This window comes from Streptomyces bullii (genome assembly GCF_042657145.1).
Classification (GTDB): domain Bacteria; phylum Actinomycetota; class Actinomycetes; order Streptomycetales; family Streptomycetaceae; genus Streptomyces; species Streptomyces bullii.
This window is the reverse complement of record NZ_JBHSNY010000016.1, coordinates 57672-113776: the sequence shown is the minus strand read 5'-3', so window position 1 is coordinate 113776 and position 56105 is coordinate 57672. Positions and strand designations below refer to the sequence as shown.

53 protein-coding genes and 7 pseudogenes (2 of these 60 cut by a window edge) are annotated in these 56105 nt (G+C 69.1%); 25 read left to right on the top strand and 35 right to left on the bottom strand.

Translation table 11 applies throughout. The features are described 5' to 3' along the window. The 4 genes and pseudogenes from ACFPZJ_RS36365 to ACFPZJ_RS36350 all read right to left on the bottom strand — a co-directional run. Positions 1-848: the 5' portion of a Pls/PosA family non-ribosomal peptide synthetase gene (locus ACFPZJ_RS36365; RefSeq protein ID WP_381030825.1), read on the bottom strand. It extends 1681 nt beyond the left edge of the window; 848 of the gene's 2529 nt are visible here — the first part of the coding sequence; its start codon is at positions 846-848; the stop codon falls past the left edge of the window. 911 nt (positions 849-1759) lie between these two features. Next, positions 1760-2596, bottom strand: a complete 837-nt coding sequence (locus ACFPZJ_RS36360; protein WP_381030823.1) for an IS5 family transposase — start codon at positions 2594-2596, stop codon at positions 1760-1762. A gap of 299 nt (positions 2597-2895) precedes the next feature. Further along, positions 2896-3192, bottom strand: coding sequence for a hypothetical protein (locus ACFPZJ_RS36355; protein WP_381030821.1), 297 nt, complete (start codon positions 3190-3192; stop codon positions 2896-2898). 105 nt (positions 3193-3297) lie between these two features. Further along, a pseudogene (locus ACFPZJ_RS36350) lies at positions 3298-3885 on the bottom strand (IS5 family transposase); the annotation flags it as partial. A 190-nt stretch (positions 3886-4075) separates the two neighbouring features. Between ACFPZJ_RS36350 and ACFPZJ_RS39935 the strand changes: the two are divergent. Continuing rightward, positions 4076-5139 (top strand): IS630 family transposase gene (locus tag ACFPZJ_RS39935; RefSeq protein ID WP_461097638.1). Its coding sequence is split into 2 segments (ribosomal slippage): positions 4076-4523 and positions 4523-5139, totalling 1065 coding nucleotides; the frame shifts between segments, so codons are not numbered across the junction. Between the two features lie 6 nt (positions 5140-5145). Here the strand turns inward: ACFPZJ_RS39935 and ACFPZJ_RS36335 are convergent. After that, a complete protein-coding gene (locus tag ACFPZJ_RS36335; protein ID WP_381030817.1) occupies positions 5146-5745 on the bottom strand; it encodes an SUKH-4 family immunity protein in 600 nt (199 codons plus the stop codon). Then, positions 5738-5881, bottom strand: a complete 144-nt coding sequence (locus ACFPZJ_RS36330; protein ID WP_381030815.1) for an IS3 family transposase — start codon at positions 5879-5881, stop codon at positions 5738-5740. The genes ACFPZJ_RS36335 and ACFPZJ_RS36330 overlap by 8 nt, the downstream gene beginning before the upstream one ends. Positions 5882-6037: 156 nt before the next feature. Between ACFPZJ_RS36330 and ACFPZJ_RS36325 the strand changes: the two are divergent. The 3 genes and pseudogenes from ACFPZJ_RS36325 to ACFPZJ_RS36315 all read left to right on the top strand — a co-directional run bounded on the left by ACFPZJ_RS36325 (position 6038) and on the right by ACFPZJ_RS36315 (position 8042). Next, positions 6038-7413: pseudogene (locus tag ACFPZJ_RS36325) on the top strand (IS30 family transposase). Next, positions 7394-7750 carry a transposase gene (locus ACFPZJ_RS36320; RefSeq protein WP_381030814.1) on the top strand — a complete coding sequence of 119 codons (357 nt, stop codon included), beginning with the start codon at positions 7394-7396 and terminating at the stop codon, positions 7748-7750. The pseudogene ACFPZJ_RS36325 and the gene ACFPZJ_RS36320 overlap by 20 nt, the downstream one beginning before the upstream one ends. A gap of 46 nt (positions 7751-7796) precedes the next feature. Then, positions 7797-8042, top strand: coding sequence for a hypothetical protein (locus ACFPZJ_RS36315; protein ID WP_381030812.1), 246 nt, complete (start codon positions 7797-7799; stop codon positions 8040-8042). Positions 8043-8257: 215 nt separating this feature from the next. Here the strand turns inward: ACFPZJ_RS36315 and ACFPZJ_RS36310 are convergent, their stop codons facing one another. Continuing rightward, entirely contained in the window at positions 8258-9118 is an 861-nt protein-coding gene (locus ACFPZJ_RS36310; RefSeq protein ID WP_381030810.1) for a hypothetical protein, read from the bottom strand. A gap of 544 nt (positions 9119-9662) precedes the next feature. Between ACFPZJ_RS36310 and ACFPZJ_RS36305 the strand changes: the two genes are divergently transcribed. The 4 genes and pseudogenes from ACFPZJ_RS36305 to ACFPZJ_RS36290 all read left to right on the top strand — a co-directional run bounded on the left by ACFPZJ_RS36305 (position 9663) and on the right by ACFPZJ_RS36290 (position 11951). Further along, entirely contained in the window at positions 9663-9938 is a 276-nt protein-coding gene (locus ACFPZJ_RS36305; RefSeq protein WP_381030808.1) for a hypothetical protein, read from the top strand. After that, on the top strand, positions 9938-10336 hold the full coding sequence (locus tag ACFPZJ_RS36300) for a PIN domain-containing protein (RefSeq protein WP_381030806.1): 399 nt from the start codon (positions 9938-9940) through the stop codon (positions 10334-10336). Before ACFPZJ_RS36305 ends, ACFPZJ_RS36300 begins: the two co-directional genes overlap by 1 nt. Before the next feature lie 300 nt (positions 10337-10636). Beyond that, complete coding sequence (locus ACFPZJ_RS36295; protein WP_381030804.1) at positions 10637-10822, top strand: hypothetical protein; 186 nt, start codon at positions 10637-10639, stop codon at positions 10820-10822. 229 nt (positions 10823-11051) lie between these two features. After that, a pseudogene (locus tag ACFPZJ_RS36290) lies at positions 11052-11951 on the top strand (APC family permease). Positions 11952-12052: 101 nt separating this feature from the next. Here the strand turns inward: ACFPZJ_RS36290 and ACFPZJ_RS36285 are convergent. From ACFPZJ_RS36285 to ACFPZJ_RS36265, 5 genes and pseudogenes are all read right to left on the bottom strand, one after another. Then, positions 12053-14626, bottom strand: coding sequence for a pectate lyase family protein (locus tag ACFPZJ_RS36285; protein ID WP_381030802.1), 2574 nt, complete (start codon positions 14624-14626; stop codon positions 12053-12055). 228 nt (positions 14627-14854) lie between these two features. After that, positions 14855-15061, bottom strand: a pseudogene (locus ACFPZJ_RS36280) (PP2C family protein-serine/threonine phosphatase); the annotation flags it as partial. Between the two features lie 106 nt (positions 15062-15167). Continuing rightward, positions 15168-15425 carry an SDR family NAD(P)-dependent oxidoreductase gene (locus ACFPZJ_RS36275; protein WP_381030800.1) on the bottom strand — a complete coding sequence of 86 codons (258 nt, stop codon included), beginning with the start codon at positions 15423-15425 and terminating at the stop codon, positions 15168-15170. A gap of 131 nt (positions 15426-15556) precedes the next feature. Next, positions 15557-16507, bottom strand: coding sequence for an NmrA/HSCARG family protein (locus ACFPZJ_RS36270; RefSeq protein WP_381030799.1), 951 nt, complete (start codon positions 16505-16507; stop codon positions 15557-15559). A 61-nt stretch (positions 16508-16568) separates the two neighbouring features. Further along, positions 16569-17039, bottom strand: coding sequence for a MarR family winged helix-turn-helix transcriptional regulator (locus tag ACFPZJ_RS36265; protein WP_381030798.1), 471 nt, complete (start codon positions 17037-17039; stop codon positions 16569-16571). A 110-nt stretch (positions 17040-17149) separates the two neighbouring features. Between ACFPZJ_RS36265 and ACFPZJ_RS36260 the strand changes: the two genes are divergently transcribed. From ACFPZJ_RS36260 to ACFPZJ_RS36250, 3 genes are read left to right on the top strand one after another with little or no spacing between them, the layout of a single operon-like run. Then, positions 17150-18199 (top strand): LLM class flavin-dependent oxidoreductase, encoded by a 1050-nt coding sequence (locus ACFPZJ_RS36260; RefSeq protein WP_381030797.1) that lies wholly within the window; start codon positions 17150-17152, stop codon positions 18197-18199. Continuing rightward, a complete protein-coding gene (locus ACFPZJ_RS36255) occupies positions 18192-19223 on the top strand; it encodes an LLM class flavin-dependent oxidoreductase (protein ID WP_381030795.1) in 1032 nt (343 codons plus the stop codon). The genes ACFPZJ_RS36260 and ACFPZJ_RS36255 overlap by 8 nt, the downstream gene beginning before the upstream one ends. A 27-nt stretch (positions 19224-19250) precedes the next feature. Next, positions 19251-19919 carry an NADPH-dependent F420 reductase gene (locus ACFPZJ_RS36250; protein ID WP_381030794.1) on the top strand — a complete coding sequence of 223 codons (669 nt, stop codon included), beginning with the start codon at positions 19251-19253 and terminating at the stop codon, positions 19917-19919. Positions 19920-20382: 463 nt separating this feature from the next. Here ACFPZJ_RS36250 and ACFPZJ_RS36245 read toward each other — a convergent pair whose 3' ends face one another. The 3 genes and pseudogenes from ACFPZJ_RS36245 to ACFPZJ_RS36235 all read right to left on the bottom strand — a co-directional run bounded on the left by ACFPZJ_RS36245 (position 20383) and on the right by ACFPZJ_RS36235 (position 22918). After that, positions 20383-21363: an L-threonylcarbamoyladenylate synthase gene (locus ACFPZJ_RS36245; RefSeq protein ID WP_381030792.1), complete on the bottom strand. Its 981-nt coding sequence runs from the start codon at positions 21361-21363 to the stop codon at positions 20383-20385. A gap of 244 nt (positions 21364-21607) precedes the next feature. Then, positions 21608-21865 (bottom strand): annotated as a pseudogene (locus ACFPZJ_RS36240) (MFS transporter); the annotation flags it as partial. A gap of 84 nt (positions 21866-21949) precedes the next feature. After that, positions 21950-22918, bottom strand: a complete 969-nt coding sequence (locus ACFPZJ_RS36235) for an SDR family NAD(P)-dependent oxidoreductase (RefSeq protein ID WP_381030870.1) — start codon at positions 22916-22918, stop codon at positions 21950-21952. Between the two features lie 261 nt (positions 22919-23179). Here ACFPZJ_RS36235 and ACFPZJ_RS36230 point away from each other — a divergent pair, with 261 nt between their 5' ends. Further along, positions 23180-23806 (top strand): TetR family transcriptional regulator, encoded by a 627-nt coding sequence (locus tag ACFPZJ_RS36230; protein ID WP_381030790.1) that lies wholly within the window; start codon positions 23180-23182, stop codon positions 23804-23806. A 441-nt stretch (positions 23807-24247) separates the two neighbouring features. On the opposite strand, the gene ACFPZJ_RS36225 is transcribed toward ACFPZJ_RS36230, so the two are convergent. After that, a complete protein-coding gene (locus ACFPZJ_RS36225; protein ID WP_381030788.1) occupies positions 24248-24901 on the bottom strand; it encodes an isochorismatase family protein in 654 nt (217 codons plus the stop codon). 537 nt (positions 24902-25438) lie between these two features. Between ACFPZJ_RS36225 and ACFPZJ_RS36220 the strand changes: the two genes are divergently transcribed. The 6 genes and pseudogenes from ACFPZJ_RS36220 (at position 25439) to ACFPZJ_RS36195 (ending at position 31372) form a co-directional block, all read left to right on the top strand. Continuing rightward, a complete protein-coding gene (locus ACFPZJ_RS36220; protein WP_381030786.1) occupies positions 25439-26638 on the top strand; it encodes an oxygenase MpaB family protein in 1200 nt (399 codons plus the stop codon). A gap of 36 nt (positions 26639-26674) precedes the next feature. Continuing rightward, positions 26675-28123 (top strand): aldehyde dehydrogenase, encoded by a 1449-nt coding sequence (locus tag ACFPZJ_RS36215; RefSeq protein WP_381030784.1) that lies wholly within the window; start codon positions 26675-26677, stop codon positions 28121-28123. Between the two features lie 104 nt (positions 28124-28227). Then, entirely contained in the window at positions 28228-28794 is a 567-nt protein-coding gene (locus tag ACFPZJ_RS36210; protein WP_381030782.1) for a TetR/AcrR family transcriptional regulator, read from the top strand. A gap of 272 nt (positions 28795-29066) precedes the next feature. Next, positions 29067-30470: pseudogene (locus ACFPZJ_RS36205) on the top strand (MFS transporter); the annotation flags it as partial. A 236-nt stretch (positions 30471-30706) separates the two neighbouring features. Continuing rightward, positions 30707-30955: a hypothetical protein gene (locus tag ACFPZJ_RS36200; RefSeq protein ID WP_381030780.1), complete on the top strand. Its 249-nt coding sequence runs from the start codon at positions 30707-30709 to the stop codon at positions 30953-30955. Between the two features lie 291 nt (positions 30956-31246). Beyond that, positions 31247-31372 (top strand): hypothetical protein, encoded by a 126-nt coding sequence (locus ACFPZJ_RS36195; RefSeq protein WP_381030778.1) that lies wholly within the window; start codon positions 31247-31249, stop codon positions 31370-31372. A gap of 258 nt (positions 31373-31630) precedes the next feature. On the opposite strand, the gene ACFPZJ_RS36190 is transcribed toward ACFPZJ_RS36195, so the two are convergent. Beyond that, complete coding sequence (locus ACFPZJ_RS36190) at positions 31631-31945, bottom strand: hypothetical protein (RefSeq protein ID WP_381030776.1); 315 nt, start codon at positions 31943-31945, stop codon at positions 31631-31633. Between ACFPZJ_RS36190 and ACFPZJ_RS36185 the strand changes: the two genes are divergently transcribed. Both ACFPZJ_RS36185 and ACFPZJ_RS36180 read left to right on the top strand, forming a co-directional pair. After that, complete coding sequence (locus ACFPZJ_RS36185; RefSeq protein WP_381030774.1) at positions 31944-33038, top strand: amidohydrolase family protein; 1095 nt, start codon at positions 31944-31946, stop codon at positions 33036-33038. The genes ACFPZJ_RS36190 and ACFPZJ_RS36185 overlap by 2 nt on opposite strands. Continuing rightward, on the top strand, positions 32936-33280 hold the full coding sequence (locus ACFPZJ_RS36180) for an amidohydrolase family protein (RefSeq protein WP_381030868.1): 345 nt from the start codon (positions 32936-32938) through the stop codon (positions 33278-33280). The genes ACFPZJ_RS36185 and ACFPZJ_RS36180 overlap by 103 nt, the downstream gene beginning before the upstream one ends. A 293-nt stretch (positions 33281-33573) precedes the next feature. On the opposite strand, the gene ACFPZJ_RS36175 is transcribed toward ACFPZJ_RS36180, so the two are convergent. The 3 genes from ACFPZJ_RS36175 to ACFPZJ_RS36165 all read right to left on the bottom strand — a co-directional run bounded on the left by ACFPZJ_RS36175 (position 33574) and on the right by ACFPZJ_RS36165 (position 36724). Beyond that, the gene (locus tag ACFPZJ_RS36175) at positions 33574-34242 is read right to left on the bottom strand and encodes a response regulator (RefSeq protein WP_381030772.1); all 669 of its coding nucleotides are present in this window, start codon (positions 34240-34242) and stop codon (positions 33574-33576) included. After that, positions 34239-35432 carry a sensor histidine kinase gene (locus tag ACFPZJ_RS36170; RefSeq protein WP_381030770.1) on the bottom strand — a complete coding sequence of 398 codons (1194 nt, stop codon included), beginning with the start codon at positions 35430-35432 and terminating at the stop codon, positions 34239-34241. The genes ACFPZJ_RS36175 and ACFPZJ_RS36170 overlap by 4 nt, the downstream gene beginning before the upstream one ends. Positions 35433-35569: 137 nt before the next feature. Then, complete coding sequence (locus tag ACFPZJ_RS36165; protein WP_381030866.1) at positions 35570-36724, bottom strand: ABC transporter substrate-binding protein; 1155 nt, start codon at positions 36722-36724, stop codon at positions 35570-35572. 698 nt (positions 36725-37422) lie between these two features. On the opposite strand from ACFPZJ_RS36165, the gene ACFPZJ_RS36160 reads away from it, so the two are divergent. From ACFPZJ_RS36160 to ACFPZJ_RS36145, 4 genes are all read left to right on the top strand, one after another. Further along, positions 37423-37896, top strand: a complete 474-nt coding sequence (locus ACFPZJ_RS36160) for a MarR family winged helix-turn-helix transcriptional regulator (RefSeq protein ID WP_381030864.1) — start codon at positions 37423-37425, stop codon at positions 37894-37896. A 140-nt stretch (positions 37897-38036) separates the two neighbouring features. Next, positions 38037-38663 (top strand): DsbA family protein, encoded by a 627-nt coding sequence (locus ACFPZJ_RS36155; RefSeq protein ID WP_381030768.1) that lies wholly within the window; start codon positions 38037-38039, stop codon positions 38661-38663. Positions 38664-38697: 34 nt separating this feature from the next. Continuing rightward, on the top strand, positions 38698-39504 hold the full coding sequence (locus tag ACFPZJ_RS36150) for an MBL fold metallo-hydrolase (protein WP_381030766.1): 807 nt from the start codon (positions 38698-38700) through the stop codon (positions 39502-39504). A 55-nt stretch (positions 39505-39559) separates the two neighbouring features. Continuing rightward, the gene (locus ACFPZJ_RS36145) at positions 39560-39922 is read left to right on the top strand and encodes a nuclear transport factor 2 family protein (RefSeq protein ID WP_381030862.1); all 363 of its coding nucleotides are present in this window, start codon (positions 39560-39562) and stop codon (positions 39920-39922) included. A 41-nt stretch (positions 39923-39963) separates the two neighbouring features. Here ACFPZJ_RS36145 and ACFPZJ_RS36140 read toward each other — a convergent pair whose 3' ends face one another. From ACFPZJ_RS36140 to ACFPZJ_RS36070, 15 genes and pseudogenes are all read right to left on the bottom strand, one after another. After that, on the bottom strand, positions 39964-40920 hold the full coding sequence (locus ACFPZJ_RS36140) for a helix-turn-helix domain-containing protein (protein WP_381030765.1): 957 nt from the start codon (positions 40918-40920) through the stop codon (positions 39964-39966). 58 nt (positions 40921-40978) lie between these two features. Beyond that, positions 40979-41512: a 2,4'-dihydroxyacetophenone dioxygenase family protein gene (locus ACFPZJ_RS36135; protein WP_381030763.1), complete on the bottom strand. Its 534-nt coding sequence runs from the start codon at positions 41510-41512 to the stop codon at positions 40979-40981. Between the two features lie 295 nt (positions 41513-41807). Beyond that, on the bottom strand, positions 41808-42953 hold the full coding sequence (locus tag ACFPZJ_RS36130) for a M24 family metallopeptidase (RefSeq protein WP_381030861.1): 1146 nt from the start codon (positions 42951-42953) through the stop codon (positions 41808-41810). A 46-nt stretch (positions 42954-42999) separates the two neighbouring features. After that, the gene (locus ACFPZJ_RS36125; RefSeq protein ID WP_381030761.1) at positions 43000-44268 is read right to left on the bottom strand and encodes an aromatic ring-hydroxylating oxygenase subunit alpha; all 1269 of its coding nucleotides are present in this window, start codon (positions 44266-44268) and stop codon (positions 43000-43002) included. Between the two features lie 265 nt (positions 44269-44533). Then, the gene (locus ACFPZJ_RS36120; protein ID WP_381030759.1) at positions 44534-45316 is read right to left on the bottom strand and encodes an IclR family transcriptional regulator; all 783 of its coding nucleotides are present in this window, start codon (positions 45314-45316) and stop codon (positions 44534-44536) included. A gap of 41 nt (positions 45317-45357) precedes the next feature. After that, positions 45358-46869, bottom strand: coding sequence for an aminobutyraldehyde dehydrogenase (locus tag ACFPZJ_RS36115; RefSeq protein ID WP_381030757.1), 1512 nt, complete (start codon positions 46867-46869; stop codon positions 45358-45360). 46 nt (positions 46870-46915) lie between these two features. Then, positions 46916-47482: a hypothetical protein gene (locus tag ACFPZJ_RS36110; protein ID WP_381030755.1), complete on the bottom strand. Its 567-nt coding sequence runs from the start codon at positions 47480-47482 to the stop codon at positions 46916-46918. 38 nt (positions 47483-47520) lie between these two features. Continuing rightward, a pseudogene (locus tag ACFPZJ_RS36105) lies at positions 47521-47958 on the bottom strand (ornithine cyclodeaminase family protein); the annotation flags it as partial. Positions 47959-47978: 20 nt separating this feature from the next. Further along, the gene (gene dapA, locus ACFPZJ_RS36100) at positions 47979-48878 is read right to left on the bottom strand and encodes a 4-hydroxy-tetrahydrodipicolinate synthase (RefSeq protein ID WP_381030753.1); all 900 of its coding nucleotides are present in this window, start codon (positions 48876-48878) and stop codon (positions 47979-47981) included. A 42-nt stretch (positions 48879-48920) separates the two neighbouring features. Continuing rightward, a complete protein-coding gene (locus tag ACFPZJ_RS36095) occupies positions 48921-50309 on the bottom strand; it encodes an NAD(P)/FAD-dependent oxidoreductase (RefSeq protein ID WP_381030751.1) in 1389 nt (462 codons plus the stop codon). 76 nt (positions 50310-50385) lie between these two features. Beyond that, complete coding sequence (locus tag ACFPZJ_RS36090) at positions 50386-51018, bottom strand: MBL fold metallo-hydrolase (RefSeq protein ID WP_381030750.1); 633 nt, start codon at positions 51016-51018, stop codon at positions 50386-50388. Further along, entirely contained in the window at positions 51018-52103 is a 1086-nt protein-coding gene (locus tag ACFPZJ_RS36085; RefSeq protein ID WP_381030859.1) for an S-(hydroxymethyl)mycothiol dehydrogenase, read from the bottom strand. The genes ACFPZJ_RS36090 and ACFPZJ_RS36085 overlap by 1 nt, the downstream gene beginning before the upstream one ends. Before the next feature lie 479 nt (positions 52104-52582). Continuing rightward, positions 52583-53506 (bottom strand): glycine betaine ABC transporter substrate-binding protein, encoded by a 924-nt coding sequence (locus ACFPZJ_RS36080; RefSeq protein WP_381030748.1) that lies wholly within the window; start codon positions 53504-53506, stop codon positions 52583-52585. Between the two features lie 28 nt (positions 53507-53534). Next, positions 53535-54464 (bottom strand): ABC transporter permease, encoded by a 930-nt coding sequence (locus ACFPZJ_RS36075; RefSeq protein WP_381030746.1) that lies wholly within the window; start codon positions 54462-54464, stop codon positions 53535-53537. Then, on the bottom strand, positions 54457-55614 hold the full coding sequence (locus tag ACFPZJ_RS36070) for a quaternary amine ABC transporter ATP-binding protein (RefSeq protein WP_381030744.1): 1158 nt from the start codon (positions 55612-55614) through the stop codon (positions 54457-54459). The genes ACFPZJ_RS36075 and ACFPZJ_RS36070 overlap by 8 nt, the downstream gene beginning before the upstream one ends. A gap of 253 nt (positions 55615-55867) precedes the next feature. On the opposite strand from ACFPZJ_RS36070, the gene ACFPZJ_RS36065 reads away from it, so the two are divergent. Then, positions 55868-56105 carry the 5' portion of an IclR family transcriptional regulator gene (locus tag ACFPZJ_RS36065; RefSeq protein ID WP_381030742.1) on the top strand. The gene runs 545 nt beyond the window's last position, so only the first 238 of its 783 coding nucleotides appear in the window; the start codon lies at positions 55868-55870; its stop codon lies beyond the right edge, outside the window.

Genomic DNA, 56105 nt, shown 5'->3' with positions numbered 1-56105 from the left:
CCGCTCTGGATGCGTCCGGCGTGAGCCCGGTAGCAGAGGATGGCGCAGTCCTTGCGGATCACGGTGCCAGCGCCGACGGTGAGCAGGTCGGTGCAGACCGGCACGGAGTGGGTGAGGATCGTGACCCCCCTGCCGATGCGGGCACCGAGGGCCCGCAGGTACAGCACGTGCAACGGGTTGCCGACAAGAAGGAGCATGGGGCTGGTCCGGAGCAGCACCCTGACGGTCCACAGGCGGAGGTAGGCCGGCCCCCACACCGGGAAGTCGCCGGGTTTCCAGCGCCCGACGAGCAGCCACTTGGCCGCGACCGGCAGGGCGCAGGCGCCGGCGAAGACGGCACTGCCGAAGACGACCGAGCGCAGGTAGACGCCGACCATTCCCCTGCCGCCGGAGACCCAGGTGTAGCCGCGCGCGAGGACGATCCCGATGAACAGGCAGTAGCCGGCGAAGAAGAGCGACTGTGCCGTCCCGCACAGCACATACCATCGTGTGCCGTGCGCGGACGACGTCTGCTCCGGGGTGTGGACCGGTGCCGGGACCGGTGGGGGCGGGGTGTCCGCGAGGGCTTGTGCGAGCGAGCGGATCGTCGGGTGCCGGTAGACGTCCCTCATCGACACCGACGGCAGATCCCCCCGTTTCCTGACCCGGGCGCAGAAGTGCGCCATCCGGAGTGAGTTGGCACCCAGGTCGTCGAAGAAGTGGCTGTCGACCGGGACCCGGTCGACGCGCATCACGTCGGCCAGCTGCTCGGCGAGGGCCGCCTCGATGCCCGCGTCGGCGCGTCCGTTAGCGGTGGCCGCGGGCCCGGGCGGAACGGCTGTGGAGACCTCGCTGGATTTTCCCGCCACGTGAACTCCTCGGGGGTGATGGTCACAGCCTGTGATGCGGTGCGGTTCATTGCGTGCGCCGGCTGCCGGGACGGGGATCCCCTCAGGGGCTCCGTGCTCGTCGGTCACATGCCGCGCCCCGTGCGGCGGCCTCCGAGCACGACAGGGTCGGCGGCCGCGGCCTACGACGCCCCGCTACTGCGTCTGCTGCCGAGAGGGCCGCAGGCAGCGGGGCGGCCCACAACCGGCGGGGTTGCGGCGATGTCGAAAAGGCAGGGTGACAGGGGACAGGATCTGCGATGCGTTGCACCTAGGGTCACGCAGGTACCGGTGTGCCGTGATGATGTCGGGTGACGTATCGTTACCGTCGGTCCGGACGGTTCATGGACGACGTGTTACGCGGCAGCCTCAAGCCGTGGAGGGAAGACCCGCATCGTGGTAGACCGCTTTCTGCTCCGCGTTCTGCTGCGCCTGGTTATCGCTGAGGTATGTCTCACTCGGCGTCTTCATGGGATTCAGCCTCCGTGGTGAGAGCTACAAGGCGGAGGCACATCGCGGCGGAAGCAGCGTTCCGGCAGGGGTGTCGACCGTTGCACTGTGCGTTCCGCAGCGCGCCTTGCGCCGTGCGACACGTGTCCCACACACCATGCTGCTCGCGGCGCAGACAGCCCGCAAACGCAGTGATCATTGCGTTTCCGCCTGGACCCTACAGTGCTCGGCGTCCCGCGATTCCGACCGCACCGATCAAGCCGTGGTGGTCCAAGCAGGCCTGATCCGTCCAGCGGCTTTCCCGTCTGACTGGGCTCTCCGATGCGTCTCAGGGCATCCGTCAGCTCGGCCAACTCGGCGAGGCGCCGATCACGGGCGGCGACCTGCAGGTCGGCACTCTCTCAGAGGGCGTTTGATCTAGGCGTATTGCCCTGTATGCCCTATTAGGTTCCTCGCCAGGTTGGCGTGGTCTCGTCCGTTATGCGCTTGGCGAGGTTGTCGATCGAGGCGATGTGGATCATGGCTTCGGAGCTGGTGGCGAGGGTCTCGTAGTCGCGGGTGAGACGACGGTGCATCATGATCCAACCGATACTCCGCTCCACCACCCACCGCCTTTTCAGGACGTGAAAGCCGCGAGTTCCTGGGTTTTTGTCGACGACTTCGACGTCGACCCCGAGTTTCGCGCCGTGTTCGACGACGGCCTTCTTGAAGCCGGTGTCGACCCAGCTCTTGGTGATGGTTGGGTACGTGTTTTTCGCCTGGTCGAGGAGGCGTATCCCCAGGGCGTTTTCAGAGAGGCTGGCGGCGGTGACAGTCACGGTGAGGATCAGGCCGATCGTGTCGGTGAGGATGCCTCGCTTCCGGCCCACGATCTTCTTCGCGGCATCCGTTCCCTGGCTGGTCACGGGCACATTGGTGGAGGTCTTGACGCTCTGGGTGTCAATGACGGAGGCCGTCGGCTCGGGCTTCCGCCCTTCCTTCACGCGGGCCAGGGCGGTGAGGTCGTAATTGAGCTGGGCGAAGATTCCCTCGTCGCGCCAGGCGGCGTAGTAGAAGTAGACGGTGCCGTGGCCGGGGAAGTCATGTGGGAGGTATTTCCAGGGAATTCCGGTGCGGTTGAGGTAGAGGATCGCGTTGAACACGTCACGCAGGTCGACTTTCGCCGGCTGACCGGTGGGGCGACGTTCGAGGCGGGCATTCCGCCAGGCCGTCAACGTCGGTTCGATCAGAGCCCATCGGGCGTCCGACAGGTCGCTGGGGTACGGCTTTCGATCACTCACAGCACAGCCTGAGCATGGGCATTCCGGAACCACTCGTTCCGCTGGCGGCTGGGAGGTTCTGCTGTATCTCTACGTCAGACGGGTTTCCGAACCCAGAAGCGGATGAGACGGGCGGCGAGGCTATCGCCCCGCCGGGCGATGCTCTTCGCCCATCGGGCTATCCGCGACGAAATAGGACACTCACATAAGGCGCGTACGGGCCTTGACCTGCATAAACGCCCTCTCAGTGGGCGGTTCGTAAGGTGATGTCCGTTTCCAGCTGAGGTTGGGGCAAGGTCGCTGGTGGAGCTTTCCGTCGGCTATTGCTTCCGGGTGAAGTTGCCGGTGTCGGCCTCGGTGAGGATCCCGAGTTCGACCAGGCGTTTCAGCTTGGCGCGGGTGCCTTCGACGTTCTTCGGCAGCAGTTCGTGGCCGAGGGCTTCGCAGACGTCCTTGGCCCGTAGCGGCCCGGTCGCGTGGTTGAAGGCGGCGAGGATGCGGGGATAGTCCGGGTGCTCGGGCAGGTCCGGCGTGTCGGCCGGGAGCCGGTCGGCGAGGCCGGTGACGGTCGTGCGGGTGATCGCGAGGTGCTCCAGGTGCGTCTCGGCCTCCCGCAACCGGGTCTGCAGGTCGTCGATCTGTGCGCGCAGGTCGTCGGCCAGGGCCCGGGCGGCGTCTTCCTGGAGGTCCAGGGCCCTCGAGCAGGGGCTGGATGTTCACGCGTCAACCCCCAGGCGGGCCCCGTGCATGACGACCTGGTTTTTGAAGCCCTGGTCGACCAGGGCTTTGCGGACGGTTCCGCCGGCTTGCCCGGCGACCTGGTCCAGCAGGACGATGCCCGCGGCGTTGTCGTGGGTGTTCGCGGAGAGGACCACGACTGCGATGACCAGGCCGAGGACGTCCACGGCCAGTCCGCGCTTGCGGCCCGGCACCCGTTTGGCCGGATCATGACCACTCGTGGCGGAGGGGACCCCGGCGGCCACGTGGACACTCTGGGTGTCCAGCACCACCAGGGTCGGGTCCTCTAATCGGCGGGCCCTCTCCCCGACCTGGCAGCGCAGAAGCTCATGGATGACCTGGTCGGTCCCGTCGTCCCGCCAGGCGGCGAAGTAGTAGTAGGTCGCGCTCTTCTGCGGCAGGTCGTGCGGGAGATAGGCCCACTGGCAACCGGTCCGCCCCTGGTAGAGGATCGCGTTCACGATCTCCCGCATGTCATAGGCGCCCTGGTGGCCGCTGACCGAGCGGTGCCGGTCCTTCCACGCGGTGATCACCGGCTCGATCAACGCCCACTGCTCGTCCGATAAGTCGCTTGGTTGCGTTCACTCACCCGGTCACATCACCAGATCAACAAGCGCGGACCGGCAGATTCTGCCCCGCAGCCACACCATCAGGCGACAGCAGATCCACTCAAAGAGTCATGAACCCCGCTACTGAACTTGATTGGGTGATGTCGGTGCCGTTCGCCTGACAGCCTGGTGTCGACACCGGTAGCCCTGGGGCGTGAGGTATGCGCAGGGCGGCGGGCTGACCGACGCCGAGAGGACCACGCGGGAGCGGTTACGGCTCCAGGCCGTGGAGCGTTTCGAGGCTGGGCAGAAGAACGCGGAGATCGCCGCTGCCCTGCGGATCAGCGTGCGGTCGGTCGAGCGGTGGCGCCGGGCCTGGCGCGAGGGCGGCGAGGCGGGCGTCCTGTCGAAGGGGTCGCCGGGGAGGCCTCGGCTCAGCGAAGCCCAGATCACCAGGCTGGAACGGGAGTTGGAGCGCGGTCCGCTGGTCCACGGCTGGTCGGACCAGAGATGGACGCTGGCACGGATCAAGACGCTAATCGGCCGGCTGTTCCATGTCTCCTACACGGTCGAGGGCACCTGGCGGCTGCTGAAGCGGCACGGCTGGAGCTGGCAGCAGCCCACCAGGCGCGCGATCGAGCGCGACGACGCGGCGGTCGAAGTGTGGAAGGAGGAGACCTGGCCGCGGGTAAGAGCACCGCGGCGGAGCGCGGGGCCTGGATCGTCTTCGAGGACGAGGCCGGGCAGTCGATGACTCCGCCGCGCGCCAGGACCTGGGGCCGGATCGGCCAGACCCCGGTCGTGAGAGTCAGAGGCCGTGGCTCGGGGCGGGTGTCGATGGCGGGCATGGCCTGCTACAAGCCCGGCGAGCGGTCCCGGCTGATCTACGCGATCCGCGAGTACCGCGGCCGCAAGGACGAGCCGAAGGGTTTCGGCTGGCGGGATTTCCGCGACCTGGTCATCCGCGCCCGCATCCAGCTCGGCGGCCCGATCGTGCTGGTCTGGGACAACCTCCGGCTGCACCTGACGGCTGGCATGCGGGAGTTCATCGACGCGAATGCTGAGTGGCTCACCGTGTTCCAGCTGCCCACGTACGCACCTGACCTCAACCCGCAGGAGGGAGTCTGGTCGCTGGTGAAACGCGATATCGGCAACCTCGCCGCCGCGGACCTCACTCAGATCACCCGAGCCGTGAAGCGGCGGCTCAAGAGGATCCAGTACCGTCCGGAACTCGTCGACAGCTGCCTCGCGACCACCGGCCTGACGCTGGAGGACTGAGGCAACTCAGGCCTCCTCCCAGTTCGCGTAGTCGCCCATCGCCACGTCGTCGCACATGGTCTCCCACAACCCGTTGTCTGCGAGTGCGGTGTCATCGAGGGTGGTGAGGAGATGGCGAAGCTCGTCCGCCACCTCCTGGAATCTTTCCTCCTCGTCTTCCTCGTAGAACGGGAAGCGGGCGATGATGGCCGCGACGCACCGGTGGAAGGCTCCGAGATCCCTGTTCACATGCCTGGCGGTCGGGGACTCGGTCTTGGGGATCTGCACGACGCGACGCGAAGCCACATCGATGCCGAGCCGCCCGAACAGGCCGCTGGTCCCAAAGACGACCAACCCGCTCTCACCGATCCCGCTCAGCAGCGTCGCCTCGGTCAGGGGTTGGTACTCATAGCCGATCAGCCCAGCTGGGATGCCGATCTGCCGCAGGTCGCTGGCGATCTCGGCGGGCACCTCTGATGAACAGCCGATCCCGACCACGGCGTACTTGGGCAGCGGCAACGGCGGGAAGTCTCGGATCACGCGAACATCATCCTCGTGCTCCGGCCATGCCGGGAAGACGCCACCCGGGCCTCCGGCCACCCCGCTGCTGGCCGCGACATCACTCATTCAAGTTCAGTAGCCGCCTGGTGTTGTAGAAGTCGGTGATCCAGGTGGCGATCTTGATGCGGGCCTCGGTACGGGTGCGGAAGATGTGCCGGTGGACGTACTCGACCTTGAGCACGCTGTTGAACGCCTCGCTCACGGCGTTATCGAAGCAAGATCCGACCCTGCCCATCGACTGCACGATGCCCAGCTTGCGGCAGGCCCGCTTGAACTTCCGGAGCAGTATTCGGCGGATTCAACTGGTCGTCGCAACACCTCGATCTGGGAGGTGTTGATGGGCAGGCCAGCAGGGTGGATGAAGGCGCTGACGGGCAGGGCGCCGATGAAATCGCCTGGGAAACCGTCGCTTCGCCGTGATGTGGAACGGTTGTTCTGGCGAGAGATCGCCAAAGGGCTGACCAGCGAGGAAGCCGCGATCGCAGTCGGCGCGTCGCAGGCGGCCGGCAGTCGATGGTTCCGCGAGCGTGGCGGCATGCCGACCTTCATGCTTGCCCCGCTCACGGGCCGCTATCTGTCGTTTGAGGAACGCGAAGAGATCGCCTTGATGACAGCTCAGGGCGCTGGGGTTCGGGAGATCGCCCGCCGGCTCGGTCGCGACCCGGCGACCATCTCGCGGGAGTTGCGACGCAACGCGGCCACTCGGGGCGGGAAGCTCGAGTATCGGGCTTCGGTAGCGCAGTGGAAGGCAGAGCTTATGACGCGACGCCCCAAGACCGCGAAGCTTGCCGTCAACGAACGGCTCCGCAAGTACGTCCAAGAGCGGCTCTCCGGCCAGGTCCGCCGACCTGACGGAACGCCGGTGCCGGGACCTGAGGCCGCACCTTGGAAGGGCCGTAACAAGCCGCGACGCGAAGACCGCAGGTGGGCCACAGCATGGAGCCCGGAGCAGATCTCGAACCGGCTGAAGTTCGACTTCCCCGATGATGAGGCCATTCGTATCTCGCACGAGGCGATCTACCAGGCCCTCTACATCCAAGGGCGCGGAGCACTCAAGCGCGAGCTGGTCGCCTGCCTGCGTACCGGGCGTGCGCTACGGGTTCCGCGAGCACGCTCCCGACAGCGCGCGAACGGTCACGTGACGCCCGAGGTGATGATCAGCGAGCGGCCTGCCGAGGCCGAGGACCGCGCGGTGCCGGGCCACTGGGAGGGCGACCTCATCATCGGCACCGCCGGTCCGCGATCGGCACCCTCGTGGAGCGCACGACCCGGTTCACCATGCTGCTGCACCTGCCGCGGATGGACGGCTACGGTGTCGAGCCACGGGTCAAGAACGGCCCGGCACTGGCCGGCCGCGGCGCCGAGGCCGTGAAAGACGCGATCATCAGCACGATCACCACGCTGCCCGAGCAGCTGCGCCGCTCGCTGACCTGGGACCGTGGCAAGGAGCTGGCCCAGCACGCCCAACTGAGCGTCGACACCGGGCTGCAGGTCTACTTCGCCGACCCGCACAGCCCCTGGCAACGGGGCACCAACGAGAACACGAACGGACTCCTGCGCCAGTACTTTCCAAAGGGCACAGACCTGTCGCGATGGGAAGCCGACGAGCTCGCGGCTGTTGCTCTCGCACTCAACACCAGACCCCGCAAAACACTCGGCTGGAACACGCCAGCTGAAGCCCTCAACGAGCATCTACTATCGGCCCAGGAAGCCGGTGTTGCGACGACCGGTTGAGTCCAGGCAATACACGTCCATCAAGCTCACAACTCGCCTGGTGCGGGCTGGAATTGAGGCATCCATGGGGTCCGTCGGGGACAGTTACGATAACGCCCTCGCGGAGAATCTGTGGATGCTGATCAAGACCGAATGCGTCCGCGGCAGCGTCTTCGCCACACGTGCCGAGGCGAACCTCGCGCTCTTCGAGTACATCGACGGCTTCTACAACAGTCGGCGCATCCAGAAACGGCTCGGCTACCTCAGCCCGATCGAGTTCGAGGAGAAGCACTACGCCGAGCAGGCAGCGGCCGAACGAGCGAACCTGAAACCCCGTCAACCCTCTCTGACCTGCTGATCAGCACCTCTCGCACAGCGGGGGAACCTCAGAACGGTTCAGCGACGTGTGGATCTGCAAAGACCTCGGCCGAGCGACCACCAGTGCGGACCCCGCCGAGCTGGGCCGGACCGTCCTGACCGCCTACCTCGCCGGCCGGGACAGCCGGGGCGAAACGATCCGCGTCGACGTCCGCACCGACCACGAAGGCCACGTCGTCATCACCGCCGACCAACTCACCGACCCCGGCTGGGAAGCCGATCCGGCCGTCCGCCAGGCACTGCCTGCCTACCTCCGCAACGCCCTCGCCTGACGTCGGGCCCACGACGACCACATCGCCCGTCCTGCCCCGGCCGCTCACCCGGCTCGAACCATCCCTGCCCGCCCTCAGGGGCTGGCCGCCGAAGGCCACGGCTCCGGGCGCCGGAAGGCATCACTCGTCGTCCATGATCGACCGGAGTTGTTCGGTGTGAATGCCTCGTCCTCTGCGCGTCCCCGTCGCCGTACTCGCCCGTTACCTGGCCGCCGTCACCGACGGGCGGCGCCCGGGGTGCGCGTGTAGGTGCACACCAGGCACTGTCCGTACCCGACCCGGCCGAAGACAGGGTCAAGGCCCTCCACGCAGAACGTCCCGTGCCCGCAGACGGGGCAGGTGTCGAGGTCCTGTCCGTCCGGGTTGTGCTCCGGGTGAAAGGCGTTGGGGTTGGATACGTTCTCGGCGCGCCGGATGGCTTCTTCCTCACCGATCCGCTCGAGGTACTCGGCAGCTCGTTTCTGGGAGGCCGCGTCTTCTCTTTGCGCGGTCTGCTGGATCCGGTCCTGCTGTTCCTCTCCCATCGCTCCAAGGCTCTTGTGACCGTCGAGGGCCAGCAGGGCCTCGACGTGGCGATGCTGCAGACCTCCAGCACCACGGCCGTGGTGGGCCGCCTGACTGACCTCGATCCCGTTCTGGAGCGTGCGCACATCGATCCGGGTATGCGACGAGAGACGAGGCGCCTGGAAGAGCGAGTCCGTGTCGCCCTGGGGGATCTCCGGCATCGGATGCTTGTCAGGAATGAGCATGATGCCGTCCGTGGCAGGGACGTGTTCCTCGATCACCTTGAGCAGCGCGCTGGCCGACCGGACCCGTCCGTTGCGGTCCAACTCCTCCCCCGGCCACTCGGAAGCGACGATCGCAGCCAGCCCGTTGGACAGCGCCTGATAGAAGACGCCCTCCCGGCCGGCCATGGACGGAGCGAAGGGGTCATCGCCTGTCGGGGCGGGAGCGGCGAAAGGATCCGCTTGTTCTACGGGATCGGCGGCCACCGCGCCGGCGTGCCGTGTCTCGCGCAACTCCGCGGCCAGCACGACGGCGCACCGGGCGAATTCTGCAGCTCGCTGATCCCTCATGGACAGCATGGTGCCGCGCGCCACCTGCCTCAGGTAGACCACCTACAGGGTCGAGCAAGCACGGCCCCATGAGTCCTGCGCACCAGGAATTGGGCGGCAGGGGGCTCCCGTCCCAACTTGGGGGTAACACAGAACGGGAGCCCTACGTCCAACTTCCGCGCCGTGCGGCCGGACACACGGCCAGCGCGCGGGTCCGGCAGTTGCAGCCGTGTCTCTACTGGCCGTCCTTGGGTGCTTCCCGGTCGGTGCAGCGGCCATGGTGGCGCGAGCCCGACCCGGCCATTCTGAACTGCCGAGCGCAGACCCCCCTGCACGACACCATCACGCCCGTATCGTGTGCAGGTCGTGGACCCCGTCCCCGGCGCCGGGCATCAGGCCGCCCGGCCATGAAGCCGCCCTAGCCCGTACTTCAGGCGCACATCCCACGTACTGATCGCGTCCAGGAGACATGTCCTCGCCGTGCGCGGGCGGAGGCTATCGCGCATGCTGCCATACAGACACGTTTCCTCTACCCGCAGTAGAGGAGCGCGGTAGAGTGAGGAACATGGCAGCAGACGAGACGAGCATCAAGGTGAGCACGGCCGCGCGGGACCGGCTCGCCCAGCTGGCGGCCGAACACGGCACCACCATCCGCAGCCTGGTCGAGGACCTCGCGCAGAGCACGCCCACGCAGGCCGAGTACGCCGAGCGGGCCGAGCTGGCCCGCGCCGAACTCGCCTCCGCCCTCGGCAGCGCGCCGAGCCCGGAAGCCGAGGCAAAGGCCCGGGCACTGTTGGAGCGCCTGGGCGCCACCGCGCACGGCTCGCGGGCGGCCGCGTAGTGGCGGGGATCGCGGTCGTCCTGGACCACACCACCGCCGCGGCGCTGTACGACCCGAAGGACCCGTTCAACGAGGCGGTCGCCGCGTTCTACGTCCAGGCCTCCGGCGGACTCGGTGACCTGTACGCGCCGGTGCTCTCCCTGACGGCCGGTGACGCCGAGCGGCCCGGGCTGCTCGGCTACATCAAGGGGCTGCGGTTCATCCGGATCGAGGCCTTCCACACCGACGCCGCGGTCACCGCCACCGAACTGCTGCGGTTCGGGCACTCCTGGGCCGCCGTCCACGCCATCCACGCCGCCCGCCCCTCCGCCGCCCACCCCGGCGGCCGGTTCCTGCTCACCCTCACACCGAAGGCCTACGCCGGCACCGGCGTCCAAGCCGTCCACCCCGACCAGTAGCCGCCAGCCGCCCGGCGGCAGACCGACACGATCGGTCGCGTTGACCCGGGTCTGGCCGGCCGCGACCTGGCAGCCACGAAGACCCGGTGCTGCTCTCGCCGGGAGCAGCACCGCTCGCCCAGGGCGGGTGCGTCGTCTGTTCTGACGTGCCCGGCCGCAGGCCGAGGTGTCCTCCGGAGGAACCGTGCAGTTCACTGTCCTGCCCGTCCGCGGGCGGCCCGCCTCTCCCATGCTGGGGCAGGCCTTCCTGGTTCGGGACAACTGGGATGACTACAGCTTCAAGACGACTTTCCAGCTGCTTTGTGTCCCGCCGACACCGTCGTGGGCCGCTTCCGCGGCAACGGCGTACCCGCGGGGCCGCCGGCGGCCATCACCGAGGTCACCCGGCGGCGCCTGTTCGACGCGCTGCGCAGCGACGGGGCCGGCACCCCACTGCGGCGGGCCATCGGCCCAAGGCTGCTGGTCCTCGTCACGGATCCGCGGTAGACGGTCCGGCCGTCCCCAGTGGCACGTGTGGTCGGCGCCGAAGTCGAGAATCGGCATGGCGTGGGGATGACCGTTCAGCAGCGCTTCGCCGCCCCGGAACTGTTCAGGGCACCCCACGAGGCCACGGCGTCCAGCGACACTACAGCATCGGCAGACTCTTGATCACCCAGGACGTCCGGGGGAGCCATCGTGAACGGTACGGAGCAGGGAGGTACCCGTCACGCTCTCGGTGCGGGCACGGGAGAAGAGGTCCAGATCGAAGGAAACGTCCTTCGTGATCGGCGACATTCTCGGCACCGGGATCTATGCCACCACCGGTCAGGTCGCCGGAAAGGTCGGCGGAGCGCTGTGGCTGCCGTTCGTCATCGGATTCGTCGTGGCCATCCTGACGGCGGCCTCGTACGTCGAACTCGTCGGCAAGTACCCAAGGGCGGCCGGCGCCGCCTTTACACGCAGAAGGCGTTCCGCGTCCCGTTCCTCACGTTCATCGTCGCCTTCATGGTCATGTGCTCGGGCCTGTCCTCGGCCAGTGCGGCCGCCCGCGCCTTCAGCGGTGACTACCTCGCCGAGTTCACGGACTTCTTCCCGCCCACCCTCATCGCGATCCTGTTCGTCCTCGCCCTCGCGGCACTGAACCTGCGGGGCGTGTCGGAGTCGGTGAAGACCAATGTGGTCCTCACCCTTTTCGAGCTCAGCGGCCTGCTCATCATCCTCACGATCGGCGCCTGGGCGGTGCTGGCCGGGGACGGTGAACCGTCCCGGCTCGGTGAGTTCCAGGCAGAGGGCACCGGCTACGCGCTGATCAGCAGTGTGCTCGGGGCAACAGCCCTCGGCTTCTTCGCCTTCGTAGGCTTCCGGCCTCGGGGACACCACGGCCTTCCTGCTCCTGTGCGTGTTCGCCGTCGTCAACGTCGCCGTTCTGGTGCTGCGCCGCGACCGTGTCGAGCACAGGCATTTCCGTACGCCGACCGCCCTGCCGGTGCTCGGCGCGATCACCGCCCTGGTCCTGGCCAGCCCGCTGGCCGACCGCTCCGCGGACGTCTACATCAGGGCGGGTGTGCTGCTGGCCATCGGAATCGGTCTGTGGGCGGTCAACAGGGTGGTGATGAAGGTGCGCGGCGAGGCGTGACCGCCCTTCCGCGACCTTGCAGCCGGTCACCGGTCGCCGATCGGGAATCGCCGGTGCCGGCCTGGCGAAGGCCGGCACCGGCACGATGGTGCCCTTGGGGGTCAGGCGCCGATCTTTCCTACGCCCGCCCCGGCCCGGACCAGCGAGGGAACGTCGGCCGCCGGGTCGAGTGTGTAGGGATAGGAGGTTCCCGGCTCGGTCACGCTGCCCGCGGACGCGCAGGTGCCGGAGCCGGTGAAGCGGTTGTGGCGCTGCACCAGCCGGCCCGGGTCGGACTCGGCGTAGCCGACGTGGCAGGGGTGCGCGACGTTCTCGAAGTAGTTGCCCTCCACGAGCACCCCGGCGTTCTGCGTGGAGGCGATCCCGTACAGCTCGTTGTTCCGGAAGTAGTTGTTGTAGACGTGCACCGGTTCGCCGAACCGTACGCGCGGGTGCCGCTGCCGCGTGCCGTCGAAGAAGTTGTGGTGGTACGTGACCTTCAGGTGGCCCACGTCCTCGGCGTAGTTGTCGGAGTGCCCCACCAGGGCGGTCTTGTCGGTGCCGCGGAACCAGTTCCAGGACACCGTGACGTAGCTCGACTTCCGCTTGACGTCGACCGAGCCGTCGGCGCCGGGCCGGAACTCGTTGTGGTCGATCCACACATAGTGGGCCGCGTTGGTGACGCTGACCGCGTCGTCGGAGGCGCTGCTGAAGACGAGATTGCGGATGATGACGTTGTTGCCCGGCCGGGTCGTGGAGCCCAGTTGCAGCCCGCCACCGGTGATCTCGGCACCCTGTCCGGTGCCGATGATGCTCTTGTCGGCGACCACCGTCACCATGCCGGTCAGCTGGATGCGGCCCGACACCATGATCACGTACGGGGTGTTTCGGCCCGCGTAGTGCGTCAGGTCGGCCGCGTTCGTCACCATGACGGTCGGGCCGCCGGCGCCGCCGGTGGTGCCGTTGCGGCCGAGCGCGTTCACGCCGGCCCACCCGGTGGGCGCGTCGGCCGCCGCGGCGGGACCGGTTGCCTTGGCCGGAGCGGCCTTCGCGGCGACGGGTTCGGCCTTCCCGGCCGCGGCCGCGGTGCCGAGCTTTCCGACGCCGGCGCCCGCCGTGACCACCGCCTTCACGGTGTTCGGGTCGTCCAGCGTGTAGCTGTAGTGGTTGCGTGGTTCCTCCACGCTGCCGCTGCACACCGGGCGACCGGCTTCCGCGCCGACGAAGACGTTGTCCCGGGCCACGCAGCGCCCGGACGGGCCGGCGTAGTGGTCGGTCACCGGTTCCTCGACGTCCTCGAAGTAGTTGCCCTCGACCACGCAGCCCGCGCCGGCCTGGCAGGCCACTCCCACATCGGTGTTGTGGAAGTAGTAGTTGTTGAACAGGTGCACCGGCTCGCCGAACCGCACCCGCGGGTTGCGCTGCGGAGTCTCGTCGAACCAGTTGTGGTGGTACGTCACCTTCAACCGCCCCGTGTCCTGGGCACCGTTGCGGTCGTCATGGCCCAGCAACATGTTCTTGGTGTGGTCGTGGGTGTGGTTCCAGGAGACCGTCACATAGCTGGAGCCGCGCTTGATGTCGATCGCGCCGTCGTAGCCTCCGGCGAGGTCGTTGTGGTCGATCCATACGTGGTGGGAGAACATCTGCACGTTGATCGCGTCGTCGGCCCAGTTGCGGAACACCAGGTTGCGGACGATGACGTTGTGCACGGCGTCGGCAGGGGGCGCGGTGACCGCGTTGTCGATCGGCAGGCCGATGTTCAGTCCCCCGCCGGTGAGACCGGAGTTCGCGCCGATGCCCACGATGGTCTTGTGCGAGGTGACGTCGTGCATCGGACCGGGCAGCGCGATCGTTCCGCGGACGCAGACGGTCAGCGGCCCGTCGTGCGCGATGGCGGAGAGGAACTCCGGCGCCGTGTCGACCTCGACCGCGGGACCGCCCGCACCGCCCGTGGTGCCGTTCTGACCCCAGGCGTTGACGAAGGCGAAGCCGATAGGGCCGCCGGGTGACGTGCAGGAGCCCGAGGGCGGGGGCGAGGTGGGAGGGGGGTCGGTCGGGCCGGGCGTCGGCGTGCCGCCGGCCCCCGGCTCGTCGCTGACCAGGAGGTCGTCGAAGACCGCACTGGCGTAGTACGTCGCCACCCCCGTCGTGCCGGAGGAGAAGGTGCCGTCGGTCGCCGTGACCACCTGTTTCCCGTCCAGGAAGCCGCGCAGTGTGCTGCCGAAGGCTTCCAGGCGCAGCGTGTACCAGGTGCCCGGGGACACGGTGGCCCGCGCCGAGGCGAGCTGAGTGAACGCCCCGCCGACCCGCTTGCCGAGGACGACCGATCCGGCGTTCGTTATACCTAGGTGGTAGTAGTCACCGGATCCCTGGGCCCTGGCCAGCACGGACACGTGCCGGGCGGTGCCGTTGTACGTGATCGGCTTGACCCGCGCCTGCGCGGACTGCCCGGTCCAGACGGAACCGGCCCGCGCCCTGGCATCGGAGCTGGCCCCGGACTGCCGGTAGGCCCGCGAACCGTCCGTGACCACCGACCAGCTACCGCCGCTGACGGACCAGCCCGTGGGGGCGCCGTCTTCGAAGTCCTCGCTGAACAAGGTCCCCGCGAAGGCGGACGGCACCGCAACGGTGAACACGGCGAGCAGGGCGAGGACGACCATGGCGGCCCCGCCCCACAACGAAGCCCTCAGGGGCAAGCCGCCCCCGTTGCTTCCCAGTGTTCGTGGTGTTCCTGACGTTCCTGGTTGCTCATTGCGCTGAGTCGAGTGCATGCCGGCACTCCCCTGTCAGGAATGCGCCCCGCGCGCCGTGCCGGCAGGGCGCGGACGGAAGAAGGAAAGCGCTTTCTGAGATTCCCGGAAATGTAGTCATGTGTTTTGGGCATGTCAACAACTTAGGGCGAGTCGTTGACGAGGCATACGCCGAAGACGGCTGTCGGGCTCCAGCGTGACCGAGGTGATCTCGAACGGCATGCCGCCGACACCGAGCGGTGGGCCGGGCGAGATCGGGATTGCCTGTTCGGTGCCGTCGGCCCCGACGACCACCGGCGGTGGATGCCCGGCACTCGCGACGGCGCACTGGCGGGCGACCGGATCGTAGACGGCGTACAGGCAGGTGGCACCGGTCGCGTCCCGGAACTCCGGGAGGTCGGCGAAGACGCTGCCGATCGAGATGATCCTGCCCCCTCCCCCATGTGCCGCAAGGCCGCCTGAGAGGCCACCCACGTCGAGCACACGCTCACCCCGACCACCCGGGCGAAGTCGTCGCCGTGAGTTCCTCGATCGGGCCGGACACACCGGCCCCGGTGTTGTGCACCAGGATGTCCAGACCGCCGTACGCCGCCACGGTGCTGCTGACCGCTGCACCGAGGGCCTCCGCGTCTCCCGAATCGGCCGCTACCGCCACCGCCTTGCCACCTGCGGAGGTGATGTCGGCGACGACAGTCCGCGTGGCCGGGGGACGCGTGGTAACTGATGGCCACCGCCACGCCCTCACGGGCCAGGCGACGGGCGATGGCCGCACCGATGCCGCGGCTCGCGCCGGGTGACCAACGCGACCTTGCCGTCGAGCCGTCCGCTCGCCACGGCGGCCACGCTCTCGCGGGCCGCCGCACTCGGCGCTCGTCTTCAGCTGACCTGGAACTGGGAGGCGTTCTCGGTCAGCCAGGCGTCGAAGCTCTTCAGCGCCGGGTTGATCTCCCGCACCTTGTTCACATCACGGGCGCCGGTGAACTCCCGGTCGAAGTCACCGTAGTACTGGAACATGTTGGCGATCTCCTCGGCGACCGGCATGTCGAAGGTGCGGAACACGTCGTAGGGCACGGACTGGAAGCGCACCGGCTCACCGAGCGCCGCCCCCAGCTTCTCCGCGTACTGGGCCCCGGTCAGATGGTCACCCGCCAGACCCACGGTGGCACCGATGAACTTCTCGCCGCCCTTGAAAATGCCCAAAGCCGTCCGGCCGATGTCGTCCACATCCACACCGGAGAGCAGCTTGCCGTCCTCGAACGGCAGGGTCAGCGTCAGCACACCGTCCTCGGCACGCTGCGGGCCCATACCCTGCAGGAAGCCCTGGAAGAAGAACGTGGTGTTCAGGAAGGTCGTCGGCACCCCCGCCCGCGTGAACAGCTTGTTCGCCTCACCCTTGGCATCGAAATGCGGCACGTTGTACCAGTCCTGCAGGACCGGCATCCGCTCGTCGTCCAGCGGCAGCAGCTCACGAGTGTCCTCCAGCGTCGACCACACCACGTGCCGCAGGCCCGCAGCCTTGGCCGCCCGGACCAGGACCTCGACCTCCTCCGTCTCCTTGGCCGCCGACCCGTGCGCCCAGAAATTGGTGACCAGGAAGGCACCGTAAGCACCCTCGAACGCCTTGTGCACGCTCGGCTCGTCATAGAAATCCGCCCGTACGACCTCAGCCCCGAGCCCAGCGAGCTCCCTGGCCGCGGGCGAGTCAGGATTCCGGGTCAGCGCGCGCACCGTGAAACCCGAATCCGGGTCGGCGAGGATCGCCCGCGCGGCGCCACCGCCCTGCGCACCCGTCGCTCCGGCGACCGCAATGATCTTCTTGTTGCTCATGGCAGCTGTCCTTGTTCGATGGAAAGAGCAGTCAGTTGACTCATCAACTATTCTACGGCACTCACGCTTCTGCGTCGCGCGACCTCTCGAGACCGGTGCGAAGCGTCGCCGCGATCTGCTCGGCCGCGGCCAATTGATCGGACGTGAGGGGATCGACGAACAGCTCACGAACGGCACGCAGATGAGGCAGGGACGCACACCGGAACGCTTCCGCCCCCTCGGCCGTGAGCACCACTTCGGCACCCCGGCTGTCGGTGGCGCAGCCCTCACACCGAATCAGCCCTCGCCGCTCCATACGGCCGAGCTGGTGCGAGAGGCGGCTGCGCTGCCAACCGATGCGGGCCGCCAGTTCGGAGGGGCGCAGCCTGCGCCCCTCCGCTTCCCGCAGCGCGAGGAGCACGGCGTAATCGCCGGGCGACAAGGAGGACTCACTCTGCAGGCGTGACGAGAGTTCGGAGCGTAGCGCCTCCGTCGCCTCGATGAAGTCCCGCCAGATCCGCAACTCCTCGGCAGTGGGAAGTCGCTCTGCCACGGTGCCGCCACCCTCCTTGTTGACACATCAATCATATGGGGCAATGATTGACACGTCAACAGCCTGTCTGTCGTGTGACGGCCAGCCGACCGGGAGCACAAGAGGAGTCCATGACGGCCACAGCCTTCGAACTGGGGCTCAACTCGTTCGGAGAGGTCGCGACCGATGGCGACCGCCTGCTGAGCGACGCTGAGACGGTTCGACTGATCGTGGAGGAGGCGAAGCTCGCCGAAACCCTGGGGCTCGACGTGTTCAGCGTCGGCGAGCACTACCGCCGGGGCAACAACGACAGCGCCACCCCCGTGCTGCTCGCCGCGATCGCCACCGCGACCGAGCGCATCCGGCTCGGCACCTCGGTGACCGTGCTGAGCACCAACGATCCCGTACGGCTGTACCACGAGTTCTCCACCCTGGACGCGGTCTCGAACGGCCGCGCCCAGCTCACGCTGGGCCGAGCATCGGCCACCGATTCGTTCCCGCTGTTCGGCTATGACCTCGCCAACTACGAGGAGCTGTTCGAGGAGAAACTCGAGCTGTTCATGCGCCTCCAGCGCGGGGAAACGGTGCCGTGGTCGGGGAAGTTCCGGCCGCCGCTTGTCGAGCAGCGACTGCATCCCCGGATGCCGACCGGTGGCATCCCCACCTGGATCGGTGTGGGCGGCAGCCCGAACTCCGCGGTCCGCGCCGCGCATTACGGCCTGCCGCTCATGATGGCCATCATCGGCGGCCGCCCCCAGCGCTTCGCCGGCCTCGTCGAGCTCTACCACCGCTCCCTCGAGCAGTTCGGACATCCCAGGCAACCGGTCGGTCTGCACTCGCTGGGCCTGATCGCGGACACCGACGAGGAGGCGGCCGAGACCTGGTGGCGGTACTGGCAGCCCCGCGTCATCCAACTTGCGGAGGAACGCGGCTTCTACGCCCCGACCCGCGAACGCTACGAGGCGGAGATCGATACTGGCGCGCTGTTCGTCGGCTCCCCCGAGACCGTCGCCCGCAACATCGCCACTATGGCCCGGGACCTGCACCTCAGCCGTTTCGACCTCAAATACGACCTCCTCAACCTCCCCCGCGAAGCCCGCGCCCGCTCGATCGAGCTGCTGGGCCGCGAAGTCGCCCCACGGGTCAAGGAACTGTTTGCGAAGGAGCCCACCCATGTCTGAACTCGTCTTCGGTCTGGACACGTTCGGCGACGTGCCGGAGGACGACGCCGGCAGGCCGGTGTCCGACGCCCAGGCCCTCCGGCAGGTCGTCGACGAGGCCGTGCTCGCGGAGCAGGTAGGCGTCGACGTCATCGCCCTCGGTGAACACCACCGCCCGGAGTTCGCGATCTCGACCCCGGAGACCGTGCTGGCCGGCATCGCCACCCGTACCAACCGGATCCGTCTTGGTTCCGGCGTGACCGTGCTGAGCTCCGACGATCCCGTCCGCGTCTTCCAGCGGTTCTCGACCGTGGACGCGCTCTCCAACGGCCGGGCCGAGGTCATCCTCGGGCGCGGCTCCTTCACCGAGTCGTTCCCCCTCTTCGGCTACGACCTCGCCGACTACGACGTCCTGTTCGAGGAGAAGATCGAACTCTTCGCCAAACTGCTCGAGGAGAAGCCCGTCACCTGGAGCGGCACCAAGCGTGCCCCGCTGGAGAACGCCGACGTCTTCCCCAAGACCGAGTCCGGGCACCTGAGCACCTGGGTCGGGGTCGGCGGTTCACCCCAGTCGGTCATCCGCACCGCGCACTACGGTTTCCCGCTCATGATCGCCATCATCGGCGGCAGCCCGGAACGCTTCGCGCCCTACATCGACCTCTACCAGCGCGCCACCGGCAAGTTCGGCACCACCGCCCATCCGGTCGGCATGCACTCACCGGGCTTCATCGCCGACACGGACGAAGAAGCCCGGGAACTGCACTGGCCGCACTACAAGGTCATCCGCGACCGCATCGGCGCACTGCGGGGCTGGCCCCCGGTCCGCAAGGAGGAATACGACGCCGAGATCGAGCACGGCTCCCTCTACATCGGCTCACCCGAAACGGTCGCCCGCAAGATGGCCCACGCCATCGAGGCCCTCGGCGTCGGCCGCTTCGACCTCGTCTACACCACGGGATCACAGCCCGTCAGTGCCCGGCTGCGCGCGGTCGAGCTGTACGGCACCAAGGTGCTCCCGATGGTCCGCGACATCCTCGCGAGCTGACACCGCGAACGGAGAAGGCAAGACGACATGGACACCACACCCGTACACACCATCGGCATCCTCGGCGCAGGAAAGGTCGGCACCGTGCTCGCACGCCTCGCACTGGCAGTCGGCTACCGCGTGCTCATCGCCGGCTCGGGCGACCCCGACAAGATCGCCCTCACCATCGAAGTCCTCACCCCAGGCGCAGAACCGGTCACCGCCGCGCAGGCCGCGGCGAAGGCGGACGTGGTCATCCTGGCACTCCCCCTCGGCAAGCACCGCAGCGTTCCGGCCGATGCCCTGTCGGGCAAGCTCGTCATCGACGCGATGAACTACTGGTGGGAGGTCGACGGCATCCGCGACGACCTCACCGACCCGCTGACCTCGTCGAGCGAGATCGTGCAGCAATTCCTGTCCGGGTCTCGCGTGACCAAGGCGTTCAACCACATGGGCTACCACGACCTCGAGGACGAGGCCCGGCCCACAGGAATACAGGGACGCAAGGCCATCGCGATCGCCGGTGACGATTCCGACGACCTCATCACCGTCGCGCATCTGGTCGACGCCTTCGGTTTCGACCCGGTCATCGCGGGCCCCCTCGCCGCGGGGGTAAGGCTCGAACCGGGCACCGAGCCGTTCGGCGCCAACGTCGACGCCGAAAACTGCGCGCGATGCTCAACCGCTTCCCGGAATCAGAGCGCGGGCGGACGGTGATCAGCGCGCGGACCGCTGCGTCGACCGGACACGCAGTCTGACCACCAGCCCCGTGATGGGCTGTCGTCGGTACGACGCCCCGCCTCTCCGCCAGGCTGAGCCGGCGCTGAGGCTTCGCTTTCGATGGAGGAACTCTCCGCTCCCCGCGCATGGCCTGGGCCAACGGCTCATCGCCCGGGCAATACCATGTTCGGCGCCGCGAACACGCTCAGCCGACGCGGGTAGGCGTATTCCGTTCGCGGTGAACGTGGTCCTGTTCGTCCTGGCCATGTGCGTGGGCTGCGGCCGCTTCGGGCCGCACTCCCCCTGACAGCAAGCAGCCGGAAGAAAGGCAAAACATGCCTGCGTCTGCCGGCATGGTCTATCGGCCCGTCCGCCACCGCGCGACGGCACAACACGGCTTCAAGACCGTCACCATCGCGTGGGCGCTCCGGCAGGACCATCGAACGGCGTGGCGTGCTGGTCACTCGGAGGCGAGTCGGGGCCCCGCGGCGCGGCGGAGCCGGTTGGCGATCGCGGCTCCCAGCCCCTCCTCCGTCGGCAGGGAGGCGACGATGAGGTCGCAGCCCCGCAGGTCGAGCTCGCGCAGGAACCCGTACCGCCCGCGCGCGTAGGCGGCCATCGAACCGGGGACCGCCAGCACGGCGTGCGCCTTCACCGGAGTGTCGGCGTAGGAGGGGGGAAGAAGGACGCCCACCTGGTGCCCCAGCTGCTGCGCGAGCTCCGCTTCGGCGACGACCTTCTCCGGCTCGACGAGGACGACCCGCGCCCGCGGCTCGTAGTGGGACGGATGCTGGCCCGGTACCCGCACACGGCTCGTCGAAGGCACCGCGATCGGGCACCCCAGCACCGCCTCAAGGTCCTCGCGCGTCACCCCGCCGGGCCGCAGGATGCTCGGGATGTCGCCCGTGGCGTCGACGATGGTGGACTCGACGCCGACCTCGCAGGGGCCGCCGTCCAGCACGAAGTCGACGGCGTCATCGAGCTCCGTACGGACGTGGTCCGCCGTTGTCGGGCTGACCGAGCCGAAGCGGTTGGCGGACGGGGCCGCCACTCCGCCGCCGAAGGCCGACAGCAGCGCGAGCGCCAGGGGGTGGTCGGGCACGCGTACGGCCACTGTCTCCAGGCCACCAGTCGCATCGAGGGGCACCCGGCGACCGCGACGCAGAACCAGCGTGAGTGGCCCCGGCCAGAAGCGTTCGGCCAACAGGCGAGCCGACGCGGGCACGTCCTCGACCCAGTCGCCCAGGTGCTCCGCGCCCCTGATATGGACGATCAGCGGGTGGGAGGGCGGGCGCCCCTTGACCTGGAAGACGCGCGCGACCGCGGCGGAGTCCTCGGCGTTGGCGCCCAGACCGTAGACGGTCTCGGTCGGGAAGGCCACCAGACCTCCGGCGCGCAGCACACCGGCCGCCATCTCGATGTCACTGGTTCTTGCTGTCACGTCTCACTATCCTCTCACTGCTCCGCGCCCACGTTTCGCGGCCTCATCGACGCATAACGGCAAACCAAGGCTGACGGCACCCCGTGAGCCCGGACGCCGAAGAGCCGAAACAACGGAACCGGGGATCACCGCCAGGACGCCCGGCGCGGCGTCGACGTCCGTGTCCTCGAACTCCTGGCCGCCAATGAGCCTGGCCGAGCGTGGTGACGGCCCTGCCACGACACCCAGGAGGCCTACCGGCTGGGGAGAGGCCGAGTGCGCCGGGCAGGTCGAAGGAGCCTTCGGCGCGGACCGGGGATTCCGGTACGGCGATGAGGGTCAGGGCGATGGAGAGGGTGCCGGTGCCGGGCATCGCGATGCTGCCGCCGACGCCGATGGAGGAGTTCATCACGGCCATTGCCGAGCCGGCCCGCTCGCGTGGCAGCAGGTCACGCATCAGGCCGATGCCCAGCGGGACCGCGCCCATGGAGAAGCCCTGAAGGGTGCGGCCGACGAGCATCACCGCCCCGGCCCGGGCCGACGTCGGCGCTCGGCTCACCTCTGTCAGGGGACCGCGTACCCGCCCGCCAGGCAGAGTGACAAGCCGCTAGAACGCGTTGACGCCTGTGAGTTCGGCGGAGACGGTCCACAGGCGGGCGGCCTGCGCTGAGTCGATGGCGTAGTCGCGTACGCCCGCCCAGGAGCCGTCGCCGGGCAGGGCGGGTTCGGCGATGTCGCAGTCCGCGCAGTACACGCCGCCCATGCCGTCCAGTTGCCCGGAGGTCGCGGCCCATACCTGGGTGGCCGCGCCCTGCTCGGGCGTCTTGAAGCGGTCGCTCACGTTGCCGTTCTCGTCGATCCAGCCGAGGGCGACCATCTCCCCCCGGGGCGTATGGCGGCTCAGGTCGGTGAGGATCTCACCGGGATGCACCGCGAACGCCCGGACCCCGGACTCCCGGCCCAGCGCGTCCAGGTGGACGGCGAACAGCACGTTCGCGGTCTTCGCCTGGCCGTATGCCGCCCACTTGTCGTACGGACCGCGCTGGAAGTGGATGTCGTCCCACCGGATGCCCGACAGGTGGTGCGCCTGGGACGTCAGGGAGACGACCCGGGCGCCACCCCGCGCGATGGGCGCCCAGAGGCGGTTGACGAGCGCGAAGTGGCCCAGATGATTGGTGGCGAACTGCGCCTCCCAGCCTGCCGGGCCGATCCGCGTCTCGGGGCAGGCCATGATCCCGGCGTTGTTGACGACGATGTCGATGTCCCGGCCCGAGGCGAGGAACCGGTCGGCGAAGGCGCGGACGCTGTCCAGGTCGGCGAGGTTCAGCTCGTCCACCTCGACCCCGTCGACGCCGCCGACCGCCTTCCGGGCAGCCTCCGGTCGCCGGGCCGGGACGACGACCCGGGCCCCGGCGCCGGCGAGTGCGCGGGTGGTCTCCAGCCCGAGGCCCGCGTAGCCCCCGGTGACGACGGCGAGCTTGCCGGTCAGGTCGGTGCCGCGCAGGACGTCGTCCGTGGTGCTCCTGGCACCGAAGCCCGAACCGATCTTCTGCTGCGGGGTGGTCGTGTACGTCATGTCTGCGGTCACGTCATGTCTCCGGTCCATACGAATTGCAGGGCACTCCGCCACAAAAGGGTCGCGGCGGCTCCGGCCGGCAGCGGTCCCGACGAGAGCCGAGTCTCCGCGACGGGCCGACAGGCGCGTTGGGGTCAGTGCAGGACGCGGAGCGGGTCGGCGCCGCCCCATTCCTGTGCGGCCGCAACGAAGTATTCGAGTGAAATTCTAGTGCATTGTGAGACTAAGTATCAAGGTGAGTCTTTGCTGTATCCTCAACCCATGACTGACTCCGCCGGCACCCCCTCCAAGCCCGCCACCAAGCCGCCCGGTCTCCGGGAGCGGATGCGTGCGGCGGTCCGGGCGGAGGTGACCGAGGTGGCGCTGCGGCTCTTCGCCGAGCAGGGGTTCGACCGGACGACGGTCGACCAGATCGCCGCGGAGGCGGGACTGTCGCGCGCCAGCCTCTTCCGCTACTTCGGGACCAAGGAAGACATCGTCCTCGGTGACCTGGAGGAGACCGGCCGCCGTATCGCGGAGGCACTTGCCACCCGCCCGGACGACGAGCGGCCCTGGGAGGCGCTGCGGCGTGCTTTCGACGTCCTCGTCCGAGCAGGACACGAGGCGGCACCCGAGCAGACGCTCACGTACCTGCGCATGCTCTATGAGACTCCGTCACTGCGGGCCCGGCACTTCGAGAAGCGGCTGACGTGGCAGATGCTGCTGGTGCCGGAGATCGCCCGGCGCGTGGGAGCCGACCCCGACGGGCCCGAAGACCCCCGGCCGGGCGCCCTGGTCGCGGCCGCCCTCGCCTGCCTGGACGTGGCCGTGACGGGATGGGTGGCCTGCGAGGGCAGGATTCCCGTGGCCGACCTGCTCGATCGCGCGATGGACGCCCTGACGCAGTAACCCTCCCTCGTCGGCCCCGCACCACCCTGGCGCGGGAGACCGCTCAGCCGCGCAACGTTCGGAAGGCCCGGGTCCGGTGGCAGGCGTCGAAGAGGAACAGGGAGACCTCCGCGGCCGTACCGATCGGAAGCCGAGCCAGAGCCAGAAGCTGACCGCTGTTCCGCACCGAAGATCCGGGAGCCTGCCGGACAAGACCCCGCCACTTGATGAAGCACCGAGGCGCTGGCCAACTCGTGGACAACCAGCCCCGGTTGACCACGCGGCAGGGCAGATAAGGCAGGTGACAGATGCCCCCCGCCCTGGTCGACGGTTGTCCTGGTGACTCCGTCTGCCAGGTGGGAGGGCATCTTCACGAGGCGGCACTTCTCAACGGACCACGCTCGGCCGGTGGACCGGCAGCGAGGCGCGAGCAGCGGCCGTCGGCACAGAACCGAGGCGCCGTCAGGCCAGGTTGAGCTTCTCCAGTTCCGCCTGGCGCCAGGTGTAGATCTCCCTCATGATCTCACCCTGCGGGGACGCCCAGTCGAGGCCCGACTCGGCAATATAGGCGAAGGTCGAGTTGGGCACGCTGCCGGCCTGGATCATGCGCTGGACCGCCAGGTCGTGCACCTCCTTGCTCGTCCCGCCGACCGCGTCCGCGGGGAACGTGGTCCTGAGCCCCTCGGCCTGCATGTCCGCTATCGGGAAGGCCAAGCAGATCTCGGTCCACAGGCCGAGCATGACGAAACGGCGGCGGCCGGTCTTCAGGACCGCCCGGCGGAAGGCATCGTCGTCCCAGGCGTTCATGGTGTTGCGGTCGATCTCGGGAACGTCCGGTATCTCCGCACGCAGCTCCGGCAGCGTGGGGTGATTGACGCCTCCCTTGACCCCGACGGTGCTTAGAACGACCGGCATCCCCATCTTGACCGCGAGGCGGGCCAGCGACCTCGCGTTGACCATCATCAGCTTCTGGTCCATGGACCGGACTTCGGCGAGCATCTCCGGCTGGTAATCGATGAACACCACCGCGGAGTTGTCGAACTCGAACAGCTCCCCCTTCGACCCACCCTTGGACGCCGCGGCGGCGGCCTGGGGCGCAGCCACCGATGCGGTCACAGCGGCGGCAACTCCGCCAGTGGCGGCCATCATGCTACGACGACTGATCGGCTTGACCATCAGAGCTCTCCTTATGAAGGATCCGGCACCGCAACCCCATGGCAGCAGGTGCTCTTGCAGCCCCACCCAAAGTAGGTGACGCGTCATGAACTCTGCCCGAGGAATACATGATGCGTCAACTACTTCCGCACGCCACCTGGCCAGAGGTCGCGAAACATCACGGCGCACCGAAGAGGAGTCCCCACAAAGGGCCCGAACGGCCTCAAACGGAACCATCAGCGACGGCCAGACCGGCCTCGGTCGGCGCCGGAAGAGCCCCTTTCTCGTCGTCGATACATCAACCGCCGCCCGGAAATCCGGGCCGGTAGCCCCCCGAGGACTGGCGCGCTGGACGTTCGTCAAGGAATTGACTTTACGACCGTTCAGTGACTGTGTATCGTTCACTAGACGATCGTCCAGCAGGTGTCGTGCTCGTAGTCACGAAACCTCCTGGTAGGCACCTCTCAACAGACCTATCTGACCAGCGAAAGAGGCGACATGGTGTTGTCGACAGTGCAGAACACCGAGCGGCCCGGACGACTGCTCAACATCGAGGAAGCCCGGAAGAAGCACGGCTCCAGGGCTGATTTCATGGTGGAAATGCTCCAGGCGGGCGATCCCCTGGCCGACGCGGTGATCGTCGAGATCAACGAATTCGGCAAGGAGGCCAAGCAGCAGCTGAACCAGGGCCTGGTCGCCGGGCTCGACAGCCTGGACAGTCCGCCGCCGGCGGTCGCCGCGTTCCTGGCCCAGCTGGAGACCATGCCGGAGTGGATCAGCCACGACCAGCTGGCCGCGGGAGACGTGGGGGACCTGTCGATCCCGCCGCAGTGGACCCTGCTGACGTCGGCCGGCATCCAGCTGGTTCACGTGTACGCCTCGCCCAGCATCGCCAAGCTGCTCGTCCAGACAGGGTCGTTGACGACCATGGCGCCGCGCCGCCTGGTCGAGACCGGCGTCTGGCACGAGCAGGCCGTCCTGCCCGGCGGGCTGCTGCGCGGCGCGCCCGGATATGTGGGCACGGCCCAGGTGCGACTGCTGCACGCGCGGGTGCGTCACACGGCGATGAAGCACGGCTGGGACCACGCGGAGTGGGGCGTACCCATCAACCAGACCGACATCGCGCGCACCTGGCTCGACTTCACCGCCGTCCCCTTCCTGGCCGCACGGAAGCTCGGCATGGTCTTCACCGAGGACGAGCAGGCCGCGCGCTACCGGTACTGGTCCTACCTCGGGCACCTGCTGGGCCTGGACGAGCGATTCCACCGCGCCGTCCGCAGCGACGACGACGCCGAGGTCCTACTGGACCTGCTGGACTCCACCATCCACGAGCCGGACGAGAACTCCCGCGCGCTGACCGAGGCGATGCTCGACGCCAACGTGGCGGCACTGACCGCCGGGCCCCTGTCCATGCTGGACCGCGCGACCCTGCGGGATCTCTTCAACGGGCTGCTCCGCTTCTACTACGGCGACCGGTTCGCCGACGCGCTGCGGCTGCCTCGCGCGCAGAGCGCCGGGCTGATCCCGCTGCTCGGCGCCGTCGGTGCGCAGTCCTGGCAACTGCAGCGCAGCACCCCGGAGACCGCCGCGCTGGCCTTGGAGCAGTTCACCGCCATCAGGGCGGCCGACGCGGCCGCGGCGATGCCGGACCACACCGCCTACCAGACGAACATCTCGCCCCAGGCTCACGCGGCCTGACGCCGGCCGAACCAGTCCCTCCCCGCAGGAGCAGTCATGAAGCACGACTACACCTCTCTGTTCATCGACGGCCAGTGGGTCGCCCCGCACTCCGCCGACGTCAACACGGTCATCAACGCCACCACCGAAGAGGCCATGGGCCGCACGCCCATCAGCGACAGCGCGGACGTCGACGCCGCCGTCGCCGCCGCCCGCCGCGCGTTTGACGGCACCGGCTGGTCCGACCTGGAGCCGGCCGCACGAGCGGACACGCTGGAGCGGTTCGCCCATGAGCTGGAGAAGCGTTCCACCCTCATCGCGGAGACGGTGACCGCCGAGAACGGCATGCCGATCACCCTGTCCGTTCCGGCGAACGGCTACTCGGGAGCCGGGTTCCTGCGCTACTACGCGGGCCTGATCCGCGAGTTCCCCCTGGAGGAGACGCGCGCCGGCGACCGCCCGGGCGAGATCCTCGTACGGCGTGAGCCGCTGGGCGTGGTGGCCGCGCTGGTCCCGTGGAACTATCCGCAGGCCCTGGCCATGATGAAGATCGCGCCGGCGCTGGCGGCCGGCTGCACCGTCGTCCTCAAGCCTGCCCTCGAGACCGCCCTGGACGCCAACATCATGGCCGAGGCCGCCGCCGCGGCCGGGCTGCCGCCCGGCGTGTTCAACGTCGTGCCCGGCGGCATCGAGGCGGGGCAGGCCCTGGTGGCCCACCCCGGTGTCGACAAGGTCTCCTTCACCGGCTCGACGGCCACCGGGCGCATCATCGGCGAGGTCGCCGGACGGCTGCTGCGTCCGGTCACCCTCGAACTCGGCGGCAAATCCGCGGCCATCGTCCTCGACGACGCGGACGTCGCCACGGCCGTGGGCGGCCTGGCCGAGGTGTCCTTCCCCAACAACGGGCAGACCTGCACCGCCAACACGCGCGTCCTCGCGCCCGCCCGCCGCTACGCGCAGATCCTGGACGCGGTCACCGACCTGGCCAAGTCTCTGACCGTCGGCGATCCGTTCGACCCGGCGACCGCCGTCGGCCCGGTGGTCTCCGCCCGGCAGCGGGAGCGGATCGAGGGCTACATCGCCACCGGCCGGGGTGAGGGCGCCCGGCTGACCGCCGGAGGCGGTCGTCCCGCCCACCTGGAGCGGGGCTGGTTCCTCGAACCCACGGTCTTCGGTGACGTGCGCAACGACATGGTCATCGCGCGCGAGGAGATCTTCGGCCCGGTCATCACCGTCATCCCCTACCGGACCGACACCGAGGCCGTCGAGCTGGCCAACGACAACGAGTACGGCCTCGCGGGCAGCGTCTGGACCGGCGACGTCGAGCGGGGCACGGCACTGGCCCGTCGTATCCGCACCGGAACCATCGGCATCAACGGCTACCGCATCGACAACGCCGCCCCCTTCGGCGGCTACAAGGCCAGCGGCCTCGGCCGCGAGAACGGCCCCGAGGGCCTGATGGCCTACTTCCAGACGAAGTCCATCCTCCCCCCGGTGACCGCATAGCTCTCGACCCACCCTCACCGGGGCGGAGAATCAACGAGCCCCTATACTGGACGACCGTCCAGTGACCCCGGTGTCAGGGGGGAGAACGCAACGAGGAGGAAGCGGTGCCGGAGGCAAGGGATCCGGAGCAGACGCGTGAGCGAATGCTGCGCTGCGCGCTCGAGTTGTTCACGGAGCGCGGCTACGAGGGCGCGTCGATCGGAATGATCGCTTCTGGCATGGGACTGACGAAGGCGGCGGTCAGCTACCACTTCCGAACGAAGGAGGACATCCTCAACGCGGTGGTGGAGCCGGCCTTCAGCGACTTGGAAGCGTTCTTCGAGAAGTGGGGAACGGGACCTCTCAAGCCCGCGAAGCGGCGGGAGGCGATCGCGGGGTACGTGAGACTCCTGGTCAAGCACCGCGGTCTCCTCGCGTTCCTGGCCAAGGAAGGCGACCGTGAGAACCCCGAGCCCGTCATGCGCCAGTGGCCGCACGTCGGGGAGAAGGTCGCCCAGCTGTTCGGCGGCGACCAGGAGGACCTGAGCGAGCGCCTCTACTTCGCCGCTGTCATCCGCGGTCTCGCCCTCGCACCGGTCAAGTTCCCCGAGGTCGGCGACGACGACCTGCGCGAGCACCTGCAGATCGCCGCCGAGCGCATGCTCGCCCGCCCCCGCCGCCGGCCGGCCTGAGCCACCGGACGGACGACGGGAGCCCGCCCGGCGAGTGGGCAGATGAACGGTGCCACCACGTGGTGGGGCCGTCGAGACGGGGCCTGTTCCTCCGCCCGTCACCACTCGGCAGCCCTGACCGCCGGTGTGCCGGGACTGCTTGGTGCGCCACCGACGTCGTGCGCCCTTCGCAGTCGTCGGCCGCGATCTTCCCTCGATCCAGCAGACGTCACGTGCTGCCTGGATCCGCCCGATCGTCCGTACCCGCTGCTCCCGCCTGGAGGTCTCTTTCCATGACCCACACGACAGCCGACCGGACGGTCCGAAGGACGGCTCGCAGGGCGGACGGGTCCGTGGTCGCGGTGCTCGCCTTCGCGGGCATCGTGGTCGCGGTGATGCAGACCCTGCTCGTCCCGGTCCTCAAGGACCTGCCGCAGCTGCTGAACACCACGGCCGGCAACGCCGGCTGGGTCGTGACCTCGACCCTACTCTCGGGAGCCGTGGCCACCCCCGTCATGGGCCGCCTCGGCGACCTCTACGGCAAGCGCCGCATGCTGATCGCCACCCTCGCCGTGATGGTGGCCGGATCCCTGATCAGCGCGGTCACCAGCGATCTGACGGTGATGCTCGTCGGCCGCACCCTTCAGGGCTTCTCCATGGGCGCGGTCCCGCTGGGCATCGGCCTGATGCGCGACCTGCTGCCACGCGAGCGGGCCGGCTCGGCAATGGCCGTGATGAGCTCCTCCATCGGCGTCGGCGGCAGCATCGCGATGCCCGCCGCCGCCCTGCTCGCCCAGAACACCGACTGGCACAGCCTGTTCTACGCCGCCGCCGGCACCGGCACCCTCTCCATCGCCCTGACCCTCATCGCCGTACCGGAATCCCCGGTCCGCGCCGAAGGCTCCTTCGACCTGCCCGGCGCACTCGGCCTCTCCCTCGGCCTCGTGCTCTTCCTGCTGCCCATCACCAAGGGCAGCGACTGGGGCTGGACCTCCGGCACGACACTCGGCCTGTTCGCCGCATCGGTCGTGGTCCTCCTCCTGTGGGGCGTACTCGAACTGCGCACGGAATCCCCCTTGGTGGACCTGCGCACCACCGCCCGCCGCGAAGTCCTGCTCACCAACCTCGCCTCGATCATGGTCGGCGTCGCCTTCTACGTCCAGACCCTCGTCATGCCCCAGCTCCTCCAGCTGCCCACCTCCACCGGCTACGGCCTCGGCCAGTCCATGGTCGCCGCCGGCCTGTGCATGGCCCCGATGGGCGTGACGATGATGCTCATGACCCCGCTCTACTCCCGCCTCGCGACCAGACACGGCCCGACCACCACGCTTCTGATCGGCCTGCTGGTCATCGCCCTCGCCTACGCGGCAGGGACCGGCCTGATGAACGCCGCTTGGCAGACCCTCGTCACCTCGGTGCTGCTCGGCGTGGGCATCGGCCTCGCCTACTCCTCCCTGCCCGCACTGATCAACGGGGCGGTCCCGCCCTCGGGGACCGGCGCGGCGAACGGCCTCAACACCCTGATGCGGTCCATCGGTACCTCACTGTCGAGCGCCGTCATCGGCACGGTGCTGGCCAACACGGCGGACACCGTGGGCGGCGTCGAAATCCCCACCATGGACGGCTTCCGCAGCGCCTTCCTGATCGCGACCGCCGCGGTCATCCTGGGCCTGATCCTGGCCGCCTTCCTGCCCAGGCAGCGACACGTGTCCAGTTGACAGCCCCCGACGGACGGCTTGGAGGCTCACTTCCCATCGGGCCGTTCCTGCACATCCACAGGTACCTCCGCAACCAGCCTGAGCAGCCGGCAGAGGCGGCGATCACCGTTGTGGACCGGCTGGAGGACCGGGGCCTGCGCGCCCCCGTCGGCTGAGAGCCGGCTGCCGAGAACGGATGCCGGCCCGCGCCGGCACCGAGGTCACGCATCCCGGTGATGGCGGCCGTCGTCGTTCCCGCGACGATGGAGACGGAAGTCCCCGAGGTGCTGCGGCGCGTGGCGGCGCGGACCGGCGACCGGTTCACCTTGCACGCCGGCCGGATGCGAATGAAGACGGTCGGCGCCGAAAAGCTCGCCCCGATGCGCCGACGCCGCCCGCGTGGTCGACTACATCGAGGGCGAGGCATCGCGGTCCAGGACGCGATCAGCCTGGAGGTCAAGGGGTTGCGGACTCATGGCGCCTAGGTTGTAGGCTGGCCATTTAGATGACACATCAATAGGCGGCGTGCGGGGAGGCAACGATGCAGGCACAGCAGCAGATCTCGCGCCGAACCGTCGCCCGGGCCGAACAAGCTCCATCTCGGCCCGGATGCGCAGGTCGACGACCTGTTCCCAGAGCCCGGCTTCGAGTGGCCCCCACACCGGGGCCTGGAGACGGTGACGCTGGTGCTGGACGGGGTGCTGTAGCACGGCGACAGCACCGGCAACGCGCGAACTCGCCTTCCGCAACGACACGCCCACATACTGCAGTTGTGGGTGAACCTGCCGGCCGCCCAGAAGATGGTCGACAGCCGCTGCCAGGACCTGCTCGCCGCCAGCCGGCCGGTCGTCGAACGCGAGGGTGTCCGCTCGACCTCGTCTCCGGTGCCGCGGGCGGTCTGACCGGCCCGGCCGGAACCACGATCACATCCTGCCCGGAAAGGACGGGCGTTCCTCACCGTGCACTACGGCAGCGCGGCTCGCCGGCCGCACCCTGACCACGGTCGGACGGCCTGGCAGTCAGCCACGCCGAGATCGAGCAGGCGTTCCGCGACTTCCACGCCGGCACGTTCGGCGCCATCCCGCGCCAGGCCCGGTTGCAGTACCGCTGACCGCGTTCGGCCACTGCGCAGCACTTCAGCACCTCACCACTTCATGCAATCACCACGCCGGATCGAGTCCGATCCGGAACACACCTGAACGGGACAGCCAGTTGGAGAGATCAGCAGCTGTGACCGAGCCGGGCCCGAGGGCCGAGTCGGCGGATGCCGAGCAGGCGAGGTCGACACCACCGGAACCGGTCGGCCGCGAGTCACGGTCGGCCAGTCGTCGGCGTTTGCTCACCGGTGCTGCCGCGCTCGGTGCGGCCGCTGTGGCCTCGCCGGCCGCGGCGGCGTCCACGGCACCGGCGGCCCAACCGCCCGTCTTCCCGTCGGGCCGGCCGATCCTGATCCGCCGGGCGACCGTGGTCACCATGGATCCGGCCCGCGGTGTGCTGCCCGAGACCGACGTGCTGGTCCGCGGCACCACGATCGCCGCAGTCGGAAAACGGCTGTCCACGCCCGCGCACACCACCGTCATCGACGCCGACGGTGCCCTGCTGCTGCCCGGCTTCGTCGACACCCACCGGCACATGTGGCAGACCGCCCTGCGGGGCGTGGGCGCGGACTGGACGATAACCGACTACTTGGAATGGATGCTCACCAGGTGGGGGCCGCTGTTTCGTCCGCAGGACATCTACGCGGCCAACTATCTGGGCATGGTCGAGGCGGTCAACGACGGGGTGACCACCGTGACGGACTGGTCGCACGGATCGAGGACCCCCGAACACGCCGACGCCGCCGTGGACGCGCTGTTCGCAGTCCCGGGGCGTGCGCGGTACGCCTACGCCAACGCCTTCGCCTCCGACTTCGGCTGGGTGACCGGCGGGCACATCGATCAATTGCTGAAGACCCGCTTCGCCGGTGCGGACCAGCTCGTCACCATGCAGCTCGCGCTCGACATCCTCTCCGGCAGCGAGGACGCCCGGCAGGCCCTGAGGTTCGCCCGTGACCGGGACCTGCGGGTCGGCCACCACGCCGGCATCTTCGGGATGGCCGGTGAGGAGCAGATCCGGTTCCTCGCCGAGAACGACGGTTTGTCGCCGTCGACCATGCTGGTCCATGCCGCCGCACTGAGCGACGACGCGTACCGGCGCATCGCCGACGGTGGCGCCCACCTGTCGATCTCGTCGGAGAGCGAGCTCAACGCCGGACAGGGCTACCCGCCCACCGCGAAGGCACGCCGGCACGGCATCCCGATCTCGCTGTCGATGGACACCGTGGTGTGGTGGAGCGGCGACATGTTCTCGGCCATGCCCTCCACACTCAGCGCCGACCGGGGACTGGCCACCTGCACGCCCACGAAGCCGGCGAGGCGGTCGCCCACAACGCGCTGCGCGCCCAGGACGTACTCGAGTACGCCACGATCGGCGGCGCACGGGCACTCGGCCTGGACCACCTCATCGGCTCGATCACCCCGGGCAAACGGGCGGACCTCGTCATGCTGCGCACCGACACCCCAGCGATGACACCCACCCACAACCCGGCCGGGCACATCGTCTTCCAGGCCGGGCGCGGCGACGTCGACACCGTCCTGGTCGACGGGCGGGTCCTCAAGCACCGCGGCGCCCTCATCGGCGTGGACCTGCGCCGTGCCCGGCAGCTCGTCGAGCAGTCCCTGGAGTACCTGCGCTCGCGGATCCCCGAGGAGGACTGGCAGCGGGCGATGAACCCACCGCCGGGTACCGCTGCCCGACAGCCGGGTCTCTGACGGGTGAGCGGTTGGTGTCGGCGTCCTGGATGCAGCCAGGCTCACCAGCTTGTGCGGCCCGCGCGCCAACTCCCGCAGCTCCCGGGGCGCGGGCGGGGCGAGCCACGCCTCCGGCAACCGCCCCAGCCGCAGCGTCCCGCCATCGTTCGTCCCGCACCATCCTCGCCCGCGGCCCGGCCTGCGATCTCCAGTCCGCTGCCATGCGCGCCGGCACCGAGCGGCGCCGGTGCAGGTCCTGAGCCGAGCATCCTGCGCACCCGGCAGGAGCGGGAGGCCCCGCTGCCTTCATCGCGTCAGCAGATGTCGAGCAGCCCGCGTCGTACCGCCTCCGACACCGTGCTCGCCCTGTTCTCGGTGCCGAGCTTGCGGTAGATGCGTACGAGGTGTGTCTTGACCGTCGCCTCGGTCACGCGCAGGGCCGCCGCGATGGTCCGGTTGCTGTGCCCCTGCGCGAGAAGCCGGACCACCTCGAGCTCCCGCTCGCTCAGCACGAGCTCGGGGGCGGCCGGCCGCCCGAGCAGGTGTGCCGTGGCCTGCGGGGCGAGCCCCATGTCTCCGGCCACCGCGGCGCGCACGGCGCGGAACAGTTCCTCGGGCGGCCCGGCCTTGAGGATGTAGCCGCGGGCGCCTGCGTCCAAGGCACGTACGACATCCCCTCGGGTGGCATGGCTCGTGAGCACGACGACCTGCGTGCCGGGAGTCCGCGCGACGATCCGGCGGGTCGCCTCGATGCCCCCCACACCGTCGTGATCACGGTCGCCGCCGTCGGTCAGCCGGAGGTCCATCAGCACCACATCCGGCCGCAGCCGCGCCGTGAGGTGTACGGCCGCATCCCCGTCGCCCGTCTCGCCGACGACCTCGAAGCCGGGCTCCCCTTCCAGCAGGGCCCGCAGACCGGCGCGTACGACGACATGGTCGTCGACGATCAGAATCCGCACCGGCACGTCCGGAATGTCGCTCATGGCGTGCCCGCCATGACACGGGTTCTCAGCGGAACCGTCGCCCGGCCTCGGGTGCCGTGTCCGGGTGCGCTGTCGACGGTCAGCGTGCCGCTCACCTCGTGCAGCCGGTCGCGCGCGCCGGACAGCCCGAAGCCGCGGCCCTTCGCGCGCGCGGGAGCCGTCGGGTCGAATCCCGCTCCGTCGTCGGCGACTTCGACGCTCGCCGTCTCGTCGTTCGCGTAGGAGAGCGTGACCCGGATGTGGGCGGCGTATGCGTGTTCGCAGGCGTTCGCCAGCAGTGTCTGGGCCGCGCGCAGCAGTGCCTTGGCCTGGTCCGTGGAGAGAGACACCGGTTCGCCCTCGGTACGGAAGGTGATGTGCCCGGCTCCGGCGGCCGACTGCGTACGCGCACACAGGTCCCGCAGTGCCGCGCCGAGATCGTTGTCGGCCAGGGCGGGCGGAGTGAGGTCGCCGATGATGCTGCGAGTCTCCGTGAGGTGGGCGCCGAGCGCTTGGACGACCGCCCGCATCTGCATCCTGGCCACGTCCGGCCGACGGTCCCAGTCCCGAACGGCGGCCTGGAGCAGCATGCGGCTGCCCGCGAGTTCCTGGGCCAGGCAGTCGTGCAGGTCACGGGCGATCCGGGCGCGCTCCGCCAGCCGACCGGCCTCGCGTTGACGCCTGGCCAACTCGCCCCGGGTCTCGGCCAGTTCACGCGTCAGCCGCTGCTGCGTGCGATACAGGGCCACGGTGGCCCAGACCGCGGCGATCGGCGGCCCCAGCACTTCGGGGTCCGGCCCGCCGCTGATCCGTGTCAGGGAGGCCATTAGCAGCACCGTGATCACGGCGATGGCCAGGAGGGAGGTGCGCCGTCCTGGCAGCCGTTGAGCGACGACCGCCAGCGGTACGGCGAGCCACCCGTACCAGGGAGCGAGCGCCGACGGCAGCGCCCACAGCACCCAGAACCACAGCAGCAGGACCAGCGCGAACCAGGTCCTGCTCCCCCGGGCGCCCAGCCGCTCCCAGCGGGTCAGCCCGCCCACGTACAGCACCACAAGCAGCACGGTGGGCGGGGCGACCATCCAGCACAGGGCGCTGTTCACGGTGATGAGCCGCATCAGGGTGCCCACCGCGACCAGCAGGAACGCCAGGTGCGGAAGGTGCCGCGCCGATGGTGTACTGCGGAGGGCGGACCAGGACGAGGTAGGCACGGTGGGGCTCCCTGCGGCGGGCCGGTCGGTCTCAACAGCAGATGCCTGAGTGTAGACCGAATACGCGTGTGAACGCAGTAACGTGCCGCGCCAACCTGGCAGTTGGCCACCACCGTGGCCGTGGTTCGGCCGGGTTCCTACCGGCCGGGGTGCAGACCGAGAACACCCGGTGACGGGTCTCCCTTGACCTCGCCGAAGTACAGGGCGAACGTCTGCTTCAGCCGCTCGACCGTGGCACGGTCCTCCATGAACCGCGGGAAGCCGTCCAGGTTGCCGTTGTCGTACTCCCAGATCGGCTTGAGACCGCCGGCCGGGGTGACGTCCGTGCGGACCGACCAGCCGTTGGCGGCCGCCTGCTGACGCTCGGTGGACAGCATCCAGTTCATGTACAGCTTGGCCGCCTCGGGACGGGCCGCCTGCTTCAGGATGGCGGCCCGCTGACCCCACGACATGAAAGGATGCCCGTCCGCCGGAACCGCCCACCGCCACGAGCCGGTGGCCAGCAGACTGCCCGACGCCCCGACGCCGATGGCCTTCTGCCCGCTCTCGAGAGCGGCGCGAGGCGTGAACGAGCCTCGGGCGAACTGCGGTTCCTGCGCGGCGAACCGGGCCACCCAGTCCCAGCCGTACCTCTCCACGTACAGGGAGAAGAGGTAGAGCACCGCATCGTCGTCGTGCGGGTAGGAGGAGGCGATGGCGCCCTTCCAGCGCGGGTCGAGGAGGTCCAACGGCGTCCTGGGGGCGTTGGAGCCCGCCGATGCGACGTCGTACAGGAAGCTGAAGCCGATGACCATCACTGCCGACCACGCGCCATGCGGGTCCTTGAAGCCCTCGTAAACCTTGGAGAAGCCCGCCGGCTTGTAACGCAGCAGCTTGCCCTGCCGCGCCCAGCGGGTGAAGTCCTGGAGCGTCTGCAGCTGCACGACGTCGGGGACCAGGGTGCCGGTCGCCAGCTGGTTGTCGACGCGGACGTCGTGGAACTTGCTGTAGTCCACGACAGTCGTCATCTCGACCTCCGGGAACCGAGCGCGCCAGGCAGCCCTCACGCCGTCCGCCTGGGTGTCGATGTCGCCACCCGCGTAGACGACGAGCTTGCCGCCTTCGGCAATGGCGGCCTGGTACAACTCGTCGAGCGAGCGCGTCTCCTCGCGGACGGCCGAGCCCTGCGATACGGCGGCTGCCGCTCTTCCGGACGAACCCGGTGCGGCGCTCGCCGGAACCGAGACGGCCCCGGCGAGTGCCGCACCCGCACCAACCGCGAGAATCCGACGCCTGCTGAAGTTGCTGGACATGATCGTGGTAATCCTCTCTGCCACTGCTCCATCTCCTCGTGCGCAGCGGCAGCGTCCACTCTGCGGCCGAGGCGGGACACTCCGCGTCGCCCCGACGTCGGGATCGCATTCAACCGTTCGATGGACAGCCTGGCACGCCCGCCACACGGCAGGGGCGGTGCGGAGTCGGCCGCCGTCCGCGAGGCTCGGGTGCCAGAGGACGATTACCCCTCGCCGGCGTCGACGAGCGCGGGACTCGGGCCCCGAACACCATGCGGTGTCGGGCACGGCCGGGTGCACTCCGTCGACCGACATGTTCGGCAGACCACGCCCCGCAGCTGCGCGCTGATCGTGGCCACGGCCACCGAGCGGAGCGGGCTGCGCAGCGCTGCCACCTGGGCATGGACACGACAACCATCCTGTTCTGCGTGATGGTCGCGGCCGTGGGCTGGCTGGCCGGCATCGTGGCGGGCGGCCGCCCGACCGGCTGGGCCGCCTGCGCGTCTACCGGATCGGCTTCGTCATCCAACTCGCCTGGGGCCGCAAGCCGACGCTGCCCCGCGGTCGGTGCGGTCGGTGTGTCGTACCGGCCGCGCCGCAGCTGTGCGGCCGAGGTCCGGATGGGCTCCGGGGCTCCCGCACGGGATCAGGCGCGATAGGTTCCGCCTGGACGAACATGCGGAGGTGCCGTGAGCGAGCAGGACGAACAGAGGGAGATCATGACCGCGAAGGACGCGGCCGACAACGAGCTGGTCCTGGCTTTCGGGCGGCTGCAGGGTGCCGCGACCCGGCTGGAGTACATCCTGGGCCGGCGACTGGAGGAGGAGTGCGGGATCAGCCACCTGATGTACGAGGTGCTGCTGATCCTGGGGCGGGCGGGCGGACCAGGGCTGTCGATGCGCGCGATCAGCCAGGAGCAGGTGCTCACCACGGGCGGGGCGACGCGGCTGGTGGACCGGATGGCGGCGGCAGGACTGGTGCAGCGGGTCACGGATCCGGACGACGGCCGAGGGCGACTGGTACGCCTGACAGCGCTGGGCGAGGCAACCGCCGTACGCGCTTCCCGGCTCCACGTGGAGAACATCAAGCGGTACTTCCTGGACCCCCTGCCCGCCTCCCACCGGGAACGCTTCGCGGAGGACCTGCGGATTCTCAGCCACGCGGCCCGCGACTCCCTGCCGCAGCTGCCCTGAGCCGGGCCCCGCAGCGCCGGCGGACGCGCCGACCACGCACATCGCCCCACCGGGTTACTCCGCATTGAAATATCTGAGGAGTCAGATAATGTTGTGAGTGACCCGCACCAGGTGGGCGCCCCGTTCTCACGAGGTCTTCGATGAAACTCGTCTACGTCTTCGATGCGTACTGCGGCTGGTCGCACGGTTTCTCGGCACCACTGCGCGAGATCACCTCCCGGCACCCCGAACTGCCCGTGGAGGTCGTCTCCGGGGGCCTGTTCACCGGCGGGCGCCGAGTACCGATGAGCGCGTTCGGCTACATCCAGGGCGCCAACCGCCAGATCAGCGAGCGGACCGGCGCCCGGTTCGGCGAGGCCTACCGGCGGCTGGCAGACGAGGGCTCGTTCGTGATGGACTCCGAGGCCGCCGCCCGCGGCGTGGCCGCGCTGCGCCGGGCAGCCCCCGACCGGGCGGCGGAACTGGTCACGGACCTCCAACGCGCCTTCTACGTCGACGGGCAGAGCCTGTCCGACCCGGCGACCTACCGGCAGCTCGCCGACGCCGCAGGACTGGACGCCGACGCGGTGGTCGATTTCTTCGAAGCGCCCGAGGCTCGGGCGGAAGCCGCAGCCGACTTCCGTCGCGCCGCCGAGCTGGGCGTCACGGGCTTTCCCACCCTCCTCGCCGTCGACGGCGAGCGCGTCACCACCCTGGCCCACGGACACGCCACCATCGACGAGGTGGACCGGCGTCTCGCGGCGCTCGACGCCGAATGCCCCTCCTGACCCATCCCCTTCTCCGAGAGCAAGGAGCCCTTCCATGAGTACCCTCGACTTCAAGGTCCTCCACCTCGACTTCCCCGCCGGCAGCAAGAACAAGACCGCCACCCTCGTCACCGGCGACAGCGAGGCCCTGCTGGTCGACGCCGGCTTCACCCGCGCCGACGGCCACCGCCTGGCCGCCGAGATCCTCGACTCCGGCAAGACGCTCACCACCGTCTTCATCAGCCACGGCGACCCCGACTTCTACTTCGGCGCCGAAGTCCTCGCCGACGCCTTCCCCGACGCGAAGTTCCTCGCCACCGAGCACACCATCGAACACATCCACCGCTCCTACGAGGGCAAGCTCAAGGCCTGGGCGGCGCTCGGCCCGAACCTGCCCACCCGCCTGGTCGACCTGGAACCGCTCACCGGCGACCTCGCCCTCGAGGGCCATCGCTTCGAACTGAAGGGCGGCCCGGCCGGCCTGCCGGACCGCCACTACCTGTGGCAGGCCGAGCAGCGCGCCCTCCTCGGCGGCGTACTGCTCTTCCAGCAGGAACACGTCTGGGTCGCCGACACCCCCACCCCCAGCGACCGCGCGTCCTGGATCGACCTGCTGGACGAGATGGCCGCCCTGAAGCCGCAGCTGGTCGTCCCCGGCCACCGGCTTCCCGGCACCGCCGCCGACGCCTCCGCCATCACCGCCACCCGCGACTACCTGGTGGCGTTCGAGGAGGAGCTGGCCAAGGCCGCCGACGGCGCGGCGCTCACGGAGGCGCTCGTCGGCCGCTACCCGGACAACGGCATGGTGATCGCCGCCCAGATCGGCGCCAAGGTCGCCAAGGGCGAAATGAAGTGGGGCTGACATGACCGACTTCGCCACCTCCACCGCCCCCGCCGACGTCGTACGCCGCTAGTACCTGGCGTCCGCCACCGGTGACCTGGAAGCCCTGCGCGCCACCCTCGCCCCCGACGTCGAGTGGACGGAGATGGCCGGCTTCCCCCTCGCCGGCACCTACCGCACCCCCGACGGTGTCACCTCCAACGTAATGGAGCAGCTCGCCAAGGAGTGGGACGGCTGGACCGCCCACGACGACACCTACGTCGTCGACGGCGAGAACGTGGTCGTCCTCGCCCGGTACACGGCCACCAACAAGGCCACGGGCAAGGCGATCGACGTCCGCGTCGCGCACCACTTCGTCGTGCGCGGTGGGCTCATCGTCCGCTTCGAGCAGTTCGTGGACACTGCCAAGGTCCGTGAGGCCATGACCCACGACGCATGACCGCGACGACCGCACCCGTCCATGCCGATGCACGGGTGCGGTCACGCCAGTCGGCGGGTCTCACCGGGCGTCTGGCCGAAACGGCCGCGGAAGACCCGGGTGAAGTGCGCCTGGCTGGGGAAGCCCCAACGGTGGGCGATCTCGGCGACCGTGAGGTGGCGGGAGCTCGGGTCGGCCAGCTGCTCACGCGCCTTCGCCAGCCGCTGGTCGAGGATGTGGCGTGCGGGACTGACGCCGCTCTGCTGGAAGACACGGCTGAGGTGCCGGGCGGACACCCCGATCGCCTCCGCGACCCGTTCCGCGCTCAGCCGGGGGTCGGACAGGTGCCGGTCGATGTAGTCCTGGGCCATGGCCAGTCGGGAGGACATCGCGGGCAGGGCGGACTCGTCGCCCAGCCGCGGAGCCGTCAGGGCACGGACGAGGTCCAGCACAGTGGCCTCTGTCTGCACGGAATCACCGTTCCCGCGCCCCGTGGCCCAGTCAGCCAGCAGCGACTTTATGGCGGACACCATCGCGCCGCCGGTCGCCGACCCCCGCCCGAACAGCAGGGGCGCTGACACGTCGCCGGAGGCGCACCGCTCGGCGAATACCTCACGGGGAATGTCCACCAGCAGCTGGCGCATGGCGGAGGGGAAACCGAACAGGTACGACCGGCGGGTGTCGTAGAGGACCAGGTCACCCGCCTTGACGGTGAGACAGCCGCCCTCGTGGAAGAACACCGCCTGGCCGTGCGTCAGCAGGCTGACGAAGACCGAGTCCTTCGGGAGCTCCTGACAGGTCCGAGGGTTGCGTTCGATGACGTGCTCGTTGCCGGTGATCTCGGCGAGCCGCAGACCACCCAGCCGGAAGTTCGACTGGGTGGCCAGCAGACCGTCCGGGGAGTAGGACGAGCAGGTCAGACCCACCAGCGCCTGCCGGTTGTACTCCTCCCAGAAGTCGATCCGGTCGGCCGGGTCGACGGACCGTGTGGACACGTGGGAGAGAAGGGGCACGGTCACCTGGGGCTCCTTTCCGGCCTGCGCGGGCGCAAAGGACAGGGTCTCGGTGCAGCCGGGGTCAGCGGAAGAGCGAGTCTACGTACTCGGCTCCGATGCCGACCTTCTCGTAGTGCGTGCGGCACAGCTCGATGTAGTCGTGGACGTCGAAGTAGCCGTCGGGTTCGCCGTTCTCGTCCAGCCAGATGAGCGGTCCTTTGACGATGAAGAACGCCTTCATCGGCTCGTCGCTCTCGTAGGCCACCAGTGTGTGGCCCTCGCCCGGCGACTCATAGACGAAGTCACCGGCGCGTGCGGTCCACGGCCGCTCCAGATACCCCCACTTCCCGGAGATCGTGTACGCGAAGACCTCGTGCGGGTGGTAGTGCCGGTTGACCAGTCCCGCTTCCTTGGCTCGCAGGATGTCGGCCCACGAGTTGTCCTTGACGTTGATCCACAGCGGACGCGAGCCGACGGTCTCGGTGAACGGCACGTAGTACCGGTCGTCGTCGGTGGCCACCTGGGACAGGTAGACCTCGGGCTGGGCGTCCGGCTTCAGGGAGTTCCGGATCGGTTGGAGGTTCTTCCAGAACTCGTTGTCGGCTGCTTCAGGCATGGCCGGCTCCCTTGCGTCGTGGCGGGTGGCCGACAGTGAACCCCGGCAGCCGACGCCAGGTCTTTCCCGTGGCGGACATCGCGGATTGCCTGTTCGGGACATGCCCCGGCCGCAGCCGCCATGGGCCGCCGGCACGCTGGTCCTGGGGACCGGGTATGGGCCCTCGGCGAGCCGGTCATGTCCCACAGCACAGCAGCCGCGCCTCGGCGTGGGGTGCATGGGCCGTCTTTCAGGGGCCGTTGTGGACAGGCAGACGGTACCGACAGACGTCTTCGCCAGACCGTCCCGCCTCGTGTCAGCGCAGGAGCCGTTCGTCCGCCGGAGCGTGGGAGACGACTTCCAATGCGCCCTCGGTGACGATGATCTGCTCCTCGTACTTGGCGCCGACCGTCCCGCCGACGGCTCCTATGTAGCCCTCGACGCTGAGGACCATCCCGGGCTCGAGGATGCCCGGGTGGTAATCGGTCATCGTGACCACCGGGTACTCGTCCGTGGCTCCGCATCCATGGGCGATGAAGGGATAACGCTGCCGGCGATACCTCTCCGGGATGCGCTTCCCCAGCATCTCGCCGAGCTCCGCGAAGCTGCGTCCGGCGACGAACTCGGGAATGGCCTCGTGAACGAACTCGTACGCCGCCTGGTACACCGCTCGCTGTTCCCCGGTGGCCTGGCGATCACCGCACAAGTAGGTGCGCGAGATGTCGGTCAGGTAGCCGAACGGGCCCACCAGGTCGGTGTCGAAAGCGACGAGGTCACCGTCGTGGACGACGCGATGTGTCGCCTCCTGCATCCACGGGTTGGTCCTCGGGCCCGAGCACAGCAGCCGCGCCTCGGCGTGGAGTGCCCCGTGCGCGAACGTCTCGCGAGCCAGAGCCGCCCACAACTCGTTCTCGGTCCTGCCAGGTTCCAGGTGAGGGAGAAACGCCGCGACAGCCTCGTCGACCAGACGTGCGTTCTCGCGATGGATGTCAAGTTCGGTCGGCGACTTCACCCCTCGGGCCCCCTCGAGCACCGGGACGGCGTCGACGACCTTGATCCCCCGATCGGCCAGCTCGAGGAAGGCGACCGCGTCGACACGATCGACACCGAGCGGCTCGTCCCGCAGCCCCCGCTCTCGCAGTTCGGCGACGACCGCGGCGATGGCCCTCCCCGCGTCGCGTCTGCTGTGCGACCCCGATCCGAAGAAGGCGAAGCCTTCTGCTGTGCGGATCTCGCCGTCCCAGTGTGATCGGCTCAGATGCACCTGCTCGGCGCCGTCCCACAGGATCGGATCGTGCTCGGCGAAGACCAGCACCCACCGGTAGGGGCAGTGAAGGTTGGCCACCAGGAACTGTCCGTCGCAGGTCACGTAGCGGACATTGGCGGGATCGAAGAGCAACGCGGAGGGGAGTCCGGCCGCCTTCATGCCCGCCTGCGCCCGCGAGAGACGTTCGGCGTTCAGGGCTCTGACATCGATCGTGATCGGCTGCCGCCGCGCGGTGTCATTTTCATCCGAGGCTCGACCGGATCCGCTTGACGTACCAGTTCACAAAGGCCTCGACGTCGTCTTCGACCGTCGAGTAGGGGCCCGGCACATAGCCGGGGTTGGCGACGCCGCACTGGGTCGCCTCGACCAGCGCACGGTCCTGGTCGTTGGTGGCCTTCCACACCGCCGTCAGCGCGTCGACGTCGTAGTCGACGCCCTCGACCGCGTCAGGGTGCACCAGCCACGTGGTGCGTACGAGGGTTTCGCCAGGAGACAGGGGCTGGACCCAGAACACGACGGCATGGTCGCTGAGGAAGTGGAACCAGGCGTTCGGCTGCATGTGCAGCGAGAGGTCGCCGAACTTGGGGTCGGTGATGGAGCCGAGCAGCTTCTTGCACACCTGCTCGCCACCCTTCCCGAGCGAGGCGCCCGCTCCGTCGAGCGGCAGATGGAAGAGCTGGAATCCGGTCGGGCGCGAGTCGAGCTCTCGTCGCTCTTCCTGCGGGAAGCCGGCCGCGGTGCGGGTGGCGGTCAGCGCGGCCTCCGCGGCCTTGTAGCGCTCGTACAGCGGCCGCATCCGCGGCGGGACGTCTTCCTCGGAGTGCCGGTTGAAGGGGAAGTACGCGGTGAGGAGCTCCGGGTGGGACACATCGCAGTGGTGGCACTCCCGGTTGTTCTCCATCACGAGCTTCCAGTTGCCCCGCTCCACGATGTCGGTCTGGTGGGCGACCTTCGCCGTCCTGAGGTCGTACGGCAGCAGGTACGGCTCCACGAACCGGCTGAACTCGTCGAAGTCGGACGGCGGTTCATCGGACAGGCAGAAGAAGACGAGTCCCCCGACCGTGCGGACATGCACAGGCCTGAGGCCGAACTGCTCGCGGTCGAAGGTGGACGGCTGGTACTCGGCGAAGACCAGGCTGCCGTCCGTCCGGTAGGTCCACTGGTGGTACGGGCAGACGATGTTTCCGACCGACCCGCACCCCTGGTCCAGCAGACGCGCGCCTCGGTGCCGGCAGACGTTGCGGAAGGCACGGATTTCCTCGTCGTCGTCGCGGACGATGATCACGGAATGGGGCCCGACATTCACGGTCACGTAGTCGCCGGCCTCAGGTATCTCGGCCTCCGTGGCGCAGAAGAACCAGTGCCTGCCGAAGATGACGTCGAGGTCCAGTTCGTAGATCTCCTGGCTCGTGTAGAAGGGCGCCTCGAGGCTGTGGCCCGCTGCTCGGCGGTTCACCACGGACGCGATGTCCAGGGATGGCTTTTCGATGCTCGTGTGCGTCACGGTCATGTCTCCAACGCTCGGATCCGGGATGTCCGGATCGGACGGCGACAGCCTGATACCTGCCCTGCCGCTAGCTTGTCTCGCATTGCGGAACAAGACTGCTATGCGAAACAAGCTCAGGGTGCAGCGCGTCTCAAGGGCCTGTCAACGGCGAAAGCACGGTCGGTTCAATGCAATGCAGGCGGCGGCGACCCACGGGTGTCCATCGCGGCGGGAGCGCGCGAACGGGCACGTCCACGAACAGCGAAAGGCGCCCGGCGAGCGCCGTGATTCAGCCGGACTTGAGGAAGCCGGCACGCTCGGAGATCGCGGCAGCCGCGGACACGACCTTCTCCGCCAGCTCGGGAATGGCCTCCGACGTGATCCGGAACGAGGGACCGGAGACGACCACGGCAGCGATCACCCCACCATGGGCGGCGCGGATCGGCGCAGAAACCGCGGTGAGACCGATCTCGTGCTCTTCCTCCGTGAACGCGTACCCCTGCACGCGCACCTGCGCGAGCTGCGTCTCAAGCTCCTTCGCGTCCACGATCGTGTGGACGGTGTGCCGCTCCAGACCTCGGTCGAGGATCCTCCTGCGATCCGCTTCCGGCATCGTGGCGAGGAACAGCTTGCCGGGAGCCGTCGTATGCAGCGGGGTGCGCTGACCGACCCAGTCGACCGTCGTGACGGAGGCGTTGCCTCTCACCTGATCGATGGTCACCAGGTCTCGACCGTCGTGGATCGCGACATTGACGGACTCACCGACCGCTTCGGCGAGTTCCTGGCAGATCGGCCGGCTGATGACCGAGATGTCATATGTCCTCGTCGCCCCGGCGGCGAGTTGGACCACGCCGTAGCCCAACCGATACTGACCACGACTCGCGTCCTGCTCGACGAGCCCGCGCGCCTCGAGCGTCGCCAGCAGCCGGAAGACGGTCGACTTGTGGACATCCAGCTCGTCGGCGATCTGAGTCACGCCCGCGGCCCCGCGCAGAGCAAGGACCTGAAGAATGGAGATTGCACGGTTGACTGAATGGACCGAGCCGTTGCGTACCTTGCCCCTGTCACTCATGGCGAGACCATAGCCTCCAACAGAGAAGGACCTGGACGGGGTCAGCGCTCGTGGTTGTGCATGACGTGCTTGGTGCGCGAGTAGTCGTCCAGGGCGTAGAGGGACAGGTCGCGGCCGTAGCCGGATCCCTTGAAACCGCCCCAGGGCACTTCACTGGCCAGCACCAGGTGGGAGTTGACCCAGACGGTGCCGAAGTCGAGGCGCGCGGCGATGCCGTGGCACCGGCGGGCGTTCTCGGTCCACACCGAGGCGGACAGGCCGAAGGGGACGTCGTTGGCGCGCCGGACCGCTTCGTCCTCCTCGCTGAAGGTCTCGACCGTGATGACCGGGCCGAAGATTTCCTCGCGGGCCACCTCGGCTCCTTCGGGGACGTCGACCAGGACAGTCGGGGCCACGAAGTAGCCGGGTCCGTCGAGGGCCCCGCCTCCGGTCGCCACGCGGATGCCTTGGCTCTTCGCGCGCTCCAGGTACCCGGTGACGCGGTCGAAGTGGGCCTTCGAGACCATGGGCCCGACCTCGACGTCCTCACCGGAAGTCGGCTCCCCGACGACCAGAGCCCGGACCTCGCCGACGAGTTGCTCGACGAACTGCTCGGCGACCGACTCGTGGACCAGCACGCGGCAGGCGGCCCCGCACTCCTGGCCCGAGTTCCAGAATCCGGCGACGCGCAGTGCCGAGACGGCCGCCGCGAGGTCGGCGTCCGGGAAGATCACCACCGGGGCCTTGCCGCCGAGTTCGAGGTGGACCCGCTTGAGGGTGTCGGCGGCGGCCCGGGCTACGGCGCGGCCGCTGGAGACCGAGCCGGTCAGGGCGATCATGTTCACGTCCGGGTGCTCGGCGAGCCGGGCTCCGGCGACCGGGCCGTATCCGTTCACGACGTTGAGCACGCCGGGCGGCAGGAGGTCGGCGACGAGTTCGGCGAGCTTCAGGGTGGTCAGCGGCGTCTGTTCGGACGGCTTGAGGACCAGGGTGTTGCCGGCGGCGAGGATCGGGGCGATCTTCCAGGCCGCCATGAGCAGGGGGTAGTTCCACGGGGTGACCACGCCGATCACCCCGAGCGGTTCGCGCAGGATGACCGACAGGTGGTTCTCGGCGTAGTCGCCGGCGGCCATGGAGGTGGTCGCGCGGACCGCACCGGCCATGAAGCGGAAGGTGTCGACGGTCTGGGCGACGTCGTCCTGGGAGACCGCGAGCGGCTTGCCGGTGTTCGCCGACTCCAGCCTGGCCAGGAGTTCGGTGTGCTCGGCCAGCCCGTCGGCGATGGCATGCAGCGTCTCCGAGCGCTCCTTGGGGAGCAGCCGTGCCCACTGCCTCCTGGCCGCGACCGCGGCGGCGACCGCGCCGTCGATGTCGTCGGCGGTGCCCTCGGGGATGTGGGCGATGACGTTCTCGGTGCTCGGGTCGACCACGTCGATGACGCGCTCGGGTGACTGGTCGAGGAACTTCCCGTCGATGAAGTGCCGGGCCGGGGGGAGGTCGGCCGCGGTGATCAGAGGCGCCGCGTCCGTTGCGCGTCGAACCGTGGCCGTCGTGGGGCCGGTGGTGGTGGTCATGATCAGTGACTCCTTGAGAGTGGTGGATACGGCGAGTGCTGATCTCTCAGCGGGACGGCGGCCGGCCTGCCGGTTCGCCGGTCGATCCGTGTTCCGTGGCCGGCGAACTCGCGGACGTGGCGGGCCAGTCCGTCCTCCGGCCGATGTCGCGTGCTTCGGCCTGCTGGTAGACGCTCCAGGCCGCTGCCGCGTCCTGAACGCCGAGGCCGGCGCTGAGGTACGTCACGATGTCGTCGTCGCTGCCGCGACCGGTCGCCTCGCCGGTCAGGACCCGGCGGAGTTCGAGGACTTCGAGCCCCGGCGCATGAGGGTGCGCGCGGGCGGCGACGAGCGGACCGCAGTTCTGGCGGGCCGTCGGTTCGTGATCGACGACCACCTGGTTGCTGACGTGGAGGACGTCCGGTCCGATCTCGCAACGGTGCCGGTCGAAGGATCCGACTGTGACGACGGTGACGCCGGGCGCCAACTCGCTTGCGGCGAACAGGGGTTCGATGGCCGAGGTGGCGCAGACGATGACGTCCGCCCGGCCGATCGCCTCGCTCGGGGACTCCACCGGTTCGACGTCGAACCCCTGCCGACGGAGGCGTCGCGCGAGGAGGGGCGCGGTGACCACATGCCCGTCCAGGCGTAGTGCTTGTCGTGCTGCAGAGCCTTGATGTGCGCCTGCCCCTGGACGCCGGCCCCCAGCACCAGGAGGCGGGCCGCCTCCTTCCTGGCCAGTGCCTCGACGGCGACCGCACTCGCGGCGGCCGTGCGCAGCGTGGTCACCGCCGTGCCGTCCATGAAGGCCAGAGGGACGCCGGTGCGCGGGTCGAGCACGGTGATCACGGCGTTGATGGTCGGGACGGCTGTTCCGGCGTTTTCGGGGTTGATGCTCCCGAACTTGCAGACGGGTCCGCTCGCGCGGTCGAGGCGCGCGGCGTAGCACAGGACGGTGTCGGGATCGTCGGCGTGGCCGCCCAGGATCTTCTCGGGCTGCCACGCCTCTCCTCGGGCGAGGGCGAGGGCGAGGAACGCGGTGCGTTGCGAGGCGATCGCGGTGTCGATGTCGAACACGGAGCGGACATCGTGCTCGTCCAGGAATCTCATGGCTGCCGTCCCGTTCGTGCTCACTGTGACGGCGAAAGCTGCGGAAGCGCCTGGACCAGCGAGGAGATGTGGGCGTTGGTGGCGGGGTCGAGCGCGAGCACCGGCTCGCGCGGGCCGCCGACGGGGAATCCTGCCGCGTCCAGGGCGGCCTTGATCGCCGGGATGAACGGAGCGGACATGATCGCGTCCATCAGCGGGTAGATCCGTGCCCATTCGGCCCGCGCGCGGTCGAGTTCGCCGGCGCGCAACGCGCGGTGGATCGAGACGAGTTCGGCCGGCATGACGTTCGCGGTCCCGGCCATGACACCGGCGGCGCCCTCGGCGATCGAGGTCAGCAGGAGGCTGTCCCAGCCGATGAAGGTGGAGATGACGTCGCCGTGGTTGTGGATCAGCTGTCCGGCCTGGGCCATGTCGGCGCTGGTGTCCTTGATGTACTGGATGTTCTCGACCTCGCGGGCGAGCTGTCCGACGGTCTCCGGCGTCAGATTGACACCGGTCGCCCCGGGCAGGTTGTAGAGCATGATCGGAATGTCCACGGCGTCGGCGACGGTGCGCAGATAGCGCAGCGTCTCGTCGAGCGTGAGCGGCTCGTAGTACGGCGTCACCACCATCAGCACCGAGGCCCCGGCATCCTGCGCGTGGCGGGACAGCTCGACCGCTTCCCTGGTGCTCAGCGCACCGGTCTGCGCGACCACCGGCACACGCCCGGCCGCCTGGTCGATGACGGTCTCGACCACCTGGCGCCGCTCCGCCGCGCTCATCGCCGCGAACTCACCGGTGGAACCGCAGGCGACGACGCCGTCCACCCCGCCGTCGACGCTGCGGTCGACCAGGCGGCGCAGTGTCTTCTCGTCGATCTCCCGGTCCGGCGCGAACGGTGTGGCCAGTGCGGTCAGGACGCCGCTCAGCTGTGACGACATTCTGGACTCTCCTCAGGTGAAGCCATGGGTGGGGAGGCGGGCTTACGGGGTGGCGGGGGCCGGCGCAAGGCTCTGCCCTGCGGTCTGCAGTTCGGTGGCCAGCAGGCTCTGTGCTTCCTGCGCTGCGGACAGACCGGTCCGGATCGCGGTCTCGGTATAGAAGGTGCCGAGATAGTCGCCGGCCAGGAACACCCGGCCGCTGCGGCGGGTCAGCGTCTGCTGCAGCTGGCCTCGGCCGGGGAAGCAGTACGGCGCGCCCGTGGGCCAGCGCTGTACCTCGGCCTCGACGACGTGGTCGGCGAAGCCGGGCAGCACCTGGTCCAGATCGTCGAGGTAGATCCGGCGGATCTTCTCGTCGTCGTGCTCCAGCAACTCACGCGCCAGACTGCCCGGCGAGAACGTCATGATGCTGCTGCCCGGCCGGCGCTCCCGCTCGTAACCGTGCACCACGTTCGACATGTTCAGCGCGACGGCGAAGGACCGCTTCGGCGTCGCGATGCCGTAGGCGTCGTCCCAGACCTGACGTCCGGTCTCGTTGCTGAGGAACGCCGCACTCACGTAGGGGCCGTAGACGATTTTCGACAGGGCCTCGCGGACGTAGGGGTCGAGATCGACCGCGACCCGGTGACTGACCGTCGCGGGCGTGGCCAGCACGACGCAGCGCGCCTCGACCTCCTGTTCGACGCCGCCCTGCCGGTAACGCACCACGACCGAATCGCTCTTGTGGACGATCTCGTCGACGGTCGCGTTCAACCGCACCCGGTCCGACAGAGCCGCCGCGATGCTCTCGGTGAGTGTGGACGGGCCGCCCAGAATGCTCTGCGACAGACCCCCGCCGATGTTCCACACCAGGCTGAAATAGCCCACCCCCGCACCCGCCGACAACTGGTCGATGTCGGCGGCCGAGCGCGTCACCGTCGGCTTGAACAGGGCCTCGGCGTCCTCGGGCAGACCGCCGATGAAGTCTTTGAAGGAACGGTCGTTCATGAAGCCGTAGATCCGCTGCTGATGCTGAGCCGCGTCCTCGCCCGACCGCCGCTGCACGATCCGGGCGTAACGGGCCACCTGCACCGCGACCCTGGCACCGGCCTTGACCATGCCGACCCGCGCCGACATCGGCATCGGGATGCGGAACGGGTAGCTCTCCACCCGGCCCTTGAGCAGCAGCTTGCCGTTCATCGACAGCCCGGCCAGCGAGCCGGGCACGGGGACCGCGTCGACACCGGTGCTGCTCAGCAGCCACGACGTCGCGGAGTCCCCGCCGGCGTAGACATGCCCGCCCCAGTTGAGCCAGTACGGTCCGCGCCGCTCGGAGCGGATCCGGCCGCCGACCCGCCCCTCCGATTCGAGCAGGAGCGTGTCCCAGTGCCGCAGTCGCCAGCCCGCGGCCAGTCCCGCGATGCCGCCTCCCACGATCACTACGTCTTTCATCGGTGCCCTCCTGCACGTTCTGCGGGTGAAGATTTCGGATGCTCGGAGAACCTCGCCGTTCCCTTGAGCTGGTGTGTCAGTGGCCTCGGTCGATCCACTCCTGAAGGTGCGGGGCCTCCGCGCCGATGGTGGTCGAGGTGCCGTGTCCGGTGTGGACGGCCGTGTCCGGGGGCAGGGTGAGCAGTTCGTCGCGAATCGAGCGAATGATGGTGGGGAAGTCGGCGAACGACCGGCCGGTGGCGCCGGGGCCGCCCTGGAAGAGGGTGTCTCCCGTGAACACCGACCCCAGAGCGGGCGCGTGAAGGCAGACCGCGCCAGGAGCGTGACCGGGGGTGTGGAGGACGACCAGTTCCGTGCCGGCCACGGTGATGCGCTGCCCGTGGGCGAGGGAGCCGTCGGGGGTGCGGTCGGGGTGGGTCTGCTTCCACAGCGCGTCATCGTCGGGGTGGAGCAGAATCGGTGCGCCGGTCAGTGCGGCGAGCTCCGGGGCCGCGCCCACGTGGTCGTCGTGAGCGTGGGTGCACACGATGGCCCGCAGGACCCTGTCCCCCAGCTCCTGCGCGATGGCCTGGGCGTCGTGGGCGGCGTCGATGACGATCGCCTCGCTGTCGTGGCCGACGATCCAGACGTTGTTGTCGACGTCCCACGTGCCGCCGTCGAGCGAGAAGGTGCCCGACGTGACCAGGTGGTCGATCCGTACGGTCGTCATCACAGCACCACCACCGAGCGCAGGACGTCGCCGTCATGCATCCTGGCGAACGCCTTCTCCACCTCGTCCAGGGGGATCGTCTCGGTGACGAAGGACTCCAGGTCCAGCCGCCCCTGCAGGTGCAGGTCGATCAGCATCGGGAAGTCCCGGGACGGGAGGCAGTCGCCGTACCAGGAGGACTTGAGCGCGCCGCCGCGTCCGAAGACGTCCAGGAGCGGGAGTTCGAGCTGCATGTCCGGGGTGGGCACGCCGACCAGGACGACCGTGCCGGCGAGGTCGCGGGCGTAGAACGCCTGCCGGTACGTCTCGGGGCGGCCGACCGCCTCGATGACGACGTCGGCGCCGAAGCCGCCGGTGAGGTCGCGGATCGCGCCGACGGCCTCCGTCTCACGGGAGTTGACCGTGTGGGTAGCGCCCATCCTTCGCGCCGTCTTCAGTTTCCGGTTGTCGATGTCGACGGCGATGATCTTCGCCGCGCCCGCCAGCCGCGCCCCGGCGATCGCCGCGTCGCCGACTCCGCCGCAGCCGATCACCGCGACGGTGTCGCCGCGTGACACGTTGCCGGTGTTGATGGCCGCGCCGATGCCGGCCATCACTCCGCAGCCGAGCAGTCCGGCGACGGTCGCGGACACCGCCGGGTCGACCTTCGTGCACTGTCCGGCCGCCACCAGCGTCTTCTCCGCGAAGGCCCCGATGCCAAGGGCGGGGGACAGTTCGGTGCCGTCGGTGAGGGTCATCTTCTGCTGCGCGTTGTGGGTGTCGAAGCAGTACCAGGGGCGGCCGCGCAGACAGGCCCGGCAGCTCCCGCACACCGCACGCCAGTTGAGGATGACGAAGTCTCCGGGCGCGACATCGGTGACCCCCTCCCCCACCGACTCCACCACGCCGGCGGCCTCATGCCCGAGCAGGAAGGGGAAGTCGGCGCTGATGCCTCCCTGTTTGTAGTGCAGGTCAGTGTGGCACACACCACAGGCCTGCACCTGGACCACCGCCTCGCCCGGACCGGGGTCGGGGATGACGATCGTCTCGGTCCGTACCGGCTCGTCCTTGCCCGGCGCGATGACGCCGCGTACTTCCTGTGCCATCTCCGGCTCTCCTCGAATTGCCTTGTGCGGGTGTGCGGATGTGTGTGTTCGGGGCGCCCCGGTGTACTGGGCGTCGAGTTCCGCGGTCTTCAGGGTCACCATGTCCCCGCAGACGACGTCGATCACGTGTCGACGGACGCTCTGCCCATGGCGCTGATCGGATCCGCGCCCCGCGACGATCCGGTCGGCGCCCTGCGCCACGCCGTCGGCGGCCTTCGCGGCCGAGCAGACCGGGGTGACCGTGGCGCCCCGGCGTTTCGCAAGCTGCACCACGGCGAGTCCGACTCCCCCAAAGGCGCCGGTCACCAGCACCCGCTGCGGCCTTCGTGGTGCTGGTCACCCTGACGGGCACCTGGCCGATGATGGTGTGCACACCGGAGGCGTGCCCCAGCGTGCGCCGTTACGTCCGTCCGGTAGTCGAGTCTCCAGCCCGCCGTGGCCGGCGAGGAGGGCGGCGGCCATGGTCCTCGGAAATGGCCTCACTTCAGCCAGGAGTCGACGACCGTCTTGTTCTTGCCGATCCATTCCTTGGCGGCTTCCTGCTCGTTTCCCTGGCCCTTCTCCTGGATCAGCAGTTCCAGGCTACCCAGTTGGTCCGAGGTGAGCTTGAAGTTCTTCAGCCAGCCGGCCACTTCGGGGTGGTCGTCGGAGAAGCCCTTGTAGGCGATGGGCTTGGTCGAGTCGGGCTTGCCGTAGGCGCCCTTGGGGTCTTTGAGGACCTTCAGCGGGAGCTTGGCGTACGCCCAATGGGGCCGCCACAGGGTGACCACGACCGGCTTCTTCTTGGCGATGTCGGTCTGCAGCGCGGAGAGCATGGCGGAGGTGCTGCTCTCGGTGAGCTGGTAGTCGTCCTCGAGGCCGTAGGCGGGCATGACGCTCTCGCGGGTGAGCCGCATCAGGCCGGAGCCCGCCTCGATGCCGACGATCCGGCCGCCGAACTCGGAGGCGTGCGACTTGAGGTCGTCGATCGTGTTGACGTCCTTGACGTAGGTGGGGACGGTCAGGTTGAGGTCGGCGGGTGAGTACCAGGCTCCGATGATCTCCAGCTTGGAGCCGAGCTTGTCCCAGTACGTGGAGTGGGTGGAGGGCAGCCACGCGTCGAGGTAGAGGTCGATCTGTTTGTTGGCGACGCCGGTGAAGGTGCTGGCGATGTCCAGTTCCTGGACGTCGATCTTGTAGCCCTTGTCCTCGAGGATCTGCTTCCACAGGTAGGTGGCGGCGATGTCCTCGTCCCAGCCCGGGACGGCGGCGATCTTCAGTGAATTCGTGTCCCCGCTGTCCCCTCCGGAGCCGGAGTCCACGGTCGCGGTCTGTCCGCTGCACGCGGTGGTGACCAGGCTGAGCGCGGCGGCGATACAGCCGAGGAGGAGCTTGCCACGGGGGCGGCGTGAGGTGCGGTTCATGAGCGGTTTTCCTGTTCTCGGGCAGTCTTCACGCCGAAGCGGTGACGGCTGGTTCGGGGGTGCGGGCGGAGGCGTCGTCGGCGGCGGCCGGGGTGGGAACGGTGCGGTTCTTGCGGGGCCGGCGCCGCCTCGGCGTGGCCAGGGCGCCTGTGGTGCGGTCGAGGAAGATGGCGAGGAAGACGACCGCGAGCCCGCCCTGGAAGCCGACGCCCACGTCGAGTTGGCTGATGCCGCGGACGACGACGGTGCCGAGGCCGGCGGCGCCGACCATGCCGGCGATGACCACCATGGACAGCGCGAGCATGATCACCTGGTTGACGCCGGCCATGATCGAGGGCAGGGCGAGCGGGAGTTGGACCTCTCGCAGGATCTGCCGGGGTTTGGCGCCGAAGGCGTGCGCGGCTTCGACGACTTCCTTGTCGACCTGCCGGATGCCCAGTTCGGTGAGACGGACGGCGGGCGGGACGGCGAAGACGGTGGTCGCGACGACGCCGGGGACGAGGCCGATGCCGAAGAAGAAGACGGCCGGGATGAGGTAGACGAACACCGGCAGGGTCTGCATGAAGTCGAGCACCGGCCGGACGACGGCGCTGGCCACCCGGCCGCGGGCGGCCCAGACGCCGATCGGCACCCCGATGGCCACGGCGAGGACGGACGCGACGGTGACGACGGCGAGCGACTGCATGGCCTCGATCCACAGGCCCATGCCCTGGATGAGCAGGAAGGCGACCACGGTGAAGGCGGCGAAGCCCCACTTGCGGGCGAGGAAGGCGAGCACCGTGAACACCGCGGTGATGACGAGCGGATGCGGTGCGGTCAGCACGAAGAGCACGGCGTTGACCAGCGACGTGATCACCGAGGAGATGGCCTCGAAGAGGCCTCCCAGGTGCAGGGTGAGCCAGTCGACGGCGGAGCTGACCGGTGTACCGAGGTCGATGGTGAACAGGGGGCTAGACATGGGCCGCCGCCTTCCTGAAGTCGGTCGAGTCCGTCCTCCGGGCGTCGGACAGTGCCGTGAGGAGCGTGGCGCGGGGAACGACGCCGACGAGCCTGCCGTCGTCGTCGGTGACGGCCAGGGGCACGGTGTGCTGTCCCACCCGCGGGCACAGGTCCACGAGCAGAGCGTCGGAGCCGGTCGCCTCGTAGGAGTCGACCAGGCATTCGCGCAGGGATGTACGCCCCTCGCGGACCGCCTGGGCGAGCCGGTCGTCGCGCGCCACGCCGACGATGTGTCCGTCGGAGTCCAGGACGTAGACGCCCCCGGCCTCGATGTTCGACAGCCTTCGCAGGACATCGTCGGGATCGTCGTACGCGCTCACCGTCATCAGCGGTTCCCGCATGATGGCGCCGGCGGTGAGCACGCGTGAGCGGTCGACGTCGGAGACGAAGTCGCGGACGTAGTCGCAGGAGGGCGTGTGGAGGATGTCGGTCGCGGTGCCGAGCTGTACGACGCGCCCGTCCCGCATGACCATGATCCGGTCGCCCAGCCGCATCGCCTCGTTGAGGTCGTGGGTGACGAAGATGATCGTGCGGCGCAGGTCGCGTTGCAGGGTCAGCAGCAGGTCCTGCATGTCCCGGCGGATGAGCGGGTCGAGGGCGCTGAACGGCTCGTCCATCAGCAGGATCTCGGCGTCCGTGGCGAGCGCGCGGGCCAGCCCCACACGCTGGCGCTGCCCGCCGGACAGCTCACCGGGGTAGGCGTCGCCCCGGTCACCGAGGCCGACCGTCTTCAGGGCCCAGTCGGCGCGCTCCAGCCGCTCGGACTGGGCGACCCCGCGCAGGCGCATGCCGTAGGCGGCGTTCTCGCGGACCGTGCGGTGCGGGAAGAGGGCGAAGTGCTGGAAGACCATGTTGATCTTGCGGTTGCGCAGTTCGCGGAGGTCCGCGTCTCCCATGGACAGGACGTCGCGGCCTTCGATGCGCAGTTCGCCTGAGGTCGGCTCCACCAGCCGGTTCAGCATGCGCAGGAGGGTCGACTTCCCGGAACCCGACAATCCCATGATCACGAAGAGCTCGCCGGGCGCCACGTCGAACGTCACGCCGTCTACCGCGTGCACTCCGTCGGACGCCGAGCCGTAGACCTTTTTCAGACGGGATGCCTCAATCACCGTGCCCCACCTCCGGGGGTCCGCGCGGGGCGGAAGGACGAGCAGCCTCTCAGGGCTGCTGTCTCGCGTTGCGAAACAGGTGTGCAGTGCGGTACGACGATGTCCCCGCGTCGGGCGACCCGTCAAGGCCCTTGCATGGCAGAAATGGCGAATTAACACGGAGCGATCACCACGGGCAGGCTCACCTACACCCGGAGAAATCAGGTGGTCAAGGGCTGGCGGGCCATGGTTGCCGCTCGGCTACTCTTCGGTCATGACCAGCAACGGGAGCCGCCCACGCGATCACTCGGTCCAGTCCGTCGACCGCGCGGTGTCGATCCTGCAGGTGCTGGCCAAGCAGGGCCCCAGCGGCGTGACCGAGATCGCCACGGCACTGGACATCCACAAGTCGACCGTGTTCCGGCTGCTGGCGACGCTGGAGTCGCGGGGCCTGGTCGAGCAGGACACCGAACGCGGGCGATACCGCATCGGCTACACGATGATCGAACTCG

Bases quoted from the DNA above. Each gene is read 5' to 3' on its own strand.
- ACFPZJ_RS36335 (WP_381030817.1), bottom strand. From the start codon at position 5,745: ATGAGTGATGTCGCGGCCAGCAGCGGGGTGGCCGGAGGCCCGGGTGGC.
- ACFPZJ_RS36310 (WP_381030810.1), bottom strand. From the start codon at position 9,118: ATGAGGGATCAGCGAGCTGCAGAATTCGCCCGGTGCGCCGTCGTGCTG.
- ACFPZJ_RS36305 (WP_381030808.1), top strand. From the start codon at position 9,663: ATGGCAGCAGACGAGACGAGCATCAAGGTGAGCACGGCCGCGCGGGAC.
- ACFPZJ_RS36270 (WP_381030799.1), bottom strand. From the start codon at position 16,507: ATGAGCAACAAGAAGATCATTGCGGTCGCCGGAGCGACGGGTGCGCAG.
- ACFPZJ_RS36260 (WP_381030797.1), top strand. From the start codon at position 17,150: ATGACGGCCACAGCCTTCGAACTGGGGCTCAACTCGTTCGGAGAGGTC.
- ACFPZJ_RS36255 (WP_381030795.1), top strand. From the start codon at position 18,192: ATGTCTGAACTCGTCTTCGGTCTGGACACGTTCGGCGACGTGCCGGAG.
- ACFPZJ_RS36250 (WP_381030794.1), top strand. From the start codon at position 19,251: ATGGACACCACACCCGTACACACCATCGGCATCCTCGGCGCAGGAAAG.
- ACFPZJ_RS36235 (WP_381030870.1), bottom strand. From the start codon at position 22,918: ATGACGTACACGACCACCCCGCAGCAGAAGATCGGTTCGGGCTTCGGT.
- ACFPZJ_RS36230 (WP_381030790.1), top strand. From the start codon at position 23,180: ATGACTGACTCCGCCGGCACCCCCTCCAAGCCCGCCACCAAGCCGCCC.
- ACFPZJ_RS36220 (WP_381030786.1), top strand. From the start codon at position 25,439: ATGGTGTTGTCGACAGTGCAGAACACCGAGCGGCCCGGACGACTGCTC.
- ACFPZJ_RS36215 (WP_381030784.1), top strand. From the start codon at position 26,675: ATGAAGCACGACTACACCTCTCTGTTCATCGACGGCCAGTGGGTCGCC.
- ACFPZJ_RS36200 (WP_381030780.1), top strand. From the start codon at position 30,707: ATGGCGGCCGTCGTCGTTCCCGCGACGATGGAGACGGAAGTCCCCGAG.
- ACFPZJ_RS36185 (WP_381030774.1), top strand. From the start codon at position 31,944: ATGGATCCGGCCCGCGGTGTGCTGCCCGAGACCGACGTGCTGGTCCGC.
- ACFPZJ_RS36190 (WP_381030776.1), bottom strand. From the start codon at position 31,945: ATGGTGACCACGGTCGCCCGGCGGATCAGGATCGGCCGGCCCGACGGG.
- ACFPZJ_RS36175 (WP_381030772.1), bottom strand. From the start codon at position 34,242: ATGAGCGACATTCCGGACGTGCCGGTGCGGATTCTGATCGTCGACGAC.
- ACFPZJ_RS36165 (WP_381030866.1), bottom strand. From the start codon at position 36,724: ATGTCCAGCAACTTCAGCAGGCGTCGGATTCTCGCGGTTGGTGCGGGT.
- ACFPZJ_RS36160 (WP_381030864.1), top strand. From the start codon at position 37,423: ATGACCGCGAAGGACGCGGCCGACAACGAGCTGGTCCTGGCTTTCGGG.
- ACFPZJ_RS36155 (WP_381030768.1), top strand. From the start codon at position 38,037: ATGAAACTCGTCTACGTCTTCGATGCGTACTGCGGCTGGTCGCACGGT.
- ACFPZJ_RS36150 (WP_381030766.1), top strand. From the start codon at position 38,698: ATGAGTACCCTCGACTTCAAGGTCCTCCACCTCGACTTCCCCGCCGGC.
- ACFPZJ_RS36135 (WP_381030763.1), bottom strand. From the start codon at position 41,512: ATGCCTGAAGCAGCCGACAACGAGTTCTGGAAGAACCTCCAACCGATC.
- ACFPZJ_RS36125 (WP_381030761.1), bottom strand. From the start codon at position 44,268: ATGACCGTGACGCACACGAGCATCGAAAAGCCATCCCTGGACATCGCG.
- ACFPZJ_RS36120 (WP_381030759.1), bottom strand. From the start codon at position 45,316: ATGAGTGACAGGGGCAAGGTACGCAACGGCTCGGTCCATTCAGTCAAC.
- ACFPZJ_RS36115 (WP_381030757.1), bottom strand. From the start codon at position 46,869: ATGACCACCACCACCGGCCCCACGACGGCCACGGTTCGACGCGCAACG.
- dapA (WP_381030753.1), bottom strand. From the start codon at position 48,878: ATGTCGTCACAGCTGAGCGGCGTCCTGACCGCACTGGCCACACCGTTC.
- ACFPZJ_RS36095 (WP_381030751.1), bottom strand. From the start codon at position 50,309: ATGAAAGACGTAGTGATCGTGGGAGGCGGCATCGCGGGACTGGCCGCG.
- ACFPZJ_RS36090 (WP_381030750.1), bottom strand. From the start codon at position 51,018: ATGACGACCGTACGGATCGACCACCTGGTCACGTCGGGCACCTTCTCG.
- ACFPZJ_RS36085 (WP_381030859.1), bottom strand. From the start codon at position 52,103: ATGGCACAGGAAGTACGCGGCGTCATCGCGCCGGGCAAGGACGAGCCG.
- ACFPZJ_RS36080 (WP_381030748.1), bottom strand. From the start codon at position 53,506: ATGAACCGCACCTCACGCCGCCCCCGTGGCAAGCTCCTCCTCGGCTGT.
- ACFPZJ_RS36075 (WP_381030746.1), bottom strand. From the start codon at position 54,464: ATGTCTAGCCCCCTGTTCACCATCGACCTCGGTACACCGGTCAGCTCC.